Raw genomic sequence first — 56,015 nt, forward strand, 5'->3', positions numbered from 1 at the left:
GCTGCGGCTCGTGGAGGCGATGGTCGCCCGGGACGTGCCCTACCTCGTCTTCTCCTCCAGCGCCACGGTCTACGGCGAGGACGCGCCGGTGCCGATGACCGAGGGGCTGCCGACGTCGGCGACCAACCCCTACGGCTGGACCAAGGTCATGAACGAGCAGATCCTGCGCGACGTGACCCATGCCTACCCGCAGCTCAAGGTCGCGCTGCTGCGCTACTTCAACCCGGTCGGCGCCCATCCCTCCGGCCGCATCGGCGAGGACCCGTCCGACATCCCCAACAACCTCATGCCCTTCATCGCCCAGGTCGCGGTCGGCCGGCGGGAGAAGCTCTCCGTCTTCGGCGACGACTACCCGACGGTCGACGGGACCGGCGTGCGCGACTACATCCACGTCGAGGACCTCGCCGAGGGGCACGTCGCGGCGCTGGAGTGGATCAGCACCCACGAGCGGCCGCTGTCGGTATGGAACCTCGGCACCGGGCGCGGCACCTCGGTGCTCGAGCTGGTCTCGGCCTTCGAGCGCGCCAGCGGCCAGGAGATCCCCTACGAGATCGTCGCGCGGCGCCCCGGCGACATCGCCAGCTCGTATGCCGACCCCTCGCTCGCGCGGTCCGAGCTGGGCTGGCGGGCGAGCCGGTCGGTCGAGGACATGTGCGCCGACACCTGGCGGTGGCAGCAGGGGAACCCGCAGGGCTACCCGGACTGAGGGCATACCGCGCGGCCAGACGACGCAGACCGCGCGCCGGACGACGCAGACCGCGCGGCCGGTCGACGCAAAGCGTGCGGCCGGTCGACGCAAACCGTGCGGCCGGTCGGGGAGGGGGAAGCGGCGGGCACCAGGCGCGGCGAGGGGGGCGAGGCGTACTGTGGTGAGCATGTCCTTGCGCAGCACCTCCCTCGGTGACCTCGAGCGGGTGGTCATGGAGATCCTCTGGTCGGAGGGTCCCGGCCTGTCCGTCCGGGACGTCATCGACCAGCTGGCGCAGCGCGACCACGACAAGGAGCTGGCCTACACCACGGTGATGACGGTGCTCGACCGGCTGTCGAAGAAGGGAATCGCCGAGCGCACCCGCGACGGGCGCGCCTGGCGCTACTCCGCGGCGGCCAGCCGGGAGCAGCTCGCCGCGACCGCCCTGCGCTCCGCCCTCGACACGGTGAAGGCCGACCGCACGGCGGCCATGCTGCACTTCCTCGACGACGCCAGCCCGGGCGAGCTCGACGACCTGCGCGCCGCCCTGGCCGAGGTCGAGCGCCGCCGCGCCTGACCGCACCCCGCCGTGGCCGGCCCGCTGCTGACCGCCTCGGTCGTCCTCGCGGCGCTCGTCCTCACCCTGCTCGCCCCCCGGCTGCTGCCGCGGTGGGAGGCGCTGCGCCGCCTGCCGGGCCCGGCCCTGCTCCTGTGGCAGTCGGTCGGCGTCTCGGGGGTGGCCTGCGCCCTGCTCGCCGCGCCGGTCGCGGTCCGCACGACGGGCCTGGCGCAGCCGCTGCTGCTCGGCCTGGCCCTCGCGCTCTCCGTGCTCATGCTGGCGCGGCTCCTGCTCTCGGGGCACCGGGTCGGCACCGACCTGCGCCGTCGGCGTGCCAAGCACCGCCAGCTCATCGACCTCGTCGGCGGGCGCCTGCACGGGGCGACGGCGCAGGTGGCCACGCAGGTCGCGCGCCCGCCGGGCGTCTCCGTCATCGCCGAGGGCAACCCCACCGCCTACTGCCTACCCGGCAGGCAGCGGCGCATCGTGCTCACCCAGGCCGCCCTCGACCGGCTCGACGCACCCCAGCTGCGCGCCGTGCTCGCCCACGAGCAGGGCCACCTCGACGCCCGGCACGACCTGCTGCTCGAGCTCTTCACCGTCATGCACGAGGCGGTCCCCCCTCCGCTGCGGGTCCAGGCCGCCATGGGCGAGGTGCACCTGCTCACCGAGGCCCTGGCGGACCGGATCGCGGAGCAGCGCACCGGGCATACCGAGCTCGCCCGGGCGCTGGTGGCCATGGCCGGCACGGGGAGCACCGAGGTCACCACCCGCATCAGGCTGCTGGCCCGGCCGCCGGCCGCCCTGGCCGCGCGGGCGGCCGTCACCGTGCTGGCGCTGCTGGTGCTCGCCCTGCCGTGCGCGGTCGCCGTCCTGGCCTGGCTCTGACCTGGCCCACGACACGGAGTAGTGTGTACGACAGCACGTAGTTTCCAACGCTCTCCCCCCAAGAGAGGCCTCCCGTGGACGCACTCGACCTGGCCAGGTGGCAGTTCGGCATCACCACCGTCTACCACTACTTCTTCGTGCCGATCACGATCGGGCTCAGCCTGCTCGTGGCGATCATGCAGACGCAGTGGATGCGCACCCGCAACACCCAGTGGCTGCGCCTGACGAAGTTCTTCGGCAAGCTCTTCACCATCAACTTCGCGCTCGGGCTGGTGACCGGCATCGTGCAGGAGTTCCAGTTCGGGATGAACTGGTCGGACTACTCCCGCTTCGTCGGCGACATCTTCGGCGCCCCGCTGGCGATCGAGGCGCTGCTGGCCTTCTTCCTCGAGTCGACCTTCCTCGGCCTGTGGATCTTCGGCTGGGGCCGGATCCCGGAGAAGCTGCACGCGGCCTGCATCTGGCTGGTCCACATCGGCACCGTGCTCTCGGCCTACTTCATCCTGGCCGCCAACTCGTTCATGCAGAACCCGGTCGGCTACGAGATCAACCCCGACACCGGCCGGGCCGAGCTCACCGACTTCCTCGCGGTGCTCACCAACAAGGTGCAGCTGGTGACCTTCCCGCACGTCCTCACCGCGGCATACATGACCGGTGGCGCCTTCGTGCTCACCTTCGCGCTCTGGCACCTGTGGCGCCGGCAGACCCCGTCCGTCGACAAGCCGATGTACCGCAAGGCGGCCCGGCTCGGCGCGGTCGCCGTGCTCATCGCGGGCGCCGGGGCGGCCGTCACCGGCGACCTGCAGGGCAAGATCATGACCGAGGTGCAGCCGATGAAGATGGCGGCCGCCGAGGCGCTCTACGAGGACGTCCCCGAGGGTGAGGGCGCACCCTTCTCGATCATCACCGTCGGCACCCTCGACGGTGACGAGGAGGTCTGGGCGATCACCGTCCCCAAGCTGCTGTCCTACCTCGCGACCGGCTCCTTCGAGGGCGCGGTCGAGGGCATCGACCACATCCAGGACCGCTACGAGCTGACGTATGCCGGCTCCGAGCTCACCGCCGCCGACGACTACCGCCCGGTGATCCCGGTGACCTACTGGAGCTTCCGCCTCATGATCGGCCTGGGCCTGGCGGCCATGGCCGTCGCGGTCGCCGTGCTCTGGCGCCTGCGCGGCAAGGGCGAGCCGGACGACGAGACCCGGATGAGCCACCCGCTGTGGGCCTGGGTCGCCACGGCCGTCGTCTTCATGCCGCTGCTGGCCAACTCCTTCGGCTGGATCTTCACCGAGATGGGCCGCCAGCCCTGGCTGGTCATGGGCCTCATGACCACCCGCACCGGCGTCTCCCCGGGCACGACCACGGGTGAGGTGCTGACCTCGCTCAGCGTCTTCACCCTGCTCTACGGCGCCCTCGCGGTCGTCGAGGTCAAGCTGCTGCTGCGCTACGGACGGGCCGGTGCCGAGCAGGTGCCGGAAGACGCGTCCTACGACCCGTCCGACCGCGACGACGACGACGCCTACGTCTTCACCTACTGAGCGAGGAGACCGCCATGGAACTCACCACGATCTGGTTCGTCCTCATCGCCGTCCTCTGGATCGGCTACTTCTGCCTCGAGGGCTTCGACTACGGCGTCGGGATGCTGCTGCCGGTGCTGGGGCGCGACGAGACGCCGAGCGGCGACGACGACGGCGGTACCGGGCATACCGGGGAGACGCGGCGGCGCCAGATGCTGTCGGCGATCGGCCCCTTCTGGGACGGCAACGAGGTCTGGTTGCTCACCGCGGGCGGCGCGATCTTCGCGGCCTTCCCGCACTGGTACGCCACCCTCTTCTCCGGTTTCTACCTCCCGCTGCTGCTCATCCTCGTCGGCCTCATCCTGCGCGGCATCGGGCTGGAGTACCGCGGCAAGGTCGACTCGGCCACGTGGCGGGCGCGGATGGACACGATGGTCGTCGTGGGGTCCTTCGTCCCCGCGCTGCTGTGGGGCGTCGCCTTCACCAACATCGTCAGCGGCGTGCCGATCGACGCGGACATGGAGTATGTCGGTGGCTTCTGGAACCTGCTCAACCCGGCCGCGCTGCTCGGCGGGCTGACCACGCTCACCCTCTTCCTCACCCACGGCGCGCTCTTCGTCGCGCTCAAGACCGACGGGCAGCTGCGCCACGACGCGCGGGCGCTGGCGCTGCGTCTGGGTCTGGCCGCGGCCGCGCTCGCGGTGCTCTGGCTGGGCCTGCTGCACCTCCGCACGGGCACGCCGCTGTCGTGGACGGTGGCCGGGGTCGCCGCGCTCAGCCTGGTCGGCGGGCTGGTCCTCGCCGCACGCGGCCGCGAGGGCTGGGGCTTCACCGGGACCTTCGTGGCCATCGGGCTCGCCACCGCCTCGCTCTTCCTCGCGCTCTTCCCGGACGTCATGCCCTCCAGCCTCGACCCGGCGTGGTCGCTCACCGCCACCAACGCCAGCTCGAGCCAGAAGACGCTGGGGATCATGACCGTGGTGGCGCTGGTCTTCACGCCGGTCATGCTCCTCTACACCGCGTGGAGCTACTGGACCTTCCGCAAGCGCATCTCCGGCCACCACATCCCCACCGAGGTGCACCACGCCGCCGTGGAGCCGCAGCCGACGGCGCCGACGGGGCGCTGAGCCGTGCGCCCCGTCGACCCGGCGCTGCTGCGGTCGCTGCCCGCCACCCGCGGGCCGGTCGCGGCGCTCGGACTCGTCGGCGTCGCCTCGGGCGTCGTCGCGATCGCCCAGGCGGTCGTGCTCGCCCTCGTCGTCGGTGCCGTCGCCCGCGGGACCGGGCTGCAGGCATACCTCGTGTGGCTGGTGGCGCTGCTCGTGCTCCGCGGGGTGCTGGCGGCGGTGGGCGAGCTGACCGCCCGGTGGGCGGGGCTGCGGGTGGTCGCGGTGGTGCGCGCCGCGGTGCTGCGCCGCTGGCTCGGGCGCCCGGTGGAGGGGCGGCCGACGACCGAGGTCGCGATCACCCGGGCGACGGAGGGGGTCGCGGCGCTGGAGCCGTATGTCGCGCGCTACCTGCCCGCGCTCGTCACCGCCGCGGTCGTCCCGGCGCTGGCGCTGGTCACCCTGGTCGTCGTGGACCCGTGGAGCGCGCTCATCGTCGTGCTGACGCTGCCGCTGCTGCCGGTCTTCGCCGCGCTCATCGGGATGCACACGCGCGAGCAGACCCAGCGCCGCTGGGGGGCGATGGAGCTGCTCGCCGGACACTTCCTCGACGTCATGCGCGGGCTGCCGACGCTGGTGGCCTACGGGCGGGCGCGGGCCCAGGTCGACGCCGTCCGCGAGGTGGGCGAGCGGCACCGGCGGGCCAGCGTCGCCACGCTGCGCACCGCCTTCATGTCGACCGCGGCCCTCGAGCTGCTCGCGACGATCTCGGTGGCGATGGTGGCGGTGGCCGTGGGGCTGCGGCTGGCGCACGGCGGCATGGACCTCGTCGTCGGCCTCACCGCCATCCTGCTCGCGCCGGAGGCCTACTGGCCGATCCGCCGGGTGGGCGCGGAGTTCCACAACGCCGCCGACGGGGCGCAGGTGCTGGAGGACCTGGCCGCCGACGGGCTGCTGTCCCCCACCTCCGACCGGACACCCCTCCCGTCCGCCCCCACCTCCGACCAGACACCCCTTCCGTCCGCATCGGCCCGGACACGAGGGGTGTCCGGTCGGGAGGGGGTGCGCCTGGACGCCGTGACGTATGCCCACCCCGGCCGGGCGCAAACCCTCGCCGAGGTCTCGCTCGCCACGCCGGCGCCCCCGGGCCTCACCGTGCTCACCGGTCCCAGCGGGGCGGGCAAGACCACGGTGCTCGAGCTGCTGGCCGGTCTGCGCACCCCGGCCTCGGGGCAGGTCACGGCACCGGCCGCCCACCTGGCCACGCAGCGCCCGCTGCTGCTGCCCGGGACCGTGCGGGACAACCTCGCGCTGGCGGCCCCGGACGCGACCGAGAAGCAGATGCAGGACGCGCTCGACCGGGTGGGCCTGTGGGCCCAGCTGGCCGACCGGCACGGCCTCGACACCCGGCTCGGCGACGACGGGCTCGGCCTCTCAGCCGGTCAGCGCGCCCGCCTCGCCCTGGCCCGCGCGCTACTCTCCCCCGCGCCGCTGCTGCTCCTCGACGAGCCCACCGCCAACGTGGCGGCGGACGGCATACCCCTCGTCCACGAGGTCCTGGTCGACCTCGCCCGAGGACGTCGCGTCGTCGTGGTGACCCACGACCCGCAGCTGGCCGCGCTCGCCGACGACCGGTGGTCTCTCGACGGTGGTGCAGGAACGGTGCTGCGGAGTCGTCGCCCCGGCGACGGGAGCGCAGCACCGTTCCTGCACCAGGACGACCGGGCCGACGCGGAGTCCGACGCCGAACCCGACCTCGAGCCGGGCGTGGTCCGGCCGATCCCCGTCCCCGGGGGCCGCCGCGGGCTCGTCCTCGCCTGCGCCCTCGGCGGCGCGTCGGTCGGCTGCGGCGTCGCCCTCACCGCGACCTCGGGCTGGCTCATCGTGCAGGCCTCGACGATGCCGGTGGTGCTCACGCTGCTCGTCGCGGTGGTGGGCGTGCGCGCGTTCGGCATCTTCCGCCCGGTCTTCCGGTATGCCGAGCGCGTCGTCAGCCACGACGTCGCCCTGGCCGACCTGGCCCGCCGTCGCGCCGACCTCTTCGCCGCCCTCATCCCGCTCACCCCCGCCCGCCTGGGCCGGCGCAGCCGCGGTGCCCTGCTGGGCGCGATGGCGCGGGACCTCGACGACGTCACCGACGAGCAGGTCCGGGTCACCGTCCCCGCCTGGTCGGCCCTCATCGCCTCGGTGCTGGGAGCGGCGATCGCCGGGTGGCACCTGCCGATGGCCGGTGCCGTGGTGGCGGCAGCGGGCCTGGTCGCCGCCGCCGTCGCGGTGCTCGGGTATGCCGCCGAGCGCCGGGCCCAGGACGACGCCGTGCGGGCACGGGGCCGGGTGCGCGAACGCAGCGCGTCGCTGGCCGCCGAGCTGCTCGCCGTGCAGGCGGTGACCGGCCGGACCGGTGGCCAGCGGCTGCTGCTCGACGATCTCGCCGCGCAGGAGGAGCGGCAGCGGGGGTGCGAGGCCCGGCTCACGCGGGCACGGGCGGTCGCGCTCACGCTCAGCTGGGTCGTCGTGGCGGCCGCGGTCGCGCTCGTCGCGGGGATCGCGTGGTCGGCGCAGGCGGCGGGCACGCTCAGCGCCCCGTATGCCGCGCTCGTCGCGCTGGTCCCCGTCGCCCTCGCGGACACCTGGGTGGGTCTGCCCGAGATCGCGGGCGCCCGCGCCAGGGCCCGCGCCGCCGCCCGACGGATCGAGGACGTGCTGCACCAGGAGCCGGCGGTCGCGGACACCGGGCACGACGAGCCGCCGGCCGGGGCTCCCTCGCTGGAGCTGCGCCGGGTGAGCGCGGCGTGGGAGCCGGGTGAGCGGGCGGTGCCGGACCTCCTCGCGCTGGACCTCTGCGTGGAGCCGGGTGATCGCGTCCACCTCACCGGGCCCAACGGCGCGGGCAAGTCCACCGCGCTGGCCGTCCTCGCCCGCCACCTCGACCCGGTGAGCGGCACGTATACCCTCTCTCCCCTCCCTCACCGCGACCGGACACCCCGTGTGTTCGGAACGGAAGGGGTGTCCGGTCCAGAGGAGCGGACGCAAAGGGTGTCCGGTCAGGAGGTGCGGGAGCTGGACCTGGAGGGCACCCGCGCGCTCATCGCGCTGGTCGACGACGAGCCGCACGCCTTCGCCGGGTCGGTGCGGGCCAACCTCCTGCTCGCCGCACCCGGGGCCGCCGACGCGGACCTGCTGGACGCGCTGGAGGCGGTGGACCTGGGCGACTGGTGCGCGACCCTGCCCGAGGGGCTCGACACGTCGCTCACCGGGCTCTCCGGGGGTGAGCGGACCCGCCTCGCCCTCGCGCGCGCCGTCGTCTCCGGCCGGCCGGTGCTCCTGCTCGACGAGCCCACGGCGCATCTCGACGACGCGACGGCGCAGCGGGCCCTCGGGGGTGTGCTGGAGCACGCCGGCGCGGACCGCGCGGTGGTGCTCGTCAGCCATGGTCGGCCCCCGCTCGGGCGATGGAGCACCGCCGCCGTCGGAACGGGAACAACCCGGCCGCGCGACCGCGCGTCCACCGCACTCATCGGCTAGGTTTCGCTCATGGACACCTCGACCATCGTCTGGATCGTCGTCATCGCCCTGGTCGTCATCGCGGCGCTGGTCGTCTGGGGGCTCGTGGCCCGCCGGAAGCGGCTCGATGCGGCCCGCCAGGAGGCGGCCGGGCTGCGGGAGAAGGCGCAGTCCGGAGAGTCCTACGCCCAGAGCGCCGAGGAGCGCGCCAAGGAGCTGCAGGGCAAGGCCCGCGAGGCCCAGCTGCACGCCGACAGGCTGCACCGTGAGGCCGAGGAGGCGACCCGCATCGCCCGCGAGCACCGCGACCGGGTCACCGGCGACTACCTCGACGCCGACGACATCGACCCGGACAGCAAGAAGCGCGGCTGACCCGAGCCGGCCGGTCCGCCCGGGCCGCTCACGCCTCCACGGGCAGGCCGGTGTCGCGCACGAGGTAGAGCCAGGGGAAGGCACGGGCACCCACCTGCCACCCCTCTGTGAGGTAGTGCCGCACGGGCCGGGTCCAGATCACCCGCCGGTGCTCCCACCGCGTGCCGGTCCGCACCATCCGGTGCCGGAACATCCCGGCCTCGACGGTGTGCCACCCCAGCTCACCCGCGAGCTGCAGCTCGCCCATCTCGTCCACGGCGGTGACCGGGCCCAACCACCGCTCGTCCGCTCCTGCATCGCCCTCCTCCCCCGGCCCGGCCGACTCGCCGAACCGCTGCTGCGCACCCTGCCGGCTCAGACCCAGCTCCGCCCCGAGCCGCGCCCAGCTCACGCCCGCACCGCGGGCCGAGCCGACCGCCTGCTGCAGCAGCGCCGCCGTGCCCTCGTGGGCCTCGGCGCACCGCCGCACCAGCCGGAGGTGCTCCTCCGTCTCCAGCGTGCCACCGGCCACCGACACCTCTCCCCCGTCACCGACGATCACCCTCCCCAGGGCGACGACGAGGTCCTCGTCCTCCTCCCGCGGCGCGTCCTGCGCCGGACCGGTCATCGCCCGTCCCGGCTCGGCAGCCAGTGCTGCTCCTCGCCACCGTCACGACGGCGCCCCGGCCACCGCCCGCTCCCCACGAGGAAGGCGCCGAGGACCATGAGCGCCAGCGTCGCGCCCTGGAAGAAGCCGTGCCAGAAGCCGCCGTCGATCTGCCGGGAGACGTAGTAGCTCACGAAGCCCGCGAGGATCACCGCCACCCCCGAGGTCATCCGGAAGGTACGCATACGGTCCTGTGGTGTCGTCATGGTGTCAACATAGTCTTGACGCCACCAACAGTCAACCCCGAGTTGACACCGACGATGCCCGGGCCGTCGCCGCTGCCTGCCACAATGCCGGTATGCCGCTCCCCGCCTCCCGCACACCCCTCGCCGAGCTCGACCCGCCGCCGACCCTGGGTGCACTCGACGGTCGCTACCGCAGGGCGGTCGCCCCGCTGGTCGACCACCTCTCCGAGGCGGCCCTTAACCGGGCCCGGCTGCACGTCGAGGTCGAGTGGCTGATCCACCTGGTGACCCAGCAGGTGGTGCCGGGCGCCCCGACGCTGACCGAGCCCGAGCAGGTCGCGCTGCGCGCGCTGGTCGCCGACTTCGACGCCGCGACGATCGCCGAGCTCGCCGAGATCGAGGCCGAGACGGTGCACGACGTCAAGGCGATCGAGTACCTCCTGCGCCGCCGCCTCGCCGACATCCTCGCCGGCAGCGAGGACGCCGAGGCCCGCACGGCCGCGCTCGCCGAGCTCGTCCACTTCGCCTGCACCAGCGAGGACGTCAACAACACCTCCTACGCGCTCCTCGTCCAGGGCGCGATCACCGAGGTGTGGCTCCCCAAGGCGCACGACCTCGTCGACCAGCTCACGGCCATGGCCCACGACCTCGCCGAGGTGCCGCTGCTCGCGCACACCCACGGTCAGCCGGCCACGCCCACCACGATGGGCAAGGAGCTCGCGGTGCTCGCCCACCGCCTCACCCGGCAGCTGCACCGGATCGAGCGATGCGCATACCTCGGCAAGCTCAACGGGGCCACCGGCACGTACGGCGCGCACGTCGAGGCGGTGCCCGGCGCCGACTGGCAGGAGGTCAGCCGCACCTTCGTCGAGCACCTCGGGCTGGAGTGGAACCCGCTCACGACGCAGATCGAGAGCCACGACTGGCAGGCCGAGCTGTATGCCGACGTCGCGCGCTTCAACCGCATCCTGCACAACCTCGCGACCGACCTGTGGACCTACATCTCGATGGGCTACTTCGCGCAGGTCCGCGGCCAGGGCACGGTCGGCTCCAGCACCATGCCGCACAAGGTCAACCCGATCCGGTTCGAGAACGCCGAGGCCAACCTCGAGGTCAGCAACGCCCTGCTCGACGTGCTCGCCTCGACGCTGGTGACCAGCCGGCTGCAGCGCGACCTCACCGACTCCTCGATGCAGCGCAACATCGGCACCGCGCTCGGCCACAGCCTCCTCGCGCTCGACAACGTCGGCCGCGGGCTCTCCGGGCTCGACGCCGTGCCGGAGGCGATGGCCGCCGACCTCGACCGCAACTGGGAGGTGCTCGCCGAGCCGATCCAGTCGGTCATGCGGGCGCTCGCGGCGCGCGGCGTCGAGGGCATGAGCAACCCCTACGAGCGGCTCAAGGAGCTCACCCGGGGCCGGCGGATCGGGCAGGCCGAGCTGGTCGACTTCGTCCGCGGACTGGGGCTGCCGGCGGACGACGAGGAGCGGCTCGTCGCGCTCACCCCGGCCACCTACGTCGGTCTCGCGCCCCGGCTCGTCGAGCACCTGGGCCAGCCGTGATCATCCTCGCCGCCGACCGCGCCGACGACGCCCGCGCCCACTTCGCCCAGTCCGGGTATGCCGTCGCCGAGGTCACCACCCCGCGCGGCGGCGGTCTGCGGGAGACGCAGGCGCAGCTCGCGCAGGCGCTGCGGCTGCCCCGGACCGCGGCGACCAACCTGGACGCCATGGCCGACTCGCTGCGCGACCTGGGGCAGATCTGGGACGGGCAGGAGGTGGCGCTGCTCTGGGAGGACGCCGGCGCCCTCGCCGAGCGGGACGGGCGCGCCTGGTGGATCCTCTCGGAGATCCTCGACGACGCGGAGTCGCTGGCCGTGGTCGCCCTGGGGGCCCGCCGGCCGGAGGACGGTGAGCAGCCGTGAGACTGTCGCGCCCCGTCGCCGCCGTGCTGCTCGTGCTCTGCGCCGTGCTCGTGCTGGTGCTGGCGCTCGGGCAGGGCGGCTGGACCGGCGACGAGCCGACGTCCGAGCAGTCCGGCGCAGCAGCGAGGCCGACGTCCTCCGAACCCACGACGCCCGAGCCCACGTCGACGACCTCTGAGCCGACCTCGGACGAGCCGACGTCGGACCAGCCGACCTTGGACGACGAGACGCCGGCGGGCGCTGCGGCGGGCGAGCCGGTCGGGACCGACACCCGCGACTGGGACGACGTCGACGCCTGTGCCGACGGCATACTCCCGGACGAGCTGGACCCGGTCGTCGACGACATCGAGGCGGGCGGCCCCTACGACTACGGCAGGGACGGCGTCACCTTCGAGAACCGCGAGGGCTACCTCCCGGACGAGTCGCGCGGCTACTACCAGGAGTTCACGGTCGAGACGCCCGGGCTGGACCACCGCGGCGCCAAGCGCGTCGTCACCGGCGGCGGCGAGATCGACCCCGAGGTCTGGTACTACACCGACGACCACTACGAGAGCTTCTGCGAGTTCGCACCGGCCGCCTGACCCGCACACCACCAGGAGGAGCATTGGGACCGCGCGTCGTCGCCGTCAGCAAGGACGAGGAGCACCGCTTCAGCAAGGTGCCGGTGGAGCGCATCGAGGTGCTGGCGGGCCTCGGCGTGGTGGGCGACGCGCACGCCGGATCGAAGGTCCAGCACCGGTCCAGGGTGCGCCGCGACCCGACCCAGCCGAACGTGCGGCAGGTCCACCTCGTCCACGCCGAGCTCTTCGCCGAGGCGGAGAGGCATGGGTATGCCCTCGGCCCCGGCGACCTGGGCGAGAACGTCCTCACCGCCGGCCTGGACCTGCTCGGGCTCCCGACCGGGACGCTGCTGCAGATCGGTGAGGCGCGGCTGCGGCTGACCGGCCTGCGCAACCCCTGTGCCCAGATCAACCAGTTCCGTCCCGGCCTGCTCAAGGTCGTCCTGGCGAAGGAGGACGGGTCGCCCCACGACCAGCCTGCCCCCTCCACGGCCACCCCGTCGGCCACCGGCTCGCGGCTGATCCGCAAGGCCGGGGTCATGGCGGTCGTCGAGTGCAGCGGCGAGATCCGGCCAGGCCAGGAGATCGGTCTCTCCCTGCCGCCCGGACCGCACCGACCGCTCGAACCGGTCTGACACCAGGCTGGCGCGTCGCGGACCGAACCGTGACCCGTGGGCGTGAGCTAGAGCACCCGCGTGGTGAACAGCGTCGTGCCACGCCCCGGGTATGCCTCCTGCCGCGCCGTCTCGCGGAAGCCGACCTTGGCGAGGACCCGGCGGGAGGCATGGTTCCAGTCCCAGACCGTGGCCCACAACCGTCGGACACGGGCCGCCCTCGCCCGGTCGATCACCGCGAGCGAGGCCTCGGTGGCATAGCCCTGGCCCCACGTCCGCCGGAGGAGCTCGAAGGCCAGCTCCGGCTCGTCCTCCGGGCCGTGCCCCTGGTGGACCAGCCCGCAGTAGCCGATGACGTCGCACTCGACCCGGCGCTCGATCGCGAGCAGCCCGAGCGGGGAGGTGGGTGGGTTGCGCCGGATCGCGTCGGCGAGGTCCTCCACGGTGGGGCGTCCCTGCGCGTCGATCCGACGGTGCGGCGGGACGCGGGGATCCCGCTCGGTCCACAACTCGCGCTGGACCGCCGCCTCGTCGACCCGCCAGGGGCGGAGCACCAGCCGGTCCGTCCGCAGCACGGGGCCGTCCTCGGGCGTCATCGTCATGGAGACCGGCGAGCGTGCGCGGTCTCAGCCCTCACCAGGCACGACCACGCGGACTCCGAAGCGCGCGAAGTCGCGGTCGAAGGTCGCCACCTCAGCTCCGTGCTCCACGGCGAGCGCGGCGATGTGGGCGTCGGTCGTGAGATTGCCTGCCGTCCCCGACTCCCGCAGCAGTCCCGCGAGCACCTGCGGGTGACGAGTGGTGGGCTGCGGGACCGTGACCCCGGGGTGCGCGAGCCAGGCGTCGAGGGCAGTCAGTGCCTCATCGGTCGTGAACGGCTCGGCGAAGACCCTCGGGTTGGTCGTGATGCGCAGGAAGCCGAGGGCCGCGACCCACGGCACCGCCAGGACCTGTGGACCCTTCACCGTGTCCTCCAGCCAGCGCGCCGTGACCGCGTGGTGCGCGGAGCCGACGTGGGCGGCATAGACCAACACGTTGGTGTCGACGACGAGCACGGTCAGCGCCCTTCGGCCAGCTTGCGCACCAGCGCCTCGTCCTCCAGCTCGTCGGCCACGCGGTTCGCTCCTCCGAGATCGACCGAGACCGGGCCGAGATCCCGGGCGGGGACGACCAGGGGTCGGACACCTGCCTCGCCACCGAGCTGCCGACGCAAGGCGTCGTTGACAGCCTGCTTGAACCGGATGTCGCGAGCGGCCATCTCCCGCTCGACCAGGGCCGCGACGTCGGGGTCGAGGGTGATCGTGGTACGCATGCTGCATCATAGCATCAATGTGTTTTGCATCATGATGTCCGCGCCTTGTCGATAGATACCCACTGGGGGTATGATCGGATCATGGCTGTCAACGGGTACACCGGCTCCAAGGACCAATATCTCAAGCGTCTGCGCCGGATCGAGGGCCAGGTGCGCGGCATCGCGCGCATGGTCGAGGACGACACCTACTGCATCGACGTCCTCACCCAGGTGAGCGCGGCGACCAAGGCCCTGCAGGCGGTGAGCCTGGGCCTGCTCGAGGACCACATCGGGCACTGCGTCGTCGACGCGGCCGCCGAGTCCGAGGAGGCCAAGGACGAGAAGGTCCGCGAGGCCTCGGCCGCCATCGCCCGGCTCGTCCGCAGCTGAGACCAGCCGGCACCCAGCGTCACGGCATACCGTCCCGCGGGCGCGACCAGCGACATACCGACCACCCGAAGGAGAACCCCATGACCGACACCCCCGTCTCCAACCAGACCACCAAGCTCGTCGTCTCCGGCATGACCTGCGGCCACTGCGTCGCGTCCGTGACCGAGGAGCTGAAGGAGGTCGACGGCGTGCTGGAGGTGCGCGTCGACGACCTCGTCGAGGGCGGCGACACCGACGTCTTCGTCACCTCTGACGGCCCGCTGGACCTCGGTGCCGCGCGGGCGGCCGTCGAGGAGGCCGGCTACACCGCCCAGGCCTGAGTCCACGGCCACCAGGCGGACGTCCGGTCGAGGAGAGGCAGGAAGAGGACCACAGATGAGCAGCAGCACCACCGACGCACCCGGCGAGACGCAGCACGTCGACCTCGCGATCAGCGGGATGACCTGCGCGTCCTGCTCGGCGCGGATCGAGCGCAAGCTCAACAAGGTCGAGGGGGTGCAGGCCAGCGTCAACCTCGCGACCGAGAAGGCCAGCGTCACCTTCCCCTCCGCGCTGTCGGTGACCGACATCGTCGGCGTCGTCGAGAAGACCGGGTATGGCGCCACCCCCCTCGAGCAGGACCGTCGCCCGGGCGGGGCCCCGGCGATGACCCACGACGTCGTCGGCAGCGGCTCGCTGCGGCTGCGGATGGTCGTGGCCAGCGCGCTCGCCCTGCTCGTCGTGCTCGTCCACATGGTCCCGCCGGTGCGCGACGCCCTGGGGATGGGCGGCCACTGGCTCCAGCTCGTGCTGACCGCCCCGATCTACTTCTGGGCCGCGTGGCCCTTCCACCGGGCCGCCGCGATCAACGCCCGGCACGGCGCCTCCACCATGGACACGCTGGTTTCGGTCGGCATCACCGCCGCCTTCGGCTGGTCCGTCCTCGCGCTGCTCACCGGCTTCACCGCGGACCTCTACTTCGAGACGGCCGCGGTCGTCACCGCCTTCCTGCTCATCGGGCGCTTCATCGAGGCGCGGGCCAAGGCGCAGGGCCGCTCCGCGCTGACCTCGCTGCTCGAGCTCGGCGCCAAGGACGTGGCCGTGCTGCGCCAGGAGGGGGGCGGTGCGATGGCCACGAGCGAGCACCGGGTGCCGGTCGAGGAGCTCGTCGTCGGGGACCGCTTCGTCGTCCGCCCCGGCGAGAAGGTCGCCACCGACGGGACGATCCTCTCCGGCCGCTCCACCATCGACGCCTCGATGGTCACCGGCGAGTCGATGCCGGTCGAGGTCGGCCCGCAGGACACGGTCACCGGGGCCACCGTCAACGGCCACGGCCGGCTCATCGTCCGCGCCACCCGGGTCGGGTCCGAGACCACCCTGGCCCGGATCACCGAGCTGGTCGAGCAGGCCCAGACCGGCAAGGCCCCCGTGCAGCGGCTCGCCGACCGGATCTCGGCCGTCTTCGTGCCCACGGTCCTGGTCATCGCGGCGGTGACCTTCCTGCTCTGGCTGGTGACCGGGCATACCTTCACCGAGGCGCTGGCGCCCGCGGTGGCGGTGCTCATCATCGCCTGCCCCTGCGCGCTGGGACTGGCGACGCCGACCGCGCTGCTCACCGGGACCGGGCGGGGCGCCCAGCTCGGCATCCTCATCAAGGGCCCGCAGATCCTGGAGTCGACCCGCCGGGTCGACACCGTCGTCCTCGACAAGACGGGCACCCTGACCACCGGCCGTCCGGTGCTGACGGATGTCGTCACCGCCGGGTCGCTGCCCGAGCACGCCGCCCTCAAGGCGGCGGCGAGCGTCGAGGCCGGCAGCGAGCACCCGGTGGCCGGTGCCGTCGTCGACGGCGCCCGGGAGCGCGGCATCGACCTGGTCCAGGCCGAGGACGTCGTCAACCTGCCCGGCGAGGGCGTCCGCGCCAGGCTCAAGGACACCGAGGTGACCGTCGGGCGGCCCAGCCTCTTCGACGTCGTCCCCGAGGTGCTCGTCGAGACCCTGGAGCGGGCCGACGGCACCACCGTGCTCGTCGGCTGGGGCGGCACCGCGCGGGCGGCCCTCACGGTGGCCGACACGGCGCGCGAGACCAGCGCCGCCGCCGTCGAGCGGCTGCGCGGGCTGGGCCTCACGCCATACCTGCTCACCGGCGACAACGCGCGCACGGCCGCGGCCGTCGCGCAGGAGGTGGGGATCGACCCCTCCGACGTCATGGCCGAGGTGCTGCCGCAGGACAAGTTCGCCCGGGTGCAGGAGCTGCAGGGTCAGGGACGCGTCGTGGCCATGGTCGGCGACGGCGTCAACGACGCCGCGGCGCTGGCCCAGGCCGACCTCGGGATGGCGATGGGCTCGGGCACGGACGTTGCCGCCGAGTCCGCGGACATCGTGCTCATGCGCTCCGACGTGGAGACCGTCGCGGACGCCATCGGCCTGTCGCGGCAGACGCTCACGGTCATCAAGCAGAACCTGCTGTGGGCCTTCGGCTACAACACGCTGGCGATCCCGCTCGCCGCCTTCGGCCTGCTGACCCCGCTCATCGCGGGCGGTGCCATGGCGCTGTCCTCGGTGCTCGTCGTGCTCAACAGCCTGCGGCTCAAGGGCTTCGGCCGGGCCTGAGGGAGGCCTCCTCGCACCCTGGTGCAGGAACGGTGCGTCACATCCGTTGCCAGCACGACGGATGTGACGCACCGTTTGTGCACCAGCACGCACGACAGCGAGGAGATCCCATGATCCTGCACCCGGTCCGGGACCCGCGGCTCATCACGACCCGTCGCGGCGGCACGCTGACCGACGTCCACCACCAGCTGCTGGCGAGGTGGGCCGCGTCCTGCGCCGAGCACGTTCTGGCGCTGTTCGAGGTCGTGGCGCCCGAGGACTCCCGGCCCCGCGAGGCGATCGCCGCCGCACGGGCCTGGGCCGACGGCCGGATGCGGATGATGGACTCCCGAGCCCTCGCCGGGCACGCGATGGGTGCTGCTCGCCCGCTGTCCGGTGCCCCCCGCTTCGCCGCGTATGCCGCGGGCCAGGCGGCAGCCGTCCCGCACGTCGCCGAGCACGACCTGGGCGCTGCCGCCTACGCGATCCGGGCGGCCATGGCCGCCGTCGAGCCGGCGGCCCGCGAGGAGGTGCGCCTGCGGGAGCGGGACCGGCAGCGCGCTCAGGTGCCGGAGGAGCTGCGCCGGCTCGTCATCGAGGACCAGGCACGCCGCGACCACCTCTGCTGGGGAGTCTTCGGAGACTGACCCGGACCCACCAGCCATGGTGGTGCGAGAACGGTGTGTCACATCCGTCGTCAGGGCGACGGATGTGACGCACCGTTCCTGCACAGGCATACCGGGGCGCGAGGCAGACCCCCGTGCTGACGCCGGCTCAGATGGTGACGCTGCCCCGCGGCGTCTCGAAGGTGACCTCGGTGAGGCACGGGCAGTCGTCGTCCTCGAGGAAGCCGAACTCGATGTCGCTCTCGAAGTCGCCCTGCCGGGCGTCGGCGAGCCCCAGCCACTCCCGGACCTCGGGCACGTCACCGCCGACGGTGAGGCCGGTCAGGCGGGTCGTGCTCTGCTCCAGGCGCGAGGGGTGGTGCTCCGGCGCGGACTCCCAGCGCACGAAGAACGGGCGGTTGCCGTGGTCGATGACGTTGAGCACACCGATCTGGCGCCACTGCAGCTGGATGCCCTCGGGGGTGTGCCGGTGCCCCTCCACCGACGGCCGGCCGAGCCGCTCCTCCACGGCGCTGAGGTCCTCGACCGCCACGACCCAGGCCATCCAGCCCCCGCCGTTGCCGGACCGGGCGCGGACGGCCTGCCCGAAGGGCGCCTTGTCCGAGGCCGGGTGGTCGAGCACCTCGACGACCTCGACGTAGCGCTCGTCCGCGAGCGGGATGACGACGTTGCGGGTGCCGAACCTCGGGTGCACACCGCCGTCGTGCGGGCTGACCCCCAGCTGCTCGGCCAGGCGCTCGGCCGTGGCCTGCAGTCCCTCCGGTCCTGCCGCATAGCTGACGTGGTCGATCCGCATGCCGTTCATCGTGACACACCCGTGTTTCGGGGATGTCATCGACCTCAGCCGCGCTGCCGGACCGCCTCGTAGACGATGATCGCGGCCGACGTGGCGACGTTGAGGGAGTTGACGCGTCCCACCATGGGGATCCGCACGCGGTGTGCCGCACGCCGCAGCACCTCGTCGGTGAGCCCGGTCTTCTCGGTGCCCACGGCGATCGCGACCGGGCCGCGGTAGTCCACCTCGGTGTGGGCCATCTCGGTGTCCGGGGTCGCCGCGACCAGGGGTATGCCTAGCCCGTCCAGCCAGTCCAGGGTCACCGTCGTGCCGTCCGCGGCCACGGGGACGGAGAAGACCGTGCCCTTGGAGGCGCGCACGGTGTTGGGGTTGCCCCAGTCGGTCACCGGGTCCGCCGCCACCACGGCGTCCACCCCGGCCGCGTCGGCGGTCCGGAGCATGGCGCCCAGGTTGCCGGGCTTCTCCACGCCCTCGCAAAGCAGCACGAGCGCGTCCGGCGGCAGGCTCAGGTCGGCGGGCCGAGACCCCACCGCCCCCACGACCGCCAGCACCCCGTCCGGGCTCTCGCGGTAGGCCGCCTTCTCGAAGGCGGCGCGGGTGGCGTGGACGACCTGCGTCGGCCCGTCGGCCACCCGTCCGGCCAGCTCCTCGACCGCCCCCGCGGGCGCGAGCTCGGGGCACAGCAGCAGCAGCTCGGGCACGACCCCGGCGTCCAGCGCCAGGACCAGCTCGTCGTGGCCCTCGACGAGGGTGCGCCGCTCCTGCTCTCGCGCCCGACGGCGCCGCAGCCCGGCGATCGCCTTGAGCCGCGCGTTGGCGGGCGAGGTGATGAGCAGGGGCTCGCTCACGCGAACTCGTCCAGCACCTCGGCGAGCGCGTCGGCGAGACCGTCCTCCTCCACCGCACCCGTGGTGCGGTCCGCGACCCGGAGCACCTCCACCGGGGCCTGGCCCATGGCATACCCGACGGCGGCCCAGTGCAGCATCTCGATGTCGTTGCGCTGGTCGCCGACCGCGATCGTGCGGTGCGGCTCGACCCCGAGGCGGCGCCGCACCTGCTCCAGCGCCGAGGCCTTGGACACGCCCTCGGGCGCGAGGTCGAGCCAGGCGCTGTAGCCGACGGCGTAGGACACCCCGTGCAGCCCGATCCGCTCGACGAGCTCGGTGAAGTCCTCGGTGGTGAGGGTGGGCTCGCGGAAGGTGACGCGGGTCGCCGGGCGCGCCGCCAGCTCCTCCACCGGCACCTCGATCTCCTCGCCCCACAGCTCCCCCTCGGGGAAGGGGGTGCTCACCTTGAAGCCCACGCCGATCTCCTCGACCGCCACCAGCGCGCTCGGCAGGTGGGTCCGCACCAGCGCGATGGCCGGGGCCGGGTCGAAGGTCACCTGCTCCACGATGTCGAAGCGCTCGGTCCGCTCGGGGGCCACCGCCACGGTGACGGCGCCGTTGGAGCACACCGCGGGCCGGCCCGGTGTCGTGATCCCGAGCGCGTCCATGACCGGCAGCGTGGAGATCACCGACCGCCCGGTCGCGATGACGACGGTGACGTGCGGCAGGTCGTCCAGCGCCCGGACCGCCTCCGCCACGCGCGGCGACAGGTGCCCGTCGTGGTGCACGATCGTGCCGTCGACGTCCAGCGCGACGAGCAGCGGTGACGAGGAGGGGTCTGGCTGCGGGCCGGGTGCGTCGGTGCTGGTCACGCCGCCAGCGTAGCGAGGTCCTCAGTCCTGCAGCGACATCGCCTTGCGCCACGACAGGCTGCCGGAGGTATGCAGCAGCGCCCGCTCGTAGAGCCGCGCACCCAGGGCGATGGTCAGCGCGCAGAAGGCGAGCGCGAGCACCAGCGCGACGACCGGCTCCCACAGGGCCGTGTCGCCCTCGATGATCCGGACCGGCATGACGAAGGTCGAGGCGACGGGCACGAAGGAGAAGATCTGCTGCCAGCGCCCGTCGAGGTTGATGCCGACGATGAAGAGCACGACCAGGACCATCGTCAGCGGCATCGTCGTCTGCTGCAGGTCCTCGGTCCGGGAGGCCAGGGCCCCGGCGGCCGCCCACACGCAGGCCAGCGCGAGGAAGCCCACGAGGAAGAAGGGGAGGTACCACAGGATGGCCTGCGTCAGGCCGGGCAGCGCGACGTCGAGGTCGACGAAGGTCAGCCCGATGAGGCTCACCGCGGCGATGAGCGCGAGCTGCCCGAAGGCCAGCACCGTGTTGCCCAGCACCTTGCCCATGAGCAGCTGGCGGGTGGGGATCTTGGCGGCGAGGATCTCGATGATCCGCGACTGCTTCTCCTCGACCACGCTGTTGGCGATCTGCATGCCGAACATGAGGGCGGCCATGTAGAACAGGATCGCGAAGGCGAAGCCCAGCACGTAGGCCAGCGGCCCGGTCATCCCGCCGTCGTCCTGCGCGAGGTCGACCTGGGCGAGCTCGCTGCCCGAGGTGAGCTCGGCCACCGACGTGCCCGCCGCCTCGGCGTTGGTGGTGAGCGCCGAGGTGCGCACCGCCTCGGTGAGCGCGCCGTCCAGCGCGGCCGGGGCCCCGCCGTCGTGCAGCAGCTCCCAGGCGCCGGGCTCGCCGACGAGGGCCGCGTCCGCGTCGCCCTCGCGCACCGCGGTCTCCGCTGCGGCCCGGTCGTCGACGTCGACCGGCGTGACCTGCGCCTCGGCGTCCACGGCCTGCAACGACTGCTCGGCCTCGGCGACGATCTGGGTGGCCGCGTCGTCGGTCACCGCGACGTCGTAGGAGGACGTGGCACCACCGATGAGCGCGGGCACGAACATCGCGCCGAGGAGCAGCAGCAGCGTGAGGCCGGTGCCCACGAGGAAGTTCTTGTCGGTCAGCTTGACCCTGATCTCGCGCGCGGCGACGAGGATCCAGGGTGCGGTCGTGGCGTTCATGCGACGGCCACCTCTCGGTAGATCTCGGACAGGGTCGGGCGGATCCGGCTGAACTCGCGGACGGTGCCGCGGCCGACGGCGTCGGCGAGCAGCCGCTCGGCGACCTCCTCGCCCTCGGGCTGGACCAGGACGCTGGGGCCGTCGAGGTCGATGACCTCGACCCCGGGCATACCCCGCACCCAGCCGGTGTCGCCCGCCATCGTGAGGCGGTAGCGCAGCGGCGCGTTGGCCCGCAGCTCCTCCGAGCTGCCCTCGGCGACGACCTTGCCGCCGTGCAGGACGACGATGGAGTCGCAGAGCCGGTCCACGAGGTCCAGCTGGTGGGAGGAGAAGAGCACCGGGACGCCGGCGGAGGTGTGCTCGCGCAGCAGCTCGCTCATCTGGTCGACGGCCGCCGGGTCGAGCCCGCTGAACGGCTCGTCGAGCACCAGCAGCTTGGGGTCGCCGAGGACCGAGGCGATGATCTGGGCCCGCTGCTGGTTGCCCAGCGAGAGCTCCTCCACCTTGCTCTTGAGGCGCTCGCCCAGGCCGAAGCGGGTGAGCAGGTCCTGCGAGCGCTCCCGCGCCTGCTCCGCGCTCATCCCGTGCAGCTGGCCGAGGTAGGTCAGCTGGGCCAGGACCGGCTGCTTGGGGTAGAGCCCGCGCTCCTCGGGCATGTAGCCGAAGCGGATCCGGTCCTCCCGGGTCAGCGGCTCCCCGTCCCAGCGCACCCCTCCGGCGCTGGGGGCGAGGACGCCCATGACCATGCGCATCGTCGTGGTCTTGCCGGCGCCGTTGCCGCCGACGAAGCCGACCATGCGCCCGTCCGGCACGGTGAAGCTGACCTCGTCCACGGCCAGGTGCTCGCCGTAGGCCCGCGTCAGTCGCTCGAGTTCCAGCACCTCGTGTCCCTCCTCGGTGGGGTGGTCCGGTCCACGGGTGCGCGGGCCGGTCGGTATGCCGTCCACGCTAGGCGCAGGAGCCTGTCCGCGGCATCAGCCGAGCCGCCGATCTTGCGGCTCCCCCTCAGGGGGGAGGCGCCGGTCAGCCCGCGGTGCCCGTCTCCCCCGGACGCACCAGGCCCGCCTCGTAGGCGGCGATGACCGCCTGGACCCGGTCGCGCACCACGAGCTTGGCCAGGACGTTGGAGACGTGGGTCTTGACGGTCGCCTCGCTGACGAAGGCCTCAGCGGCGATCTCGGCGTTGGACAGGCCGCGGGCCATCATTCGGAGCACCTCCCGCTCCCGACCGGTGAGCTCGGGCAGGGCGTCGCCGTCCTCGGCCGGCGCCGGTGGGCGGGACGGTGCCGCCGGGCCGCCGCCGGCGGCCATCCGGGCGATGACCCGCATCGTCACCTCGGGGGCGAGCAGGGCGTGGCCCTCCGCCGCGGCGTGCACCGCGTCGACGAGGTCCTCGGCGTCGGCGTTCTTGAGCAGGAAGCCGCTGGCGCCCGCCTGGAGCGCGTCGAAGAGGTAGTCGTCGCGGTCGAAGGTCGTGAGGATGACCACCCGCACCTCGGGGTGGTCGGCGACGATCCGCCGGGTCGCCTCGATGCCGTCCAGCACGGGCATCTGGACGTCCATGAGGACGACGTCCGGGCGGTGTTCCCGCACGGCGTCGACCGCCTGCCGGCCGTCGGTGGCCTGGCCGACGACCTCGAGGTCCGGCTCGGTCGACAGGATCATCGCGAAGCCCTGGAGCAGCAGCGGCTGGTCGTCGACGAGCAGGAGGCGGAGGGGCTGGGTGCTCACGGGCCCACGCTCTCACGGGCCGGGTCCGGCGCGGTGTCCTCGTCGGCCGTCCCGGCCAGGGGGCGGCGCCCGTCCATCGGCAGCCACACCCGAACCCGCCAGCCGGGCTCTCCCTGCCGCCGGCCGGCCTCGACGCCGCCGCCGAGATGCTGGGCGCGCTCGCGCATACCCAGCAGTCCCAGCCCGGTGCCGGACGTGCCGGGGCGGGGCGAGCCGTCGTCGACCACCTCGACCTCGATCGTGCCCGCGGCCTCGTCCACCCGCACCGCGACCCGGGCCTGCCGCGCGGTCGAGTGGCGCCGCACGTTGGCCAGCGCCTCCTGCACGATCCGGTATGCCGTCAGCTGGACCGGCGGCGGCACCCGGCCGGCGGCGCCGGACGTGGACTCGACCACGTCGGCGGTGACCGCGCAGGTCGGGGTCGTGGCCTGCTCCACCAGCGCGGGCAGCGCGGCCAGCGTCGGCTGCGGCGAGCGGGCGCCCGCGGCACTTCGCGGGTCCGTCGAGGCCTGGTCCTCGCCGGCACGCAGCGTGCCCAGCAGGTCCCGCATCTGGCCGACGCCGTCCCGCGAGGCCTGCTCGATGGCCCCGAGGGCGCTGCGGGCGGCCGCCGGGTCCCGGTCCATGACCCGGCGCGCGGCGGCGGCCTGCACACCCATCACCGAGACGTGGTGGGCCACCACGTCGTGCAGCTCCCGCGCGATCCGCAGCCGCTCGGCGACGACCGCCTGATCGGTGAGGCGGGCCGTCTGCGCCCGGATGGTCTCGGCCTGCTGCTCGACCTGCGCCTGGCGCAGCGCGCCGCGCCACGCGATCTGGCCCAGCCCGATGGCGAAGCCGAAGAAGATGACGTTGCCGAGCACCGAGAAGAGCACGATCGCGACGAGCGGGGGGATCGGCCCGACCTGCTGGATGTCGGACTCGCCGAGGTTCCGGCGGATCTCGTCCAGCCCCGAGCCGATCGCGTAGGACCACGCGAAGAGCAGCACGAGCTGCACGAGGACCACGCCGATCGCGAGCATGAGCGCCCGGCGGTTCCGGGCCCACGCCATACCGGAGAAGATGAGCAGGAAGTAGACCATCTGCACCGGCAGCTGCGCCATGGTCATCGGCATGACCACCGACATGACGATCATGTGCGTCCCGCCGAGCAGGGCGACGGCGACCGGGTAGCGGCGTCGGACGGCGACCATGGCGACGAGGGTGAGGAAGCCGGCGTACTGCGCCCACGGCCCGCCCCGCTCGTCCTCGAGCATCCCCACCGAGCGGGTGAGCTCCTGGCCGAGGGCGATGACGACGAGCGCGATCAGGGCCCACCAGAGGTCGGCCCGTCGCTCGCGCGGACCGGGCGCCGGGCGCTGCCACGCCTCCTCGACGCCGAACCAGCGCTCGACCCGCTCGATCACGGCTCACTCCCTCGTCGACGACACCGGACCACCGCGGTCCAGCCTAGGCAGGCACGGGCCGGGGCGCCTCCGTCGGAGGGGGGAGATGCCTCGGCCGACCGGGTGGCCGGGAGCCCTCCCTGCCTCGAGGACCCTCACTCAAGGAGCGTCCGGATTCGCGATTGTCCGGACCAACGCGCCCCAGAAGGTGCCCGGCGACCAAGGCTCCGTCGCAGGCGGTACGGAAGGGATGCCCTCGTCATTCCGGCTCTCGCAGATGACGGTGTAGAGGCCGAAATCAGCCGCTGGGTCGCCCTCGTCAGCACCCTCACAGACCAATTGGTTTGAACCTCACCCTTCTCGCGGATGAGCGAGAAGATGGCCACCTTGATGGTCAGGGCGGCCACAAGCGGCGTTCTGCTCCCTCAGGGGGTGCGGAGGATGCGGACGGGGTCTCGGGTGGCGGCGTACAGGGCGGGGGGTATGGCGGCGGTGGTCGCGGCGATGAGGGCGAGGGTGGCGGTGCCGGTGGTGAAGTCGGCCGGGGGGACGGTGTCCGGGCCGAGGCGGGCGGCCAGGGCCAGCCCTGCGCCGGCCCCGAGGGCGGCGCCGAGGATGGCGGGGGTCAGGGTGCGGCCGATGACGAGGGTGATGATGGTGCCCCGGGTGGCGCCCAGGGCGCGGCGGCGGCCGAGGTCCTTGCGGCGTACGAGGACATCGGCCAGGACGACGATCGCCACGAGCAGCGCCCCGCCGCCGAGCACCCCGAGCAGCAGGGTCGCGCCGAACGCGGCAAGGTCGCCGGTGACCTGGGCCTGCAGGTCGGCCAACGAGACGGGGGAGGTGATGGTGACCGCGTCCGGGGTGGGCGGGTCGACCAGAGCCAGGACACTGGCCTGGGTGGCCTGCGCGGCCGATGCGTCGGTCAGCACCACCTGCAGGGTGTCCACCGGTTGGTCGGCGGGCGCGACGTACAACACCCCAGCGGCGTAGTCACCGAACGGGTCCCTGGGGGTGAACGTCCCGACCACGGACCAGTCGTCGACCTCGCTGGTCGAGGCCAGCGCGACCCAGCCGGCCGGGTCGGCCATCCCGAGCCGTGTCATCGCGGTGTCGGTGACGATCGCCTCGCCCGGGCCGGGCCAGCGCCCTGCCTGCAGGTCGGCGACCGCGGCGAGGTCACCGTGCACCCCCCACGCGGGCACCCGGGTCCCGCCCTGCCCGATGACCCCGTTGACGACATCGACCGGGATCAGGGTCCCCACCCCGCGCTCCACGGTCGACAAGGTGCTCGCCTGGTCCACCACCGTCGCCGGCAGCAGACCCTCACCACGGGCGTCGGCGACGGCCAACACCCTCGACCCGGCCTCGTCCAACCGGTCCGTCAGCTGTTGCTCCGCGGCGGCGGTGCGGCCCACGGTGGCGATCGTGGCCGCGCACATCACCGCGACCAGCAACCCGACCAACGCCGAGGGCACCTTGGACGCCCACGCCGTAGCGGCCGCCTCCCGCAACACCAGCACCCACCTCACAGCGCGAGCACCTCATCCGCATGGTCCAGCACGAACGGGTCGTGCGTGGCGATCACCACCGTCCTCCCCCCAGACCCACCCCCTGCGGGCGCCTCGCCCGCCCCCTTCCCCGGATTCTCTGCCGCCTGATCGGGGCCGTCGGCGGCTGCGGACAGCGCGGCCAGCACCCCGGCGGCGTTGTCCCGGTCCAGGTTGCCCGTCGGCTCGTCAGCCAGCACGACCACCGGGTCGGTCACCAGGGCACGGCACACCGCCACCCGTTGCGCCTGCCCACCGCTGATCTCTCCCGGCCGGTGACCCGCCCGCGCCGAGACCCCCATCTGCTCCAGCAACCCCGAGCCGCTGGCCCGGGCATCACCCAGCCGCCACCCGGCATACAGCGCCGGCTCGATGACCGAGTCCAGCACGGTCCGGGTCGGGTCCAACGCCGCATCCTGGAACACGAACCCGATCCGGTGCGCCCGCACCCGCGCCCGCGCCGCATCCGGCGCGGCCGAGACCGCCTCACCGTCCAGCAGCACCCGCCCCTGCGACGGGGTCAACATCAACCCCAGCACGTACAGCAACGTCGACTTGCCCCGCCCCGACGGGCCCGTCACCGCCGTCACCACCCCCGGCGTGAACGCGTGGGACAACCCCCCGAACAGCTCCTCCGCACCTCTCGCGTAGGCGAACGACACGCCCTCTAGGGCCAGCACGGCTCACCCTCCCCCGGTCTGATCCGCACCATCACTCGGCACCTGCTCCGGGTCCCCGGCCACCAGCACCCGCAACCCCTCCTCGAGCCCTTCACCTTCGACGACCGCGATTCCCTGCCCCGAGCCGGCCACCACCACCTCCACCTGCCCGTCCTGGGTCCTGACGAACGCGCTGCCATCCGCGCGGGTCCGCACCGCCGCCGCCGGCACGCTCCACCCCTCCACCCGCGGCACCACCACCACCTCAGAGCGCACCGTCACCTGCTCATCCCCCGGCAGCACCCCACACTCTTCCCCGCACACCGGCCCACCGTCCGGCGCGGTCAGCTCGAACACCGTCGACCCCGACTCGTCCACCTGCGACCCGGCGATCACCCCCGTCCACTGCTGGTCCTCGAAGCTGATCTCCACGGTCGCCTCGGCCGGGATCAACCGGGCCTGCTCCGCGGTCACCACCAGCACGAAGTCCCGTTCCCCCGTCGGCGCCAGCACCGCGTCCTCACCACCCGACACCTGGGCCCCCACGCTGATCGCCTCACCGACCGTGACCGTGACCGGCAGGTCCGGCACCGCGACCAGCTCCCCCAGGCCTACCAGCCCAGACTCCGGCAGTCCTTGCTCCTCCTGCCACGCCTTGACCGCATCCTCAGTTGCCTGGCCGAAGTCACCATCGGCCTCAGCGTCCAGGTATTCCCCGGCGATGAGCAGCTCCTGCAACGCGGCCACGTCCTCACCGCGCACACCCTGCGACAGCTCCCGCCAGAACGGTTCCTGCGCCTGCACCACCCTCACCGGTGTCCGCCCCACCACGTACACCACACCACCGGACTCCACCCGGCCCGGCGACGTCGAGGTCACCACCCCAGACAACCCGTTCACCGCGACCACCCCCACCGGCTGTCGCACTGTGGTCGACAACGGCAACGACCGCCCCACCGACCCCGGCACCACCTCACCCCACACCACCTCACCGGCGGCCGGCGAGCTCGACTCGCCCACCGAGCTGTCCGGCAACGTCGCCCGCGACGCCCACCAAACCGCGGCACCCACCAGCACACACAGCACGAGTACCAGGACCATGGTCCACGCGCCCCGATTGATGCCCCCGTTGCTCACCATCCACGGATCCTCTCACCCACGACCTTCCGCATCAGGTCGCACACACCTGCCCGTGACCCACCGCCGAGCCTCACCCGCCGCCCCGGAGCTCATCGGCTGGAGGCGAGGGCGGGCACGCATCCAAGAACTCCTCGAATGAGTCCCATCGACCGGTCGACAGAGCGTCCTCGGTGACCTGCTGCTCCACCTCCGCCACCGGGTTCCACCGGGACTCCGGCCCGGTGTCCAGATACGTCTGCAGCGTCGGCGGGTCGGCTACCTCATATCCCAGCTCGCGGATGCACGGCACCGTCACCTCGACCTGGTGCTCGTACACCCGAGTCCACTGGGCATCCGTCAACGGCTGGGTGTAGGCGAAGTCGATCGGGTACCGGCCCACGCACACGTAGTTCGCCACGGCGAAGGCCATCATCTGGTCCTCCCCCGGGATGTAGGAGATCTCGCCCCCCTCGCGGATCGGAGGAAACCCCTCCTGCTCGAGGCAGTCCGCCTTGAGGTCGAACTGCTCCTCCGGTGTCACATACCGCACCAGCTCGACGTCCTCAGGAAGCAGCTCGCTCGGCACCGAATACATCTCCGCTATGGACCGCATCTGTTCCTCACGTGAGACACCGCGATCATCTGGATCATCACTCGACGGCGCGGCGACGTCGGTCTCCGAGGCTGGCGTGCAGGAAGCAAGCAACGCAGCAGCGGCCGTCGCTCCTATCACCCGCAAGGACTGGCCTACTCCTGACTGGAGTGCCATGACTACCTCACGCGCAGTAGAACCGGCGGTGCCCAGGCGTGCTGATGATGACGTTGCTGGAGTAGATGGACGCACTGGCGCCGCTGGACTTGTTCGTCCAGGTCGATCGGCGGGTGTTGGGATGGTCGACCCACCCCTTCTCCCAAATCCGGCCGTTTGCCTCGTGCTGGGTGGTCCCCACCGTGTCGGACGAGATGATGAGCTGTCGCGGTGATCCGCAGATGAACGACCCGTACTGCACGGTCGCTGCGGCCGCCGGACCAGCCGTAGCCCCCACGACGGCCAGTGCCGCCGCTGCTGCCGCAATCTTTCGTGTGATCCTCATGCGCCCCAGCCTTCCATCGGTGCTACAGGCCCCTGTGCCCGCAGCGTGGGCATTTACGCTATGAGTTTTCGGTTGGTGCCGCAACAGCTATACCGCATCTCTTGCGAAATCTTTACAATCGGCCCATTTAGGTCCACCGAGCACGTCCTCTGAGCTGAGTAGCACAGGGTGGTGCTCTAGCTAGCGCGCAACAGTGGAAGAGCGCAGCAGCAACGACCCTGCCAGCGACGTCACACCCTTCCCGCATCCCAGGCGACATCGGCCTCGTCTGGACTACTCGATAGCCGCATTCTGCGGGCACTGTTCCTCCACTTCCGACCACCCGACCTCACTTGCCGCGACCTGGTCGTAAACATCGGACCCAGGTACCCATCCGAGGCCTTGCTCAGCTAGATAAGTCTCTAGTGAGGGCGGGGTACTGACCGTAAAACCGAACTCTGCCACGCACGGCACATACTCCTCGACGAGATACTCGTAGTGGGCCGTGAGCGAATCTTCCGCAGACAACTCGGCGTACTCGGCGGCTATCGGATACTGAGCATCACAGATGTACTGATCGAGGTCCAGGGCGCCCTGCTGCTCGACCGGGACCTCGCGGATGGTGAATCCGGCACCCTCGATGCCCACGGGCCAACCTCGCTCCTGCAGACACTCCCCGATCATCTGCAGCCCCTCGTCACCTGGGGCCCTCTCGCGGACGACTTCCACCTCAGGGGGGTCTTCGATCCCGTACATCACCGCGAGCTCGGCCAAATACCCCTCACGCGTCGCAGCGCTTGCCGTCATGGTGGCCTCATCGCTGCTAGCCGCAGATGGAGAGTCGCCGCCCTCACCACCATCAGCGGTGCACGCTCCTACAAAGAAGAGAAGGACTGCACCAGCACCGAGGGGTCGGATTGACGTCAGTCTGGATCTACCCACAGGCGGGGATAGGGTTGCTCGTGCTGATGTAGCCATAGGCTGAGGTGCCATACCCGGTACCGACGTTCATAGCCTTAACGTCGTAGCGCAGATTCACAGCCGAGAACCAAGCGCGATTCCCAGCGCAAACATTTCTCAATCGCATATCGACCTCCTCGTCGAGTGGAAGCCGCCTTGGCCCCCAGTAATTTTCTACACTCGTCCCCCGCCAACGATCTGTCAACCACGGGGAGCACGCGGATCAGGCTTAATCCGACAGCTGGTTCACGTTGTGCCCGTTGGCCCGTGTCGGCGGCGCTTGAAAACTAGACAGTAGCGGCGCGGTGGTTTCCAGGCACGGTCGCAACGCCCTCTCTAGAGTCCGGGAGTGTGAGGTCGTTGTCGCGACGTGTGAAGAAGGGGCCGGGACGGCGTCCGTTATCGGCCAAACGCGCCCGATTCGTGCAGCTGCGCGAGAGGGGGTGGAGCATCAGCGCCGCCGCCCGCGAGGTCGGGGTCTCGCGCAGCGCCGGCAACAACTGGGCCTTCGGGACCAAGGTCTACTGCCGCGGTGCGATCGTGGGCTTCGTGCCACCGCTGGAGCGGTTAGCAGTACGACAGATCAGCGCCCGCTACCTCTCGCAGGGGGAGCGGATCGAGATCGCCGATCTGCACCAGGCCGGCCTGACCGTGACCGCCATCGCTGTCCGGGTCGGGCGGGACAAGTCGACGATCTCTCGGGAGCTGCGCCGTAACGCGGGCAAGCAGGGGTACCGACCCTTCGAGGCCCACCGGGCCGCCACTGCTCGACGTGGTCGTCATCATCGTCGGCGCGTGGAGAGCAACGTCGAGCTGCGACGCGTGGTCGGGGAGCTGCTGGCCCAGCGGTGGAGCCCGCAGCAGATCAGCCGGCACCTACGTACCCGGTTCCCCGACGACCCTGGCATGCGGTTGTGCCACGAGAGCATCTACCAGGCCGTCTACCAGCCCGGATCGGCGTTGTTGCGGCCCTCTCCGCTGGCGCCGCACCGTCGTTCGCCGCTACGGACGGGCAGGGATCACCGGCGCGCGCAGCAGCGTGTAGAGCGTCGGCGGCCACGGTTCGAGCAGCCCATGCTGACGGTGCACCAGCGACCATTCCAACCCGCCGACCGCACCGAAGCGGGGCATTGGGAGGGCCACCTGATCATCGGCCGGGAGCAGCGCTCAGCGATCGGCACCCTTGTGGAACGCCAGACCCGGGTGGTGCGCCTGCTGCACCTGCCCTACCGCGACGGTGAGGCACTGCATCAGGCGCTGGCCGCCCGCCTGGGAGACCTTCCACCGCACCTGCGGCGCTCGATCACCTGGGACCAGGGCACCGAGATGGCCAGGCACCTCAGCATCACCCGGACCCTCGGTGCCTCGGTCTACTTCTGTGACTCCCACTCACCCTGGCAACGCGGATCCAACGAGAACACCAACGGACTGCTGCGCGACTACTTCCCCAAGGGGACAGACCTGAGCATCCATACCCTGGAGCACCTGCTCGCCGTGGAGAACGAGCTGAACAACCGCCCGCGGATGATCCTCAACGACCGCACACCGCACCAGGTTTTCACCGCACTGCTAGCCTCCGAAAGTCCGCCAGTGTTGCGACGTTGCGACGTTGAGTAGAACCCACCCCGCCGAAACCGTCCAGTTTTCGAGCGCCGCCGACAGCCCGGTCCCACTTCCGGATCTCGTCCAGGTCGCTAGGTCCCTCGGTGCTCGAGCCGCCCGGGGCCGCGACGGGTCTGCCGTGAGGCGCCCCCGGGTTCTCTGCCATTCTGAAGCGCCCCAGCCTACTTAGCTGCGACCCGAGACCCGGTCGGCGCACGGCGCACACCTTGGATCTACGCGCAACTCCAGTCTCATGTACTGAGCACCTTCGGCCTCATTGTCAGAACAACCCCTTGAGGTTGACCCCGTTGGGTGGAGATTCTGACCGCCAGGTTCGGCCTGACAGAGGAGGACGCCCCTCATCGGCGTGCCAAGAGGAAGGGCTACACCCCGAAGTACCGGCAGGGCGCCCGTGAGATCGGCGTCGGGGAGCAGCTGCTGGGTCGATGGGTGGTGATCGAGCGGTCAAGGATGGACCACGCGCCTGAAGCCCTGGATGTTGGACGAGCCGGCCGAGACCGAGCGTTCGCGCCCGTCAGCGTGCCGGGGTGAGGACCTCCTGGCCGCCCAGGAACGGGCGCAGCGCCTCCGGGACCCGGACCGACCCGTCGGCCTGCTGGTGGTTCTCCAGCAGCGCCACGATCGGGCGGGTGCTCGTCGCCACGGTGCCGTTGAGGGTGGCGACCGCGCGGGTGCCCGAGCCCTGCGGGTCGCGCTCCCGTATGCCGAGGCGCCGGGCCTGGAAGGTCGTGCAGTTGGAGGTGGAGGTCAGCTCGCGGTACCTCCCCTGCGTGGGCACCCACGCCTCGCAGTCGAACTTGCGGGCCGCAGGGCCACCGAGGTCGCCGGCCGCGACGTCGATGATCCGGTAGGGCAGCTCGAGAGCGTCGAGCAGCCGGCGCTCGATGCGCAGGAGGTTGTCGTGCTCCGCCGCCGCGTCCTCGACGCGGCAGTAGACGAACATCTCGGTCTTGGTGAACTGGTGCACCCGGAAGATGCCCTTGGTGTCCTTGCCGTAGGACCCGGCCTCGCGGCGGTAGCAGGTGGAGGTCGCGGCATACCGCAGCGGGCCGCCCGAGAGGTCGAGGATCTCGTCGGCGTGCAGGCCCGCGAGCGCCACCTCCGAGGTGCCGATGAGGTAGAGGTCGTCGGCCTCGAGGCGGTAGACCTCGTCCGCGTGCGCGTCGAGGAAGCCCGCCCCGGCCATCGTCTCCGGGCGCACGAGGTTGGGCACGATCGCGGGGGTGAAGCCCTCCTCCTGCGCGATCTGCTGGGCGAGGGACATGAGCGCCTGCTCCAGCCGGGCGCCGTCGCCGAGGAGGTAGTAGAAGCGGGCGCCGGAGACCTTGGCGCCCCGGGCCATGTCGATGGCGCCCAGTCCCTCCCCGAGCACGAGGTGGTCCTGCGGCTCGAAGCCCTCGGCGGCGAAGTCGCGCGGGGTGCCGACCTCCTCCAGGGTGACGAAGTCGTCCTCGCCGCCCACCGGGACGCCGTCGATGACGACGTTGCCGATGCGGCGCATACCTTCGTCGCGCGCCTGCGCCGCCTCCTGCGTCTGGGCGTCGAGCGACTTCACCCGTGCCGCCAGGTCCTTGACCTGCGCCAGGAGCGCCTGCTTCTCCTCGCCCTGGGCCTGCGCGACCTTCTTGCCGAAGGCCTTCTGCTCGGCCCGCGCCGACTCGAACTCCGCGAGCGCGCTGCGGTGGGACTCGTCCGCGGCCAGCACCTGGTCCACGACGTCGGAGTCCTCGCCCCGGGCCAGCTGGCTCTTGCGGACGCGTTCGGGGTCGCTGCGCAGGTCCCGGATGTCGATCATGCGCCAAAGCCTACTGGCGCGCCGATACCCTCGACCCATGGATTCCTCGCGCCGCGCGGCGGTCATCGTGAACCCCACGAAGTTCAACGACGTCGGTGCCGTGCGCGGCCGGGTCGAGCGGGTCTGCGAGCGGCGGGGGTGGGAGGCGCCGCTGTGGCTGGAGACCACCGCCGAGGACCCGGGCGTGGGCCAGACGAAGGAGGCGCTCGGGGCCGGGGTGGACGTCGTGTGCCCCCTGGGGGGTGACGGGACGGTGCGCACGGTCGGGTCCGAGCTGGCCGGGACCGGGGTGGCGATGGGCCTGCTGCCGGGCGGGACCGGCAACCTGCTGGCGCGCAACCTCGACCTGCCCGTCGACTCCCTCGAGGCGGCGCTCGAGGCAGCGCTGAGCGGTGAGGACACGCCGATCGACACCTGCCTCGTCGAGCTGATCCGGCCGACCTCGGCCCAGCTCGCCGAGCGGCTCCAGGACGACACCGACCCGGCGCGCAACGTGGACTTCGACGACGCCGTCGACGACCGGGACGACGAGGACGTGCGCGAGCAGCACCGGTTCCTCGTCATGGCCGGGCTGGGCTTCGACGCCGAGGTCATGGCCTCGGTGCCGGAGAAGCTCAAGGCGCGGATGGGGTGGCTGGCCTACCTCGTGGCAGGGCTGCGGCACCTCAAGGGCCCGCAGTTCACCATCGACCTGCGGATCGACGGGGCCGACCCGCTGCACCGCCGCGTGCGCTCGGTCATGGTCGGCAACGTGGGCAAGCTGCAGGGCGGGATGGAGCTGCTGCCGGACGCGGTCGCCGACGACGGGACGGTCGACGCCGTGCTGCTCTCCCCCGAGGGCATCGTGGGCTGGGCCGCGACCATCGCGCAGCTGACGACGCGGCGGATGATCGGGCACAAGCGGGTCGACCACCTGCAGGGCAAGGAGGTCCGGGTCCTCTCGGACAAGCCGGTCGAGCTGGAGATCGACGGCGACCCGCTCGGGTCGGCGCTCGCGCTGCGCGTCCAGATCGACCCCGGCAGCCTCCTCGTGCGCCTGCCCCGCACCTCCCGCGCCGTCCTCCGCCGCCCCTCCTGACCGGCCGCATGGTTTGCGCACACCGACCGCACGGTTTGCTGTTTCGAACACAGAGTGCGCGGCCGGTCGGTCAGTCGTCGCGGCCGGTGCGGGCGGCGTCGAGGGCCTGGCGCTCCTCCGGGGTCAGCACGATCTCGGAGTCGCCGCCGACGATGCCCTTGGCGTAGGTCCGGCTCTCGCCGCGCGCGTGGATCGAGCTGATGACCATGCCGTCGCCGGTGTCGTCGACGACCGCGGCGGAGAAGCTCATCCGCCCGCCCATGTCGCCGAAGGCGTCGTAACGGACCACGGCCACGTGCCGCAGCGCCTGCGCCAGGTCACCGCGCACCGTGGCGAGCTCGGCCTCGAGCGCCTCGATCCGCTCCCGCTCCGGCGTGGTCGGTGCCCCCGCCTCGACGAGCTGGGTCAGCCGCCGGTCCACCACCCGTAGCCGGCGCCATGCGACGACCGCGAGCAGCAGCGCGAGCACGGCGACCCCACCGGCGATCCAGGCGAGCAGCTCGAGGTCCACCCGCTCAGGGTATGCGCTCCCCACCCAGGGAGGATCGGTGCACCTGCCCCCGTCCTCACCGGCATACCTCCCTCACCCGGGGAGGATCGATACACCTGCCCCCAACCTCACCGGCATACCTCCCTCACCCGGGGAGGATTGATACACCTGCCCCCAACCTCACCGAGACCAGCCACCAGACCGGGGAGGATCGGTGCAGCCGCCCCCATCCTCACCCCCGACGGCCGTGGGACCATGCACCCGGAGGTGAGGCATGGGACGGCGAGCCCTGGGGTGGACCCTCGTCCTCACCGTGCTCGGCTCCTGGTGCCTGGCCGCACTCGCGGTCGTGGCCGGCCTCGCCCCGGCCCAGGCACCCGACAGCCGGCCGCTGCCCGCCTCCGCCGACGCGCCGGTGGTGCTCGTGGGCATACCGGGCCTGACCTGGGACCTCGTCGACGAGTCCACCCCGACGCTGCACCGCCTCGCGCAGCAGGGCGGCAGCGCCGCGCTGGTGCTGCGTGGACCGGACGAGGTGACGTGCTCTGCCGACGCGTGGCTCACCGTGGGCACGGGCAGCCGCACCGACCGGGAGGCGCTGGGGTGCGGCACCGAGGCGCCGCCACCGTGGGGTCCTGAGGGCACGCAGCAGCCGGACCTCGCCGCCCTCTCCGGGCCGGCGCAGGCCGCGGGCACCTGCGTCGCGACGCACGGCCTGGCCGCGGAGCCGGACGCCGCGGGGACTCCGCAGCTCGACACCGCCACCACCGGTCTGCTCGCCCGCCCGACCCTGGACCCGTCCTGCCGCCTCCAGCTCGTCGCGGCACCGCCGGTCCTCGAGGGCGACCGCTCGGAGACACTGGCGGACGTCGACGCGGCGCTGGCCGACCTGCTCGAGCAGGTCGGGCGGGTCGAGGGCACGGTCGTGGTCAGCGGCATGGGCCAGACGGCCTTCGACGCGCGGGCGCAGGCTCTCGTCGTCACCACGCCGGGATCCCCCGACGACGACCCCACGCTGCTCACGTCCGGCTCCACCCGCCAGGCAGGCCTCGTCCAGCTCGTCGACCTCACGCCCACCCTGCTGCAGCTCGCCGATGTCCCGACCGGCTCCGGCGACCTGCCCGGTGACCCCGTGGCGGCCGTCGCCCCCTCGCCGGCGGCACCGTCCGCGGCCGCGGCGGACCTGGCCGACGCCGTCTCCGACGCCAAGCGCCTCGCCCCCTGGGCCCTGGGGGCGCTGGCCGTGATTGTCCTGCCGCTCCTGGCGCTCGGGGCGGCGCTGCGCCGCTGGGCACCGGGGCACCCTCCGGGCCTGCTCACCGCCGCCAGCCTGGTGCTCATGAGCCTGCCCGCCGGCACCTTCCTCGCCGGGCTCGTCCCCTGGTGGCGGGCCGGGCAGCCGTGGCCGGCGCTCGTCGCGCTGAGCCTGGGCGCGGCGATCCTCGTGGCCTGCCTCGCGTGGTGGCTGCCGGGCGCCAGGCGCTCGGCGCTCGGGCCGCCCGCGGTCGTCGCGGCCCTCACCCTCGTGGTCCTCGGCGTCGACACGATCTGGTCCTCACGGCTCGGGCTGGTGTCGGTCCTGGGCCTGCAGCCGGTGACGGCTGGCCGTTTCTACGGTCAGGGCAACGTGGGATACGGCATCCTGCTCGGCGCGCTGCTCGTCCTCATGGCCGCGGTCCTGACCTGGCTGCCGCACCGCGGGTCGGCCCTGGCCGTGGGCCTGCTGGGGGTCGGCGCACTCGTGCTGGGCGCCGCGCCGCAGGCGGGCGCCGACTTCGGCAGCGTCCCCGCCACCGCGGTGACGACCGGCCTGGTGCTGCTCGCCGCGCTCGAGGTGCGCTGGCGCATACGCTCCCTCCTGCTGGTCGGCGTCGGCGCCGCCCTCCTGGCCGCCCTGGCGATGGTCCTGGACTGGTTGCGGGGTCCGGAGCGGCGCACCCACCTCGGCGCCTTCGTGCAGTCCGTCATCGACGGCGAGGCCTGGGGCATCGTCACCCGCAAGCTGCAGCAGAGCGTCGGCATCGTGCTCGACTACCCGCTCTCCTGGCTGGCCGTCGTCGCGCTCGTCGCGCTGGCCGTCCTGGTGGTCCGGCGGCCGTCGTGGTCCGACCCGTTGTGGACGCACGCCGGGGTGGCTCCGGTCACCGCAGCGGCAGTCGTGGGTATGACCGTGGCCTGGGTGCTCAACGACTCCGGCATCGCGGCGGTCGCCCTCTGCCTGACCGTGCTCCTGCCCGCCGGCGTGGCGGTGCTCGCGCTCAGCCCGGGGGCTGCTGGCGGCGGCGCCACTCCTCGCGCGCACGGTCCAGCAGCGGGCGGCCGTGCCGCTGCACCTGGTCGCTGACCTGCTCGGCGGCGCGCTTCGCCGCCGGGACGCCCCGCTCGCGGGCGGTCTGGGCCAGGCGGGTGCCCTGCTCCCGGACGATCCGGCTGCCCTCGAGGCCTCCCTCGCGCACCTTCTCCGGCACGCCGGAGCGCTCGGCCAGGGCCAGCGAGACGTCGGCGAGCTGCCGGGCCCGGTGCACCTGCGAGGACATGTCGCGCCCGGTGGCGCGGTGCCGCACCTCGCACGGGACCTCGAGCACGCGGCCGCCTGCGCGCAGGACGTCGACGGTGAGGCCGACCTCGACCCCCCACCCCCGGGCGAGCGGGGTCGCGTCGATGAGGGCCTCCCGGGTGATGCACCGCTGCCCGGACAGCGGCTGCGAGGGCTCCCAGCCGGTGAGCCGCGCGATGCCGGCGCTCGCCGTGCGGACCACCAGCCCGAGACCGGCCGCGCCCTGCTGCGGGGGCAGCACGGCGATCGTCATGTCGGCCTGCCCGGAGAGCACCGGGGTGATGACCGGCCCGAGCCCGGCGGCAGACCCCTCGAGGTCGGCGTCGACGAAGAGCAGCGGCGCGCCCGGGATGAGCTCGTGCGCCCTGGCGGCGCCGCTGGTGAGCGCTGCCGCTTTCCCGCGGTTGCGCTCGTGCCGGACCAGCTCGACGCCGCCGGCCCACTCGGCGACATGGGCCGTCTGGTCCACCGAGCCGTCGTCCACGACGACGATCGCGCCGACCGCCGGGAGCTGACGCAGCCCGGCGATGGTGGCGCCGATGCGCGCCTCCTCGTCCTTGGCCGGGACCACGGCGACGACCTGTCGCTGCAGCACACCCTCCAGGGGTCCGTCCACCGTGCTCATGCCCTCTCCTCCGTCCGCCGTGTCCCGCGCCTCAGCGCAGGGTGACCTGCCGGGAGACCAGGGCGCTCCTCGCCCGGCGCTCGGCGTCGGTGAGCGGCGCGTCCTGGCCCAGCGCGGCGTCATACCTGCTCTGCAGTCCGGCGAGCGCCTCGGCGTGGTCCTCGGCCCCGCTGCCGGCGGGCACCTCGAGGACGGGCACGAGCACGCCGCACGCCCGGAAGGCGCCGATGAGCTCGGTCCCCTCGCCCAGGGTGTGCTCGTGCGCGGCCTGCAGCCGGGCGAGCGCCTCGAGCGCGGTGTCCTCGTCCTGGCCGAGGATCCAGCGGATGTAGGACCTGCCTGACATGTGGCACCAGTAGGCGGTCGGTGCACCCTCGACCCGGGCCATCGGCACGGCGCTCTCGTTCATCTGCTCCAGCGCCGCGGCCATCTCCTCGGTCGCGTCCTCGCCGAGCCAGAAGCCGAAGTCCTCGTGCACCGTGACGTCCAGCTCCTGACCCTCCGCCAGCACGTCCTGCAGCCGGGGGGTCTCGGACGTCGCGGGGCGCACCGAGTTGACCGAGGTGCCGGGCTCGCTGGTCAGGGCGGTCAGGGCGGCCGCGACGACGTCGCGGGAGGCGTCGCCGCTGGAGGTCCGGGACTGCAGCGCCACGAGCACCTCGCCGGAGTCGCGGTGGATCGCGGGCATGGCGGCGGGAAGGACCGTCACGAGCGTGACCTGGTGGTCGCCGGCCGGCACGTCGCGTCCGGCGACGGTGGTGCCCTCGGGCACCGACAGGGTGACGTCCGCCGAGGCGGCGGGCAGGATCTCCCGCATCGCCACCCACTCGCTCTCGTCCGCGAGCCCTTCGAAGGGGCGCGCGACGAACGGTGCGGGGCGCGCCTTCGGCGTGTCCTGACCGGCCTGCCGCTTCTTGCGTGATGCCTTACCCATGCCGGGGAGTCTACGTGCGCCGTGAGAGCCTCGACGCATGCGCGACGACGACGTCCTCCTGTCCTGGCAACCTGCTCCGGGCCACGGCGAGGAGGTGCTGTATGCCCTCGACGGGCCGCTCGGGCGGGTCCGGCTCAACCGGCCGCGGGCGATCAACGCGCTCGACCGCGCCAGCATCGACTCGCTGCACCAGCAGCTGCAGGCCTGGGCCGACGAAGACCAGGTGGTCGCGGTCGTCCTCGACGGCGCCGGGGAGCGGGGGCTGTGCGCCGGTGGCGACGTGCGCGCCCTGCGCGAGGCGATCCTGGAGGGGCGCGAGCAGGAGGCGGTGGACTACTGGGAGGCGGAGTATGCCGTCGACGCGCTCGTCGCGTCCTACCCCAAGCCCTACGTCGCGTGGATGGACGGCATCGTCATGGGTGGCGGCGTCGGCGTCTCCGCGCACGGGTCGGTGCGCCTGGTCACCGAGAACACCCAGCTGGCCATGCCGGAGACGATCATCGGGTTCTTCCCGGACGTGGCCGGGCTGCACCCCCTCTCCCGGGCGCCGGGCGAGACCGGGACGCACGTCGCGCTCACCGGTGCGCCGGTCGGCGGGGCCGACGCCGTGCTCCTCGGCATGGCCGACGCCCTCGTCCCGTCCGCGAGCAAGGGGGACGTCCTCGCCGCGCTGCGCGCGGACCCGACCCTCGATGCCGCCGGCCTCGCCTCCGTCGTCGGGGGCACCGGGCATACCGAGGGCTCCTCCCGTCCGGCCCCCACCCCGACCGAACACCCCTCCCGTCCGGACCCCACCTCCTGGCTGGAGCAGCAGCGTGACTGGATCGACGCCTGCTACGTGGGTGAGGACGCCGCCGCCATCCTGGAGCGGCTGCGTGAGCGTCCGGAGCCCGAGGCCCAGGAGGCCGCCGACCTCGTCGCCGCCCGCTCGCCGCACTCGGTGGCGGTGGCCCTGGAGGCGCTGCGCCGGGCCGCCACGATGAGCGTCGAGCAGGTGCTGGCGCAGGACCTGCGCCTCGGGCCGGTCTTCGCCTCCCACCCCGACTTCGCCGAGGGCGTGCGTGCCCAGCTGGTCGACAAGGACCGCCGGCCCCGCTGGCAGCACGAGTCGGTCGCCGACGTCCCGCGCGAGGAGGTCCTCGCCGCCTTCGGCGACCGCGCCTGACCGGCCGCGCACTTTGCGTCGACCGACCGCACCGTTTGAGTCGACCGACCGCGCACTTTGTGCCGACCGACCGCGTCGTGCGGCCAGACCGCGCAAACCGTGCGGCCAGATCGCGCAAACCGTGCGGCCAGACCGCGCAAACCGTGCGGCCAGTCGGAGCAAACCGTGCGGCCGGTCGGGAGGGGTGAGCGGTGCGGCGGGCGCGGGGGAGGGGCATACCGGCGCACGGACCTCTCGCGGGGGACACCCAGGGGCGCCCGCTAGGGTCGGGGCGTGCCGATCGTGACCCATCTCGCCCATCTCTCCGCGGGCTCCACCGGCGGGGACTCGCCGCTGCGCTGGGAGGATCTCGGACTCTCGCAGGGCATCGACCTGGGCTTCTTCACACTGCGCTACTACGCGCTCGCGTATGTCCTCGGCATCCTGCTCGGCTACTGGCACTTCACCCGGATGGCCAAGGCGCCGGGGAGCCCGATCACCCCGCGCCAGGTCGACGACCTCATCATCGGCGTCACCTTCGGCATCATCATCGGCGGCCGGCTCGGCTACGCCACGTTCTACAACCCCTCGCTGTGGACCTCGTGGGAGATCCTCATGCCGTGGAACGGCGGCATGAGCTTCCACGGCGGCCTCATCGGCGTGCTCGTCGCGATGGCGTGGTTCTGCTGGCGGCAGAAGCTGCCCGCCCTGCGGGTGACCGACTACATCGCGGTCAACGTGCCGATCGGCATGATGCTCGGCCGCATCGCGAACTTCATCAACGGTGAGCTCTGGGGGCGGCCGAGCGACGTGCCCTGGGCCATGGTCTTCCCGGGCGCCGGCGAGGAGCCGAGGCACCCGAGCCAGCTCTACGAAGCGGCGCTCGAGGGTGCGCTGCTCATCCTCGTGCTCTTCTGGCTCTTCTGGCGGACCCGGGCCCGTTGGCGGCCCGGCCTGCTCGCCGGGGTCTTCGCGATCGGCATCGGGCTGGCCCGCTTCGTCGTGGAGTTCTTCCGCGAGCCGGACGCGCAGCTCTCGGAGTTCGCCGAGGCCACCGGGCTCAACATGGGCCAGTGGCTGACCATCCCGCTGGTCGTCGCCGGCATCGTGCTGGTCATCCGGGCGCTGCGGCGGCCCGAGGTGGAGGTCCCTGAGCCCCCGCCAGAGCCGGCCGAGGCCGGGCATACCTCCGAGGAGCGGGGCGACCCCACCCCCTGACCCCAGATTTCGACTTTTGCTTTCGTCGCCATGGCGACGAAAGCAGTAGTCGAATTCGGGCAGTGCCATGCGCGCCCGGGAGGATCAGGCCGGCTCGCCGGATTTCGACCTCTCGTTCTTGTGCCATGGCGACGAAAAGCACAGTCGAATTCGGGCACGGTGGCTCGCCCGGTCGGTCAGGTCGGGTCGCCGCGCCGGGCCGCGAGGGCGCGGCGCGCCTCCTCGATCTCCTCCCACGGCACGAGCTCGGTGCCGCGCTCCATCGTCTCCTCCGGCCCCTTGCCGGCCAGCACGACGGTGTCGTCGGCGCCGGCCTCGCGGACGGCATACCGGATCGCGTCGGTGCGGTCGCCGATCGAGACGAAGTTGTCCCGCCCGGCCTCGCGCGCCCCACGCTCCATCTCGTCGAGGATGTCCTGCAGCGGCGTGGTGCGGTGGTCCTCCTCGGTGAAGACGACCCGGTCCGCGTGCGTCGTCGCCACCCGCCCGAGCGGTGCCCGCTTGGAGGGGTCGCGCGGGCCGCCCGCGGAGCCGAGCACCACCCACAGCGCGCCCTGCGTCGTCACCCGCACCGTCTCGAGCGCCTTCTCCAGGCTCGGCGGGGTATGCGCGAAGTCCACGATGACGCGCGGCTCACCGTCGCGGCGCTCGACCATCTCCATCCGCCCGGCGACCCCGCCGAAGGTCGCGAGCGCGGCGACGAGCTCCTCCAGCCCGACGCCGGTCGCCGCCACCCCGGCCATCGCGGCGAGCGCGTTGGCGACGTTGAACCGGCCGATCATCGGCAGCCGCGCCGCCGCACTGCCCATCGGCGTGTGCACCGTGAAGGTGATCGCCTCCGGCCCCTCCTCGACGTCGGTCGCCCGCCAGTCCGCCTCGCCCCCCTCCGCGGAGTAGGTCGTAAGACTCCCCCCGTCGGCGGTCGCCAGCGGCACGAGCCGCTCGAACCACGGCACGTCGTCGACGTTGAGCACGCTGTGCCGCGCGCGCTGCACCAGCAGGGACTTGTCGGCGAAGTACTGCTCCATCGAGCCGTGGAAGTCGAGGTGCTCGCCGGTGAGGTTGGTCCACACCGCCACGTCGTAGTCGACACCGCGCACCCGGTCGAGGGCCAGGGCGTGGCTCGAGGACTCGACCACCGCGTCGCTCGCCCCGGCCCCGACCATGTCCCGCAGGATCTGCTGGACCTGCGGCGCCTCGGGGGTGGTGAAGTGCGAGGGCGGCTGCCGCAGCACCCCGTCGGGCAGCTCGTAGCCGATCGTCGAGAGCAGCCCGGTCGCCCGGCCGGCCTCGCGCAGCAGGTGCAGGGCCAGGCACGACGTCGTGGTCTTGCCGTCCGTACCGGTCACACCGATGACGCTGAGCGCGTCGCTGGGGCGGCCGGCGATCGCCGTCGCGGCGTCCGCCAGCGCCGGCCGGACCGCCGCGACCCGGAGGTAGGGCACCGGGCAGGTGGCGCCGGCAGGCATACCCTCCCCGATCACCGCGACCGCGCCCCGCTCGACGGCGTCCGCGACGAAGGTGTGCCCGTCGAAGCGGGCACCGCGCACCGCGACGAAGGCGTCGCCCGGGCGGATCCAGTCGGCCTGGTGGCTGACCCCGGTCACCTCGACGTCGTCGGTACCGGCGGGGTCGGCGCCGAGGGTGGCGGCGAGGTCGCTCAGTCGCATGGCGTCAGGGTATGCGCCCGGCCCGCGCCGCCCCGCGCACCCACCGCCGGTGCGTCGGCGGTCACGGACGGACGAGCCAGACCGGCTGGTAGGTGGAGAGGTAGATCGAGCCGTCCGGCTGCAGGCTGGGCGGGTAGCCGTTGAGCGCGTCGATCGACTGCTCCACGGGGAGCCCGAGCTCGCGCAGCCACCAGCCGGGCACGTTGCGGCCCTGCGCGGTGAGGTTGTAGAGCCCGACCATCGGCCCCACGGGGTGCCGGCGCACGACGACGAAGACCGCCGGGTCCGGCGCCGCGACGACCGAGGCCCCGACGCTGGCGTGCAGGTGCGGCAGCGACGCGCGCGCCGCGGCGAGGCGGCGCATACCGGCGAGCACGCGGCCCTGCGGCGAGTCCTGGTCCGCCTGCGCGTCCGCCACGCGTGCCGGGTCCAGCCGCGGGCGGTGCACCCAGCGGTTGTCCTCGGCGTGCTCGGGCACGTCGGCCCAGCCTCGGTCGTTGAGTGTCGCCACCTCGTCGCCGGACCAGATGACGGGTATGCCCCCGAAGCCGTAGACGATCGCGTGGCCGAGCAGCAGCCGGGCGACCGCGTGGTCCACCGCCGTCTGCGCCTCCTCGAGCGCCTCCTGGCCCACCGCGTCCCCGCTCGCGTCCAGCGCCTGCTCCAGCCCGGCGAGGCTCGCGGCGGCGCCCGAGATGCGCTTGTCACCGGTGGTGGGGTTGTGCTGGAAGACGAGCCCGCGCGACCACGAGCCTGGGAAGTCGCCGGAGTAGTAGTCGGAGAGGAAGGTGCGGTGGCCGTGCCCGTCGACCATGACCGAGCGGGCGTCGTCGTCGTCGATCGCCCAGCCGATGTCGTCGTGGCAGCGCAGGTAGGTGATCCAGGCCGAGCTGGCGGGCACGACCGGGAAGCGGCCCAGGGCGTGCGTCGCGAGCCGCGCGTCGCCGCTGGCGAGCATCGACCAGATCTGCACCATGAGGCTGTTGTGGTAGGCGAGGTCGGAGACCTTGCCGTGGTGCCGGCCCTGCCCGAGGTAGTGCACGACCTCGTTGGGCCCCACGATCGCCTCGGCCTTGAAGATGAGCGCGGGCGCGGCGATCCGGGCGAGCGAGCGCAGGGCCTGGGTCAGCTGGTGCACCTCCGGCTCGTTCTGGCACTGCGTGCCCATCCGCTTCCAGATGAAGGCGATCGCGTCGAGACGGAGGATCTCCACGCCCTGGTTGGCGAGGAAGAGGATGACGTCCGCGAGCTCGCAGAAGACGTCGGGGTTCTCCCAGGCGAGGTCCCACTGGTAGCTGTTGAAGGTGGTCCAGACCCACCCGTCCAGCTCCTCGTCGAAGGTGAAGTTGCCGGGCGCGAAGTCGGGGAAGACCTCGAGCAGGGTGCGCTCGTAGGCGTCCGGGACCTCGCGGTCGGGGTAGATGTGGAAGTAGCGGCGGTAGTGCTCGTCCCCGTCGCGGGCCGCCCGGGCCCACTCGTGCTCGGCGGAGACGTGGTTGAGCACGAGGTCCAGGCACAGGCTGATGCCGCGGGACCGCAGGTCGGTGGTGAGCCGTCGCAGGTCGGCCATCGTCCCGAGGTCGGAGCGGATCGAGCGGTAGTCGGCGACCGCGTAGCCGCCGTCGTTGGGGGCCGGGCGCGGCTGCAGCAGCGGCATGAGGTGCAGGTAGCCGACCCCGAGGTCGCGCAGGTGGTCGGCCAGGGACGCCAGGGCGGGCAGGGTCCCCTCGGGGGTGAGGCGCTCGGCATACCCCGCATAGCCGATCATGTCGGGACGCTGGAACCAGTCGGGCTCCAGCGAGCGGCGCTCGTCGAGCAGGTGCAGCTCGTCGTCGCGGTCCCGGTATGCCGTCGCCGCCAGCTCCAGCGCCCGCGCGGCGACCGCCGGGGGATCGGGATAGGGCGCCAGACCGGCGACGAGGTCGTCGAGGCGTCGGGCCGTGCGCAGGGCGAAGGTGGTGCGGCGGTGCTCGGGCAGCGGGGCCAGGATCGCCTCGAGCCGGGAGCGGGCGTCCTCCGGGAGTGCCACGGGCCAGGGGAGTTCGCGTGTCACCGTCTTATCCCACCACACGCGGCAGGGCGGGGGTGGCGCATGCCACCCCCGCCCTGATCCCGGCTCGTGCGATCAGCCCTTGACGGCGCCGCTCGTCATGCCGCGCACCAGGAAGTTCTGGAGCACGAAGAAGACGATCATCGGCAGCACCATCGAGATGAAGGCGCCCGCGGTCAGGAGCTCGGCGCCCTGGCCCTGGGTGCCCAGCAGCTGCTGGAGCTTGACGATCACCGTGGTGTTGTCGTTGGCGAGGAAGAGCTTGGCGATGAGCAGGTCGTTCCACACCCACAGGAACTGCAGGGTGGCGAAGGCCGCCATCGCCGGCATGGCCATCGGCGCCACCAGCTTCCAGAAGATCTGGAAGTTGCTGCAGCCGTCGATCCGCGCCGACTCGACCACGCTGAAGGGCAGCGAGGACATGTAGTTGCGCAGCACGTAGATGCACAACGGCATACCGAACCCGGTGTGCAGCAGCCAGACCGCGAGGTACTGCCCGGCGATGCCCAGGCCGTTGGGGCCGAACAGGTTGAGCAGCGGCTGGAAGGCCACGTGGATGGGGACCACCATCACCGCCACGATGACGATGAACAGCGTCTCCTTGAACCTGAACTGCAGGAAGGTGAAGGCGTAGGCCGCGAAGGCGGCGAACATGATCGGGATGATCGTCGCGGGCACCGCCACGACGATGCCGTTGAGGAAGGCGTTGCCCATGTCGGACATCTCGAAGACGCGACGGTAGTTGTCGAAGGTCCACGAGGTGTTGAACGGGTTGATGATCGCCGACCACCAGCCGCTGTTGAGCGCGTCGTCCCGGCTGCGGAAGCTGGTGACCAGCAGGCCCAGCGTCGGCAGCGTCCACAGGATGGCGAGGACCAGCATGGTCACCATCGAGAACGGGCTGCGCTGCCGCCCGTCCTTGAGTCGTCCGGCGCTCATCGCATGGCCTCCTGCTTGCGGAAGTCCCTGACCTGGTAGATCAGGATCGGGATGATCGCGACCAGCAGGACCACGATCAGGGCGGTGGCGCGACCGGCGTCACGGTTCGTGAACATCTCCCGGAAGAACATGTTGGCGATGACGTCGGTGTTGTTGCGCCCGTTGGTGAGCACGTAGACGATGTCGAAGACCTTCATCACGAGGATCAGCACGGTGATGAAGACCGTGACGATCGTGCCCCAGATCTGCGGGATGATGACCTGCCAGAAGATCTGCCACTCCGAGGCACCGTCGATCCGCGCCGCCTCGAGGGTGTCCTCGGGGACGCCCTTGATGGCCGAGCTCAGCAGCACCATGGCGAAGCCGGTCTGCAGCCAGATGAGGATCACCATGAGCAGGATGCTGTTGAGCCGCGCGGTGTCGATGTCCAGCCAGCTCGCGGGGTCCTGGCCGAACCAGTTGACCCAGATCGCGTTCAAAGCGGCCGTCTGCGGCTCGCCCGGCGGACGGTAGCCGTAGACGGTGGTGAGCCAGATCGCCGAGGCCGCCACGAAGCTGATCGCCATGGGCATGAAGATGAAGCTCTTCGACCACTTCTCGCTGCCGGCCGACAGCTTGTCGGCCAGCACCGCGACCACGACGCCGAGGGAGACGGTGACCGCGGGCACGACAGCGATCCACAGCAGGTTGTTGAACATCGCCGACCAGAAGTCGCCGCTGGAGAAGAGGCTGCTGAAGTTGGCCCACAGCGGGTCGACGTACTCCGTGGAGGACTGGTTCGCGAAGCTGTAGTGGATCGTCTGGACCGTGGGGAACAGCAGCATCAGGCCGATGAGCGAGAAGCCCGGCAGCAGGAAGGCGTAGGGCATGATGCCGTGCTCCAGCCGCCGCGGGAGCGCCTCGATCGCCGTGTTGAGGAACCAGAACAGCACGGCTGCTCCGCCGACACCGACGACCAGACCCAGCACTCCCATGAGGATCTTGCTGTCGAAGAACCACTGCGGGTACCACGCGAAGGCGAGGAACAGGTTGCCCATGAGCCAGACGGTGACGGCGATGCCGAGCACTCCGAAGAGCAGCTTGCCCGGCTGGAGACCGGCATCGGACGGCGGGTCCGCCGTGGTCGACGAGCCTGCGCCCTCAGGGGTCTGAGGAACCTCCTCCCCCACGGGTGGGGTCGAGGACGTGGTGCTCACTGGTCCCCACCCTCCTCCTCGTCCGAGTCCGCGCTCTGCGGCCAGCCGGCCTCGATCTCGTCGGCGACCTGCTGGGCGGTCTTGTCACCGGACTGGTACTCGACCATGCCGGTCCAGAAGGAGCCCGAGCCGACCTCGCGGGGCATGACGTCGGAGCCGTCGTAGCGGAAGACGTCGGAGGTGTAGCCGAACTCGGCGATCTGCCGGGTCAGGTCGTCCGGGTAGAGGCTCATGTCGAAGCTGGTGTGGGGGCTGAGCCACCCACCGGCCTCCGCCCAGGGACCGCCGAACTCGTCGGAGGAGAGGAACTCCATCACCGCGGCCACGTCCGTGTCGTAGGTGAAGGCTGCCGCCAGGTCACCGCCGCCGAGGATGGGCTGCCCGTCGAAGCCGTCGGCCGCCGGCGGGAAGACGTAGATGCCGACCTCGTCGTCGAGGTTCTCCTGGACCTCCTCGGGGAAGAACCCGGTCGCGAAGTTGCCCTGGCGCATGAGGTAGCACCCGGGCTCGGCCGCGAAGGCGGGGTTCATGGCCTCGGCGAACGGGGTGTTGAGGATGCCCCGGGCGCCACCGAGGACGTTGCCCTCCTTGTTGGCGAGCTCGCCGTAGGTCTCGATCGCCTCGACCACACGCTCGTCGTTGAACGGGATCCGGTGGTAGATCCAGTCGTCGTAGACGTCCGGGCCGTACAGGCGGAGCATGTACTCCTCCACCCAGTCGGTGCCGACCCAGCCCGTCGACTGGTCCGACTGCCAGCCGATGCACCACGGCGGGGTGTCCGCGTCGGAGCGGATCTGGTCGGCGACCTCGGTGAGCTCGTCCAGGTCGGCCGGCTCGGTGTTCCAGCCGCCCTCCTCGTAGGCCTCCTTCGGGTACCAGACGATCGACTTGACCGCCATGCGCATCGGGGCGGCGTAGACCCGCCCGTCGAAGCGGGCGGAGTCGAGGAAGCCGTTGACGAGGGTGGCGTCGATCGCGTCGTAGTCCAGCATCGCGTCGATCGGCACCAGCGCGCCGCGCTCGGCCAGGTCGAGCACACCGCCGGGCTGCGGGAACAGTCCGATGTCCGGCGCGTCACCGGCGTCGACCCGCACCTGGATGGTGTTGGTGAAGTCCTGGTCGGAGACATACGTGATGTCGATCCCCGACTCCTCCTCGAAGGGCGCGAGCGAGTTGTTGAACTGCTCCTCCTCCGCGCCGCCGAAGGCGCCGAAGATCGTGACCGACCCGTCGCCCTCCTCCATCTCCTCGCCGGCTCCCAGGCCACCTGCGCCCGAGCCGGCATCCGGGTTCTGCAGGCACCCGGTCAGGGTCAGCACCGCTGCTGCCGTCACCGCGGGCACCGTGGCACGTCGCCACCTCGTCGTCGCCACCATTGGCTCCCGTCTGCATCTGCGTGTCCGGGCGGCCGCCTCACGGAATCGGGGCACATCACTCGGACAACTCTCCGGAATGTAATGCACACAAACCCCCCGGGACACCCTCTGAGATCACGCTTTGGTCACGGATTCCGCCCCGCCGACGGGGCCGCGCGGACGTCAGGATGCCGTTACGTCAACCGTCGCAGCTCGCGCATCGTCTCCCGCACCGTCGGACCCAGCTCGGCGTGGTCCACCGGACGCCCGTCGTGGCTCCACGAGAGGACGCGGTCGAGCGTCGGCATACCTCGGCATCGGGTGCAGACCAGCACCCTGGTCGGGCGGCGGTGCCGCTGCACCACGTGCCCGGCCGAGCAGCGCCCCTGCCACCGGCCGGCCACGACGGGCACGTCCGCGACGTAGCACCGGTCCCCGGTCGACCCGATCTGCCGCGCGCGGGCCCGCCACACCGCGTCGTGCCCGTGCGCCGGACCCACCAGGGCGTGCGCGATCTCGTGCAGCAGCGTCTCCCGCACCTGCGCCACCTCGTGCGCGGCGGTGATCTGCCGGCTCAGCGTGATCCGCCGGTCCTGCCAGTGGCAGGCCCCCGCGCGCACCTTCGCCCGGTCGAAGCCGAAGGCCCAGTCACGCAGCCCGTGCTCCCCCATCAACCTCCGGGCCAGCCGGCCCGCCTCCTCCAGATCCACACCCCGCATCCTAGGAAGCAGCGCCGACAGACCTGCGGCGTTATCGTCGGTGGTGTGAATCTTGAGAAAGTCGTCTTCGGCTTCTTCGTGCTGCTCGCCGCGACCCTGAACTTCGGCTACGTCATCGGGGACATCGACAACCCGAAGCTGCACAACGTCTACGAGCTGTATGCCGCCGTCGTGGTCAACATCATCGCCACGATCCTCAAGTTCGGCGACCGCACCCAGATCGGCGCGGTGCACCTCGCGACCTCCCTCGTGGCCAGCATCCAGCTCATCGTCGCCGCCCTGGTCTGGATCTGGGCCCGGCACGTCGACCCGGGCGGCCTCACCGGCCAGCACATGAGCAGCGTGGTCTCCATCGCCGCCGGCGCGCTGCTGGCCAACATCGTCTCGATCATCCTGCTCGTCGTCGAGACCGTCTCCTACCGCCGCCGCTGACCGGCATACCCGCCGCCCATGGCCAACCTCCTGCAGCTCCTCGGTCGCGGCAAACCCGCGCGCCCGCGCCCGGACTCGCTGCGCCGCTACCGCGTCGACGTGCCGGCCGACCTGCCGACGACGGACGCGGTCTTCCTCGTCCTGCGCCGTATGCGCGCGCCGCTCGTCGTCATCGTCAGCGTCTTCGCGATCATGACCTTCGGGCTGAGCACGATGCCCGGAACGGAGGAGAACCCGGACCGGCTGACGGTCTTCGACAGCTTCTACGTCATCAGCTACACCGGCCTGACCATCGGCTACGGCGAGGTGCCGCACGAGTTCAGCTACGCCCAACGGCTCTGGGTGACCCTGACGATCTACGCCTCGGTGGTCGCGTGGTCCTACAGCATCGGTGCCCTGCTCTCGATCTCCCAGGAGCAGACCTTCCGCCAGGCGCTGCGGCTGCAGCGCTTCGGCCGCAAGGTGCGCAGCATGCAGACCCCCTTCGTCCTCATCGTCGGCTACGGCCAGGCCGGCGAGGCGGTATGCCGCGCGCTGGAGGACCAGGGGCGCGACTTCGTGGTGCTCGACGAGGATCCGGACCGGATCCAGCAGCTCGCCCTAGACGGATACCTCACCGACCATCCCGGCTTCGCCGCCAGCGGACGTGATCCCCGCATGCTCGGCATCGCCGGGCTCGCGCACGACCACTGCGAGGCCGTGCTGGCGCTCACCAACAGCGACGAGACCAACCTCTCGGTCGTCATGTCCGTCAACCTGCTGCGTCCCGAGCTCATGGTCATCGCCCGGTGCAGCGACCGTGAGCACGCCCAGCAGATGCACGACTTCGCGGCCGACGTCATCATCAACCCCTTCGACCGCTACGGCGCCTACCTGGTGATGGCGCTGCGCCGCCCGGCCGGCTTCCGGCTGGCCTCCTGGCTCATGAGCAGGCGGGGATCGGTGCTGCCGCACCGGCTGCACCACCTCACCGAGGGGCAGTGGGTGGTCTGCGCCGACGGCACCTTCGGCTTCGAGGTCACCCGCGACCTGGAGAGCGCCGGGCTCGACGTCATCCTGCTGGACCCGGCCGACGGCCGGCCGGACGTGTCGGACGCCGTCGGCTTCATCGCCGGCGCCGAGTCCGACATCGTCAACATGGCGAACGCCGCGCACGCGCGCATCGAGAACGACCAGCTCTTCATCGCCGTGCGGCAGAACTCCGCGGTCAACTCCGCCCCGCTGCAGGCCTTCGACGCCGACTCGGTCTTCATCCCGACCGAGCTGCTGGCCCGGGAGGCGGTCGCCCGGATCACCTCGCCCAACTACTGGAGCTTCATCGACCACGTCCTGCACGAGGACGACGAGTGGGACCGGCGGGTCATGGACGAGATCGTCGCCGTGGTCGGCGACGAGACCCCGATCTCCACCCGGCTCGACCTCGACTTCGCCAGCGCCCCCGCGGTGGTCCGCTGGCTCACGGAGCACGAGCTCACCATCGGCGACCTCCTGCGCGACCCGGACGAGCGCGACGTCCGCCTCGCGGTCTACCCCGCGGTGCTGGTGCGGGCCGGGCGCCGGATCTTCACCCCGGGCATGGACCAGAAGCTCAAGGAGGGCGACACCCTCCTGCTCCTGGGGCGCGAGCTGGACCTGGCGGTGGTCCGGTCCACGATCTTCCACGACTCGGCGGTGGAGTACGTCACCACGGGCCGTGAGGTCGCCACCTCCTGGGTCATGCGGCGCGTCCAGAAGCTCGCCGGCCGCCCCCGCGACCCCGCACCGCGCTCACCGGTCCCCCCGCCGGAGGAGGAGGGCTGACGAGCCGCTCCCCCGCGCGGAGCGGCGTGGGGCGTCAGCGGCTGCGCACCTCGACGATGTGCCCGACGACCTTCGGCACCCAGCCGGACTCGCGCCGCATCCACCGCACGGCGACGAGGTTGGACGGCACCACGACGAAGTCGCCGGCGCAGACGGCCAGGTCGGTGCCGAAGACGTCGGTCACCACCTCCCAGGCCAGGTCGGTCCGGCGGTGCAGGTGCTCTCCGACGGCCATGGCATACCGCTCGACGATCTCGTCGTGACCCCCGTCGCGCTCCTGCAGCCAGCCCGCCAGCGCCCGGTCGAGACCGTCCCCGATCGAGTCGAGGTCCTCGACGTCGACGCCCTCGGCCTGCACGGCGGCGACACCGGCGTCGATCCGGGCCCGCTCGTCCTCGTCGATGCGGCGTGACTCCGGCGTCAGCGGCAGCGCCTCGACGCTGCTCTCCCCCGGGTCGGGCAGCGCCCGCACCCGCGGCTCGTCCTGCCCGGCCCGGGAGCGGCCGAACAGCTCCCGCACCCGGCCCAGCCGGGCCGCGACACGACGCTCTCGCTCACCCATTCGGCCAGGGTAGCCGCTGCCCGTAGGATGCGCGCTGACGAAGGAGAGGCGGGGCACCTTCCCCATGCGCGCAGACATCCAGACGCTCCGGGCGGTCGCGGTCGTGCTGGTGCTGCTGTGGCACGCGGGCGTGCCGGGACTGCGCGGGGGGTATGTCGGGGTCGACGTCTTCCTCGTCGTGTCGGGCTTCCTCATGACCCAGATCCTCCTCACCGAGGTGCAGGAGCGGGGGCGGCTGGACCTGCCCCGCTTCTACCTGCGCCGCGCGCGGCGGCTGCTGCCCGCCGCCGCCGTCACGGTCGTCGGGGTCGCGCTCATCACCGTCGCGCTGCTGCCGCTCACGCGGTGGCGCGAGGTCGCCGGGGACATCGTGGCCAGCGCGTTCTACGTCGTGAACTGGCGACTGGCGGCCCGCTCGGTCGACTACCTCGCCGCCGACGCCCCGCCCTCGCCGCTGCAGCACTTCTGGTCGCTGGCCGTCGAGGAGCAGTTCTACCTCGTGTGGCCGGTCCTGCTCGCGCTCGTCGTGGTGCTCCCGGGCCGAGGTCGCGGCACGGCGTCGAGGGTGGCGCTGCTGGCGGGGGTGCTCGGCGCGCTCTCGCTCGCCTGGTCGGCCTGGCTCTCCCAGGTCGACCCCGGCCGGGCCTACTTCGTCACGACGACGCGCGTGTGGGAGCTGGCCCTCGGTGCCGTCCTGGCGGCGCTGTGGCCGTGGTGGGTGGCGCGCGCACCGGGCTCTCGCGTCGCGCTGGCCCTGGTGGGGGCGGGCCTGGGCGCGGTGCTCGCCTCGGCGCTGCTGCTCGACGAGGCGACCGCCTTCCCGGGGACCGCGGCCCTGCTCCCGACCCTGGGCACCGTGGCGGTCCTGCTCGGCGGGCCCTTCGTGTCCGGGGCCCCGCGCGCGGCCCTCGCCTGGTCGCCGGCGCAGCGCACGGGCGACATCTCCTACTCGCTCTACCTCTGGCACTGGCCACTTCTCGTGGCGGCGGGGGCGCTGACCGGCGCCACCGAGCCCACCTGGGCGGTCGGGCTGCTCGTGGTCGCGCTGTCCTTCCCCGTGGCGTGGCTGTCCTACCGCTTCGTCGAGGAGCCCTTCCGCGGACGGATCCCCCGCACAACGGTCCGGGTCACCACCCGGCGCCTCTTCCGCTGGGCCGGGGGGTATGCCCTCGGCTGCGTCGTGTGCGCGGCCGCGGTGGTGGCGTCGGTGACCGTGCTCGGGCCGGGTGGACCGCTGTCGCGCGCCGTGGCGGTGGAGCCGAGCCCGGACCGCGCCGGGGACGACGTCTACACGCCGTTCTACGACGGCTGTGAGCTGCTGCCCGGTGCCGAGCACGCGACCCGGTGCGTCGACGGCGACACCGAGGGCACCACCCGGGTGGTGCTCGTCGGGGACTCGCACGCCGTCATGTGGATGCCGGCGCTGGCCGCCGCGGGCGCCGAGCGCGGCTGGCGGGTGGAGCTCCTGGCGCACACCGGCTGCCCGGCGGCCGAGGTCATACCGATGACCGGTGATCGACCGAAGTGGATCTGCCGCGCCTGGCTCGAGGAGGTGACCGCGGCCGTCGCCGAGGACCCGCCCGACGTGGTCCTCACCGCCCAGGTGCCGGTCCCGCGGCTGTGGATCGACGAGCAGGTGGTCCCCTCCGCCGAGGTGGGCGGACCGATGGCGGCCGGGATCGAGCGGGCCTGGGAGGAGCTCGGGGCCGGCGGGTCGGCGGTGGCGACGATCATGCCCACGCCCCGCTTCGAGGTCGACGTCCCGGAGTGCGTGGCCGAGCACCCGATCGAGGTCGAGGCCTGCGGCCGTGACGCCGCGCAGGCGCTGGCCCCGGTGTCCGGGCCGGTCGAGCAGGCGCTCGCGCAGGACCCCGAGGTCGTCCCCGTCGACCTCACCGGGCAGCTCTGCCCGCAGGGCTGGTGCCCGGCCGTCGACGACGGCGTGCTCGTGTGGACCGACAGCAACCACCTGAGCCGCACCCGGTCGCTGCAGCTGGCCGGGCCGCTCGGCGAGGCGCTCGCCGCGGTCGCCGGGACCCGCCGCTGAGCCGTGCGTCGGTTGGGCAGGGGCGGGCATACCCCCCTATGGTCAGGGTATGTCTGCACCGACCGAGTCCGTCTGGGACTACCCGCGACCGCCCGCGCTCGACACGAGCGGCGGCGAGCACGTCGTGATCCGGGTCGGCGGGCAGACGATCGCCGAGACGGTGGCGGCGATCCGGGTGCTGGAGACCTCGCACCCGCCGACCTACTACCTCCCCCTCGGCGCCTTCGTCACCGGGACGCTGCAGCCGGCGCGGGACAACCGGCGCACGACGTGCGAGTTCAAGGGGTCGGCCACCTACTTCGACCTCGTCGTCGACGGGCAGCGGCTGAGCCGGGCGGCCTGGACCTATCCCGACCCGGCCCCGGGCTTCGAGGAGATCGCCGACTACGCCGCGGTCACCCCGGCGGTCGTGGACGGCGCGACCGGCCCGGAGGACGGCTGCTTCGTCGACGGTGAGCGCGTCGTGCCGCAGGAGGGCGACTTCTACGGCGGCTGGATCACCTCTCGGGTGAAGGGACCGTTCAAGGGCGGCGAGGGCACCGCGGGCTGGTGAGCACCCCGGCCGCACGGGTCGGCGGCGGTGGGGGAGAATGGATCCTTCGCTCCGGCTCCCTGTGACCCGCCGGGGCGTCTCCCTGCCGCCCACGGCGGCGGGAGCCCGGACCCACGAGGAGGAATGAACCGATGCGACGTGCCCTGACCATGGCCACCGTGATGAGCCTGGCGGTCCTCACCGCCTGCTCGGCCCAGGACGAGGACGCGAGCAGCAGCGAGACCAGCGCCGAGCAAGGCATGGAGGGCACGACCGCGAGCGAGGACGCCGCGGCGGAGCGCGAGGTCGCGGACGACCCGGTGTGCCAGGGCTTCCTGGCCGGCCAGGGCACCCCGCTGGACGAGCGCGCCACGACCCAGCTCGAGGTCGTCTCCGCCGGTGACGACCTCGACTCGGTCTCCTTCTCCGAGCTGACCCTGCTGTCCGGCCGGCTGTCGACGCTCGCCGAGCAGGGCGGTGACCACGCCGCGCTGGTGGAGCGCGTCAACGCTCCGCTGGAGCAGGTCAACGACGCCGTCGTCGAGGCGGGCACCCGCACCGAGGACGTCATCGACATCCCCGACGTCGACACCGAGGACGCGCAGGCGGCTCTCGAGGAGCTCGTGGGCGCCTGCACCGCCTGAGCCACGGCCGAGGCCACCCCGGTATGCCGATGGCCCGGTCCCGCGACCACCGTGCGCAGAGCACGGGGTGCGGGGCCGGGCCATCGGCAGTTCCGGGCCAGGCACGAATTCGACCTCTCGAATCGTCGCCATGGCGACGTTTCGAGAGGTCGAATTCGAGGGATGTCGCCCGGGGCGCGGGCGGCACGATCCTCAGCCGAGGTGCAGAACCTGGCCCTCGAGGATGAGGTCCGGGTCGTCGATGCCGTTGGCGTGCACCAGGGCGTCGACCGAGGTGCCGTGGGCCGCGGCGATCTGCGACAGGGTGTCGCCACGCTCGACGGTGTAGGTGCCGGCGCCGGTGGGCGCACCGTCGGCCGGGACGAGCATGACGTGCCCAGCGTAGATGAGCGAGCCGCCGTGCGGCAGGTCGTTGATCGCGACGAGCTCGTGGACCGTGGAGCCGTAGTCGGCCGCGATGGTGCCGGTCGTCTCACCACGCTCGATGACGTGCTCGGCGAGGGCGACGTCCTGCGCCGGCGCGGCGGGCTGCGCCTGCTGCGGCGCGGCCTGCTGCTGCGGGGCGGGCTGCTGCTGCGCAGGTGCCGGCTCGGGCTGCGCGGGGGCGGGCTCCGGCTCGGGCTGCGCGGGGGCAGGCTCCGGCTCGGGCTGCGCAGGGGCAGGCTCCGGCTCGGCCGGCGCGGGGCCGCCGGCGGTGAGGCCGGCCTCCACCGAGCACACGGGCCAGGCGCCCGGGCCCTGGACGGCCAGCACGTTCTCCGCGATGTCGATCTGCTGGGCGCGGCTCGCGAGGTCGGCGCGGGGGGCATACTCCGTGCCGCCGAAGCCCTCCCAGGTGGTCTGGAGGAACTGCAGGCCGCCGTAGAAACCGTTGCCGGTGTTGATGCTCCAGTTGCCGCCGGACTCGCACTGGGCGACGCGGTCCCAGGTCTCGCCGCTGGCGGCCTGGGCCGAGCCGGCGGAGACGGTGCCGGCGAGCGCGGCCAGAC

Annotated in this window: 55 protein-coding genes (2 of these 55 only partly in view); 25 read left to right on the forward strand and 30 right to left on the reverse strand. The window is 72.4% G+C overall.

Annotated elements, in window-relative coordinates:
* From galE to SGUI_RS08390, 7 genes are all read left to right on the forward strand, one after another.
* A protein-coding gene (gene galE / locus SGUI_RS08360) for a UDP-glucose 4-epimerase GalE (RefSeq protein ID WP_066638668.1) crosses the window boundary here: on the forward strand, window positions 1–706 show its 3' portion. 311 nt of this gene lie to the left of the window's left edge; the window shows 706 of its 1,017 coding nt (coding positions 312–1,017); its start codon lies off the left edge, out of view; its stop codon occupies window positions 704–706.
* A gap of 169 nt (window positions 707–875) precedes the next feature.
* Window positions 876–1,265: a BlaI/MecI/CopY family transcriptional regulator gene (locus SGUI_RS08365; protein WP_066638677.1), complete on the forward strand. Its 390-nt coding sequence runs from the start codon at window positions 876–878 to the stop codon at window positions 1,263–1,265.
* 12 nt (window positions 1,266–1,277) lie between these two features.
* Window positions 1,278–2,135, forward strand: a complete 858-nt coding sequence (locus SGUI_RS08370) for a M56 family metallopeptidase (RefSeq protein ID WP_083190579.1) — start codon at window positions 1,278–1,280, stop codon at window positions 2,133–2,135.
* Between the two features lie 74 nt (window positions 2,136–2,209).
* Window positions 2,210–3,673: a cytochrome ubiquinol oxidase subunit I gene (locus tag SGUI_RS08375; RefSeq protein ID WP_066638688.1), complete on the forward strand. Its 1,464-nt coding sequence runs from the start codon at window positions 2,210–2,212 to the stop codon at window positions 3,671–3,673.
* Window positions 3,674–3,687: 14 nt separating this feature from the next.
* Window positions 3,688–4,779, forward strand: coding sequence for a cytochrome d ubiquinol oxidase subunit II (gene cydB / locus SGUI_RS08380; protein ID WP_066638694.1), 1,092 nt, complete (start codon window positions 3,688–3,690; stop codon window positions 4,777–4,779).
* A 3-nt stretch (window positions 4,780–4,782) separates the two neighbouring features.
* A complete protein-coding gene (gene cydD / locus SGUI_RS08385; RefSeq protein WP_066638696.1) occupies window positions 4,783–8,283 on the forward strand; it encodes a thiol reductant ABC exporter subunit CydD in 3,501 nt (1,166 codons plus the stop codon).
* A gap of 9 nt (window positions 8,284–8,292) precedes the next feature.
* A complete protein-coding gene (locus SGUI_RS08390; RefSeq protein ID WP_066638698.1) occupies window positions 8,293–8,634 on the forward strand; it encodes a hypothetical protein in 342 nt (113 codons plus the stop codon).
* Window positions 8,635–8,662: 28 nt separating this feature from the next.
* Here the strand turns inward: SGUI_RS08390 and SGUI_RS08395 are convergent, their stop codons facing one another.
* Window positions 8,663–9,241, reverse strand: coding sequence for a hypothetical protein (locus SGUI_RS08395; RefSeq protein WP_066638701.1), 579 nt, complete (start codon window positions 9,239–9,241; stop codon window positions 8,663–8,665).
* Complete coding sequence (locus SGUI_RS08400; protein ID WP_157621783.1) at window positions 9,238–9,486, reverse strand: hypothetical protein; 249 nt, start codon at window positions 9,484–9,486, stop codon at window positions 9,238–9,240. The genes SGUI_RS08395 and SGUI_RS08400 overlap by 4 nt, the downstream gene beginning before the upstream one ends.
* Before the next feature lie 92 nt (window positions 9,487–9,578).
* Here SGUI_RS08400 and purB point away from each other — a divergent pair, with 92 nt between their 5' ends.
* Genes purB through SGUI_RS08420 form a run of 4 tightly spaced genes read left to right on the forward strand, consistent with a single transcriptional unit; the run spans window position 9,579 to window position 12,584 of the window.
* Entirely contained in the window at window positions 9,579–11,027 is a 1,449-nt protein-coding gene (gene purB / locus SGUI_RS08405) for an adenylosuccinate lyase (protein ID WP_066638706.1), read from the forward strand.
* Window positions 11,024–11,389, forward strand: coding sequence for a barstar family protein (locus SGUI_RS08410; protein WP_066638708.1), 366 nt, complete (start codon window positions 11,024–11,026; stop codon window positions 11,387–11,389). Before purB ends, SGUI_RS08410 begins: the two co-directional genes overlap by 4 nt.
* The gene (locus SGUI_RS18015; RefSeq protein WP_237141307.1) at window positions 11,386–11,970 is read left to right on the forward strand and encodes a guanyl-specific ribonuclease; all 585 of its coding nucleotides are present in this window, start codon (window positions 11,386–11,388) and stop codon (window positions 11,968–11,970) included. The genes SGUI_RS08410 and SGUI_RS18015 overlap by 4 nt, the downstream gene beginning before the upstream one ends.
* A 23-nt stretch (window positions 11,971–11,993) precedes the next feature.
* Window positions 11,994–12,584, forward strand: a complete 591-nt coding sequence (locus tag SGUI_RS08420) for an MOSC domain-containing protein (protein ID WP_191090885.1) — start codon at window positions 11,994–11,996, stop codon at window positions 12,582–12,584.
* Between the two features lie 47 nt (window positions 12,585–12,631).
* Here the strand turns inward: SGUI_RS08420 and SGUI_RS08425 are convergent, their stop codons facing one another.
* From SGUI_RS08425 to SGUI_RS17665, 3 genes are read right to left on the reverse strand one after another with little or no spacing between them, the layout of a single operon-like run.
* Window positions 12,632–13,165, reverse strand: coding sequence for a GNAT family N-acetyltransferase (locus SGUI_RS08425; protein ID WP_157621784.1), 534 nt, complete (start codon window positions 13,163–13,165; stop codon window positions 12,632–12,634).
* 24 nt (window positions 13,166–13,189) lie between these two features.
* Window positions 13,190–13,618, reverse strand: a complete 429-nt coding sequence (locus tag SGUI_RS17660; protein WP_066638711.1) for a type II toxin-antitoxin system VapC family toxin — start codon at window positions 13,616–13,618, stop codon at window positions 13,190–13,192.
* A gap of 2 nt (window positions 13,619–13,620) precedes the next feature.
* The gene (locus SGUI_RS17665) at window positions 13,621–13,875 is read right to left on the reverse strand and encodes a hypothetical protein (RefSeq protein ID WP_066638713.1); all 255 of its coding nucleotides are present in this window, start codon (window positions 13,873–13,875) and stop codon (window positions 13,621–13,623) included.
* Window positions 13,876–13,956: 81 nt separating this feature from the next.
* Between SGUI_RS17665 and SGUI_RS08440 the strand changes: the two genes are divergently transcribed.
* The 4 genes from SGUI_RS08440 to SGUI_RS08455 all read left to right on the forward strand — a co-directional run bounded on the left by SGUI_RS08440 (window position 13,957) and on the right by SGUI_RS08455 (window position 17,462).
* Entirely contained in the window at window positions 13,957–14,244 is a 288-nt protein-coding gene (locus tag SGUI_RS08440) for a metal-sensitive transcriptional regulator (RefSeq protein WP_066638716.1), read from the forward strand.
* An 80-nt stretch (window positions 14,245–14,324) separates the two neighbouring features.
* Window positions 14,325–14,564 (forward strand): heavy-metal-associated domain-containing protein, encoded by a 240-nt coding sequence (locus tag SGUI_RS08445; RefSeq protein ID WP_066638719.1) that lies wholly within the window; start codon window positions 14,325–14,327, stop codon window positions 14,562–14,564.
* 55 nt (window positions 14,565–14,619) lie between these two features.
* Window positions 14,620–16,836, forward strand: a complete 2,217-nt coding sequence (locus SGUI_RS08450; protein ID WP_066638720.1) for a heavy metal translocating P-type ATPase — start codon at window positions 14,620–14,622, stop codon at window positions 16,834–16,836.
* Between the two features lie 110 nt (window positions 16,837–16,946).
* A complete protein-coding gene (locus tag SGUI_RS08455; RefSeq protein ID WP_066638721.1) occupies window positions 16,947–17,462 on the forward strand; it encodes a putative immunity protein in 516 nt (171 codons plus the stop codon).
* Between the two features lie 127 nt (window positions 17,463–17,589).
* On the opposite strand, the gene SGUI_RS08460 is transcribed toward SGUI_RS08455, so the two are convergent.
* The 13 genes from SGUI_RS08460 to SGUI_RS08520 form a co-directional block, all read right to left on the reverse strand.
* A complete protein-coding gene (locus SGUI_RS08460) occupies window positions 17,590–18,237 on the reverse strand; it encodes a VOC family protein (protein WP_066643059.1) in 648 nt (215 codons plus the stop codon).
* A gap of 44 nt (window positions 18,238–18,281) precedes the next feature.
* Window positions 18,282–19,085, reverse strand: a complete 804-nt coding sequence (locus SGUI_RS08465) for a TrmH family RNA methyltransferase (RefSeq protein WP_237141308.1) — start codon at window positions 19,083–19,085, stop codon at window positions 18,282–18,284.
* A complete protein-coding gene (locus SGUI_RS08470) occupies window positions 19,082–19,936 on the reverse strand; it encodes an HAD family hydrolase (RefSeq protein WP_066638723.1) in 855 nt (284 codons plus the stop codon). Before SGUI_RS08470 ends, SGUI_RS08465 begins: the two co-directional genes overlap by 4 nt.
* Before the next feature lie 21 nt (window positions 19,937–19,957).
* A complete protein-coding gene (locus SGUI_RS08475) occupies window positions 19,958–21,139 on the reverse strand; it encodes an ABC transporter permease (protein ID WP_066638726.1) in 1,182 nt (393 codons plus the stop codon).
* On the reverse strand, window positions 21,136–22,020 hold the full coding sequence (locus SGUI_RS08480) for an ABC transporter ATP-binding protein (protein WP_066643065.1): 885 nt from the start codon (window positions 22,018–22,020) through the stop codon (window positions 21,136–21,138). The genes SGUI_RS08475 and SGUI_RS08480 overlap by 4 nt, the downstream gene beginning before the upstream one ends.
* Before the next feature lie 142 nt (window positions 22,021–22,162).
* On the reverse strand, window positions 22,163–22,870 hold the full coding sequence (locus SGUI_RS08485) for a response regulator transcription factor (RefSeq protein WP_066638729.1): 708 nt from the start codon (window positions 22,868–22,870) through the stop codon (window positions 22,163–22,165).
* A complete protein-coding gene (locus SGUI_RS08490) occupies window positions 22,867–24,276 on the reverse strand; it encodes a sensor histidine kinase (RefSeq protein WP_066638735.1) in 1,410 nt (469 codons plus the stop codon). The genes SGUI_RS08485 and SGUI_RS08490 overlap by 4 nt, the downstream gene beginning before the upstream one ends.
* A 404-nt stretch (window positions 24,277–24,680) precedes the next feature.
* Window positions 24,681–25,787 (reverse strand): FtsX-like permease family protein, encoded by a 1,107-nt coding sequence (locus tag SGUI_RS08495; protein ID WP_066638738.1) that lies wholly within the window; start codon window positions 25,785–25,787, stop codon window positions 24,681–24,683.
* Window positions 25,784–26,485 carry an ABC transporter ATP-binding protein gene (locus SGUI_RS08500; RefSeq protein WP_066638745.1) on the reverse strand — a complete coding sequence of 234 codons (702 nt, stop codon included), beginning with the start codon at window positions 26,483–26,485 and terminating at the stop codon, window positions 25,784–25,786. Before SGUI_RS08500 ends, SGUI_RS08495 begins: the two co-directional genes overlap by 4 nt.
* A 3-nt stretch (window positions 26,486–26,488) precedes the next feature.
* Window positions 26,489–27,604, reverse strand: a complete 1,116-nt coding sequence (locus SGUI_RS08505) for a peptidoglycan-binding domain-containing protein (protein ID WP_066638748.1) — start codon at window positions 27,602–27,604, stop codon at window positions 26,489–26,491.
* Window positions 27,605–27,674: 70 nt separating this feature from the next.
* Complete coding sequence (locus tag SGUI_RS08510; protein WP_157621785.1) at window positions 27,675–28,352, reverse strand: hypothetical protein; 678 nt, start codon at window positions 28,350–28,352, stop codon at window positions 27,675–27,677.
* A gap of 7 nt (window positions 28,353–28,359) precedes the next feature.
* Window positions 28,360–28,677 carry a hypothetical protein gene (locus SGUI_RS08515; protein WP_157621786.1) on the reverse strand — a complete coding sequence of 106 codons (318 nt, stop codon included), beginning with the start codon at window positions 28,675–28,677 and terminating at the stop codon, window positions 28,360–28,362.
* A gap of 273 nt (window positions 28,678–28,950) precedes the next feature.
* Window positions 28,951–29,463 carry a hypothetical protein gene (locus SGUI_RS08520; protein ID WP_066638756.1) on the reverse strand — a complete coding sequence of 171 codons (513 nt, stop codon included), beginning with the start codon at window positions 29,461–29,463 and terminating at the stop codon, window positions 28,951–28,953.
* Between the two features lie 525 nt (window positions 29,464–29,988).
* Between SGUI_RS08520 and SGUI_RS08525 the strand changes: the two genes are divergently transcribed.
* A complete protein-coding gene (locus SGUI_RS08525) occupies window positions 29,989–31,233 on the forward strand; it encodes an IS30 family transposase (protein ID WP_472537419.1) in 1,245 nt (414 codons plus the stop codon).
* Window positions 31,234–31,753: 520 nt separating this feature from the next.
* Here the strand turns inward: SGUI_RS08525 and serS are convergent.
* Complete coding sequence (gene serS / locus SGUI_RS08535) at window positions 31,754–33,034, reverse strand: serine--tRNA ligase (RefSeq protein ID WP_066638766.1); 1,281 nt, start codon at window positions 33,032–33,034, stop codon at window positions 31,754–31,756.
* 37 nt (window positions 33,035–33,071) lie between these two features.
* Between serS and SGUI_RS08540 the strand changes: the two genes are divergently transcribed.
* Complete coding sequence (locus SGUI_RS08540) at window positions 33,072–34,112, forward strand: diacylglycerol/lipid kinase family protein (protein WP_066638769.1); 1,041 nt, start codon at window positions 33,072–33,074, stop codon at window positions 34,110–34,112.
* 70 nt (window positions 34,113–34,182) lie between these two features.
* On the opposite strand, the gene SGUI_RS08545 is transcribed toward SGUI_RS08540, so the two are convergent.
* Window positions 34,183–34,623 (reverse strand): DUF4446 family protein, encoded by a 441-nt coding sequence (locus SGUI_RS08545; protein ID WP_083190840.1) that lies wholly within the window; start codon window positions 34,621–34,623, stop codon window positions 34,183–34,185.
* A gap of 253 nt (window positions 34,624–34,876) precedes the next feature.
* Here SGUI_RS08545 and SGUI_RS08550 point away from each other — a divergent pair, with 253 nt between their 5' ends.
* Window positions 34,877–36,946, forward strand: coding sequence for an alkaline phosphatase family protein (locus SGUI_RS08550; RefSeq protein WP_066638772.1), 2,070 nt, complete (start codon window positions 34,877–34,879; stop codon window positions 36,944–36,946).
* Here the strand turns inward: SGUI_RS08550 and SGUI_RS08555 are convergent.
* On the reverse strand, window positions 36,861–37,784 hold the full coding sequence (locus SGUI_RS08555) for a glycosyltransferase family 2 protein (protein WP_066638775.1): 924 nt from the start codon (window positions 37,782–37,784) through the stop codon (window positions 36,861–36,863). The genes SGUI_RS08550 and SGUI_RS08555 overlap by 86 nt on opposite strands.
* A gap of 31 nt (window positions 37,785–37,815) precedes the next feature.
* Window positions 37,816–38,718, reverse strand: coding sequence for a DUF5926 family protein (locus SGUI_RS08560; RefSeq protein WP_066638778.1), 903 nt, complete (start codon window positions 38,716–38,718; stop codon window positions 37,816–37,818).
* Window positions 38,719–38,755: 37 nt separating this feature from the next.
* Between SGUI_RS08560 and SGUI_RS08565 the strand changes: the two genes are divergently transcribed.
* Entirely contained in the window at window positions 38,756–39,883 is a 1,128-nt protein-coding gene (locus tag SGUI_RS08565; protein ID WP_066638781.1) for an enoyl-CoA hydratase/isomerase family protein, read from the forward strand.
* Window positions 39,884–40,156: 273 nt separating this feature from the next.
* The gene (gene lgt / locus SGUI_RS08570) at window positions 40,157–41,080 is read left to right on the forward strand and encodes a prolipoprotein diacylglyceryl transferase (RefSeq protein ID WP_066638784.1); all 924 of its coding nucleotides are present in this window, start codon (window positions 40,157–40,159) and stop codon (window positions 41,078–41,080) included.
* A gap of 176 nt (window positions 41,081–41,256) precedes the next feature.
* Here the strand turns inward: lgt and SGUI_RS08575 are convergent, their stop codons facing one another.
* The 6 genes from SGUI_RS08575 to SGUI_RS08600 all read right to left on the reverse strand — a co-directional run bounded on the left by SGUI_RS08575 (window position 41,257) and on the right by SGUI_RS08600 (window position 49,000).
* The gene (locus tag SGUI_RS08575) at window positions 41,257–42,750 is read right to left on the reverse strand and encodes a UDP-N-acetylmuramoyl-L-alanyl-D-glutamate--2,6-diaminopimelate ligase (RefSeq protein ID WP_066638787.1); all 1,494 of its coding nucleotides are present in this window, start codon (window positions 42,748–42,750) and stop codon (window positions 41,257–41,259) included.
* A 61-nt stretch (window positions 42,751–42,811) separates the two neighbouring features.
* Window positions 42,812–44,803, reverse strand: a complete 1,992-nt coding sequence (locus SGUI_RS08580; RefSeq protein ID WP_237141309.1) for an alpha-amylase family protein — start codon at window positions 44,801–44,803, stop codon at window positions 42,812–42,814.
* Window positions 44,804–44,875: 72 nt separating this feature from the next.
* The gene (locus tag SGUI_RS08585) at window positions 44,876–45,739 is read right to left on the reverse strand and encodes a carbohydrate ABC transporter permease (protein WP_066638793.1); all 864 of its coding nucleotides are present in this window, start codon (window positions 45,737–45,739) and stop codon (window positions 44,876–44,878) included.
* Window positions 45,736–46,935, reverse strand: a complete 1,200-nt coding sequence (locus SGUI_RS08590; RefSeq protein ID WP_066638796.1) for a carbohydrate ABC transporter permease — start codon at window positions 46,933–46,935, stop codon at window positions 45,736–45,738. The genes SGUI_RS08585 and SGUI_RS08590 overlap by 4 nt, the downstream gene beginning before the upstream one ends.
* Window positions 46,932–48,269 carry an ABC transporter substrate-binding protein gene (locus tag SGUI_RS08595; RefSeq protein WP_335675039.1) on the reverse strand — a complete coding sequence of 446 codons (1,338 nt, stop codon included), beginning with the start codon at window positions 48,267–48,269 and terminating at the stop codon, window positions 46,932–46,934. The genes SGUI_RS08590 and SGUI_RS08595 overlap by 4 nt, the downstream gene beginning before the upstream one ends.
* Before the next feature lie 215 nt (window positions 48,270–48,484).
* Window positions 48,485–49,000 carry a SprT-like domain-containing protein gene (locus SGUI_RS08600; RefSeq protein ID WP_066643072.1) on the reverse strand — a complete coding sequence of 172 codons (516 nt, stop codon included), beginning with the start codon at window positions 48,998–49,000 and terminating at the stop codon, window positions 48,485–48,487.
* Window positions 49,001–49,054: 54 nt separating this feature from the next.
* Between SGUI_RS08600 and SGUI_RS08605 the strand changes: the two genes are divergently transcribed.
* Both SGUI_RS08605 and SGUI_RS08610 read left to right on the forward strand, forming a co-directional pair.
* Window positions 49,055–49,441, forward strand: a complete 387-nt coding sequence (locus tag SGUI_RS08605) for a DUF6394 family protein (RefSeq protein ID WP_066638801.1) — start codon at window positions 49,055–49,057, stop codon at window positions 49,439–49,441.
* An 18-nt stretch (window positions 49,442–49,459) separates the two neighbouring features.
* Window positions 49,460–51,241 carry a potassium channel protein gene (locus tag SGUI_RS08610; RefSeq protein ID WP_083190582.1) on the forward strand — a complete coding sequence of 594 codons (1,782 nt, stop codon included), beginning with the start codon at window positions 49,460–49,462 and terminating at the stop codon, window positions 51,239–51,241.
* A gap of 34 nt (window positions 51,242–51,275) precedes the next feature.
* Here SGUI_RS08610 and SGUI_RS08615 read toward each other — a convergent pair whose 3' ends face one another.
* On the reverse strand, window positions 51,276–51,803 hold the full coding sequence (locus SGUI_RS08615) for a DUF3806 domain-containing protein (RefSeq protein ID WP_191090886.1): 528 nt from the start codon (window positions 51,801–51,803) through the stop codon (window positions 51,276–51,278).
* Between the two features lie 64 nt (window positions 51,804–51,867).
* Between SGUI_RS08615 and SGUI_RS08620 the strand changes: the two genes are divergently transcribed.
* The 3 genes from SGUI_RS08620 to SGUI_RS08630 all read left to right on the forward strand — a co-directional run bounded on the left by SGUI_RS08620 (window position 51,868) and on the right by SGUI_RS08630 (window position 55,026).
* A complete protein-coding gene (locus tag SGUI_RS08620; protein WP_083190583.1) occupies window positions 51,868–53,850 on the forward strand; it encodes an acyltransferase family protein in 1,983 nt (660 codons plus the stop codon).
* Window positions 53,851–53,899: 49 nt separating this feature from the next.
* Window positions 53,900–54,403 (forward strand): DUF427 domain-containing protein, encoded by a 504-nt coding sequence (locus SGUI_RS08625; RefSeq protein WP_066638805.1) that lies wholly within the window; start codon window positions 53,900–53,902, stop codon window positions 54,401–54,403.
* A gap of 131 nt (window positions 54,404–54,534) precedes the next feature.
* On the forward strand, window positions 54,535–55,026 hold the full coding sequence (locus tag SGUI_RS08630; RefSeq protein WP_066638809.1) for a hypothetical protein: 492 nt from the start codon (window positions 54,535–54,537) through the stop codon (window positions 55,024–55,026).
* A gap of 192 nt (window positions 55,027–55,218) precedes the next feature.
* Here the strand turns inward: SGUI_RS08630 and SGUI_RS18300 are convergent, their stop codons facing one another.
* Window positions 55,219–56,015: the 3' portion of a transglycosylase family protein gene (locus SGUI_RS18300; protein WP_066638813.1), read on the reverse strand. Its footprint extends 55 nt past the window's final position; only the last 797 of its 852 coding nucleotides appear in the window; its start codon lies off the right edge, out of view; it ends in the stop codon at window positions 55,219–55,221.

The organism is Serinicoccus hydrothermalis, assembly GCF_001685415.1.
Taxonomy (GTDB): domain Bacteria; phylum Actinomycetota; class Actinomycetes; order Actinomycetales; family Dermatophilaceae; genus Ornithinicoccus; species Ornithinicoccus hydrothermalis.

Excerpts from the sequence above, each read along its gene's own strand:
- SGUI_RS08425 (WP_157621784.1), bottom strand. The coding sequence starts at position 13,165 with ATGACGATGACGCCCGAGGACGGCCCCGTGCTGCGGACGGACCGGCTG.
- SGUI_RS17665 (WP_066638713.1), bottom strand. The coding sequence starts at position 13,875 with ATGCGTACCACGATCACCCTCGACCCCGACGTCGCGGCCCTGGTCGAG.
- purB (WP_066638706.1), top strand. The coding sequence starts at position 9,579 with ATGCCGCTCCCCGCCTCCCGCACACCCCTCGCCGAGCTCGACCCGCCG.
- SGUI_RS08445 (WP_066638719.1), top strand. The coding sequence starts at position 14,325 with ATGACCGACACCCCCGTCTCCAACCAGACCACCAAGCTCGTCGTCTCC.
- SGUI_RS08460 (WP_066643059.1), bottom strand. The coding sequence starts at position 18,237 with ATGCGGATCGACCACGTCAGCTATGCGGCAGGACCGGAGGGACTGCAG.
- SGUI_RS08625 (WP_066638805.1), top strand. The coding sequence starts at position 53,900 with ATGTCTGCACCGACCGAGTCCGTCTGGGACTACCCGCGACCGCCCGCG.
- SGUI_RS08610 (WP_083190582.1), top strand. The coding sequence starts at position 49,460 with ATGGCCAACCTCCTGCAGCTCCTCGGTCGCGGCAAACCCGCGCGCCCG.
- SGUI_RS08585 (WP_066638793.1), bottom strand. The coding sequence starts at position 45,739 with ATGAGCGCCGGACGACTCAAGGACGGGCGGCAGCGCAGCCCGTTCTCG.
- SGUI_RS08455 (WP_066638721.1), top strand. The coding sequence starts at position 16,947 with ATGATCCTGCACCCGGTCCGGGACCCGCGGCTCATCACGACCCGTCGC.
- SGUI_RS08540 (WP_066638769.1), top strand. The coding sequence starts at position 33,072 with ATGGATTCCTCGCGCCGCGCGGCGGTCATCGTGAACCCCACGAAGTTC.
- SGUI_RS08450 (WP_066638720.1), top strand. The coding sequence starts at position 14,620 with ATGAGCAGCAGCACCACCGACGCACCCGGCGAGACGCAGCACGTCGAC.
- SGUI_RS08440 (WP_066638716.1), top strand. The coding sequence starts at position 13,957 with ATGGCTGTCAACGGGTACACCGGCTCCAAGGACCAATATCTCAAGCGT.
- SGUI_RS08615 (WP_191090886.1), bottom strand. The coding sequence starts at position 51,803 with ATGGGTGAGCGAGAGCGTCGTGTCGCGGCCCGGCTGGGCCGGGTGCGG.
- SGUI_RS08390 (WP_066638698.1), top strand. The coding sequence starts at position 8,293 with ATGGACACCTCGACCATCGTCTGGATCGTCGTCATCGCCCTGGTCGTC.
- SGUI_RS08505 (WP_066638748.1), bottom strand. The coding sequence starts at position 27,604 with ATGGTGAGCAACGGGGGCATCAATCGGGGCGCGTGGACCATGGTCCTG.
- SGUI_RS08620 (WP_083190583.1), top strand. The coding sequence starts at position 51,868 with ATGCGCGCAGACATCCAGACGCTCCGGGCGGTCGCGGTCGTGCTGGTG.
- SGUI_RS08555 (WP_066638775.1), bottom strand. The coding sequence starts at position 37,784 with ATGAGCACGGTGGACGGACCCCTGGAGGGTGTGCTGCAGCGACAGGTC.
- SGUI_RS08365 (WP_066638677.1), top strand. The coding sequence starts at position 876 with ATGTCCTTGCGCAGCACCTCCCTCGGTGACCTCGAGCGGGTGGTCATG.
- SGUI_RS08395 (WP_066638701.1), bottom strand. The coding sequence starts at position 9,241 with ATGACCGGTCCGGCGCAGGACGCGCCGCGGGAGGAGGACGAGGACCTC.
- SGUI_RS08575 (WP_066638787.1), bottom strand. The coding sequence starts at position 42,750 with ATGCGACTGAGCGACCTCGCCGCCACCCTCGGCGCCGACCCCGCCGGT.
- SGUI_RS08565 (WP_066638781.1), top strand. The coding sequence starts at position 38,756 with ATGCGCGACGACGACGTCCTCCTGTCCTGGCAACCTGCTCCGGGCCAC.
- SGUI_RS08560 (WP_066638778.1), bottom strand. The coding sequence starts at position 38,718 with ATGGGTAAGGCATCACGCAAGAAGCGGCAGGCCGGTCAGGACACGCCG.
- SGUI_RS08400 (WP_157621783.1), bottom strand. The coding sequence starts at position 9,486 with ATGACGACACCACAGGACCGTATGCGTACCTTCCGGATGACCTCGGGG.
- serS (WP_066638766.1), bottom strand. The coding sequence starts at position 33,034 with ATGATCGACATCCGGGACCTGCGCAGCGACCCCGAACGCGTCCGCAAG.
- SGUI_RS08550 (WP_066638772.1), top strand. The coding sequence starts at position 34,877 with ATGGGACGGCGAGCCCTGGGGTGGACCCTCGTCCTCACCGTGCTCGGC.
- cydB (WP_066638694.1), top strand. The coding sequence starts at position 3,688 with ATGGAACTCACCACGATCTGGTTCGTCCTCATCGCCGTCCTCTGGATC.
- SGUI_RS08630 (WP_066638809.1), top strand. The coding sequence starts at position 54,535 with ATGCGACGTGCCCTGACCATGGCCACCGTGATGAGCCTGGCGGTCCTC.
- SGUI_RS08515 (WP_157621786.1), bottom strand. The coding sequence starts at position 28,677 with ATGAGGATCACACGAAAGATTGCGGCAGCAGCGGCGGCACTGGCCGTC.
- SGUI_RS08475 (WP_066638726.1), bottom strand. The coding sequence starts at position 21,139 with ATGAACGCCACGACCGCACCCTGGATCCTCGTCGCCGCGCGCGAGATC.
- SGUI_RS08510 (WP_157621785.1), bottom strand. The coding sequence starts at position 28,352 with ATGGCACTCCAGTCAGGAGTAGGCCAGTCCTTGCGGGTGATAGGAGCG.
- SGUI_RS08520 (WP_066638756.1), bottom strand. The coding sequence starts at position 29,463 with ATGACGGCAAGCGCTGCGACGCGTGAGGGGTATTTGGCCGAGCTCGCG.